The 57671-nt window shown below is 43.9% G+C and carries 54 protein-coding genes (2 of these 54 cut by a window edge); 16 read left to right on the top strand and 38 right to left on the bottom strand.

What is annotated here, in order from left to right:
* Window positions 1–782 carry the 5' portion of a mechanosensitive ion channel family protein gene (locus IJ23_RS12740; protein WP_005463614.1) on the bottom strand. 85 nt of this gene lie to the left of the window's left edge, so only the first 782 of its 867 coding nucleotides appear in the window; its start codon is at window positions 780–782; its stop codon lies off the left edge, out of view.
* A 338-nt stretch (window positions 783–1120) separates the two neighbouring features.
* On the opposite strand from IJ23_RS12740, the gene IJ23_RS12735 reads away from it, so the two are divergent.
* On the top strand, window positions 1121–1669 hold the full coding sequence (locus tag IJ23_RS12735; protein ID WP_033906440.1) for a sugar O-acetyltransferase: 549 nt from the start codon (window positions 1121–1123) through the stop codon (window positions 1667–1669).
* 9 nt (window positions 1670–1678) lie between these two features.
* On the opposite strand, the gene IJ23_RS12730 is transcribed toward IJ23_RS12735, so the two are convergent.
* The gene (locus IJ23_RS12730; protein WP_033906563.1) at window positions 1679–3094 is read right to left on the bottom strand and encodes an aminotransferase-like domain-containing protein; all 1416 of its coding nucleotides are present in this window, start codon (window positions 3092–3094) and stop codon (window positions 1679–1681) included.
* Window positions 3095–3248: 154 nt separating this feature from the next.
* Between IJ23_RS12730 and IJ23_RS12725 the strand changes: the two genes are divergently transcribed.
* From IJ23_RS12725 to IJ23_RS24180, 3 genes are read left to right on the top strand one after another with little or no spacing between them, the layout of a single operon-like run.
* A complete protein-coding gene (locus IJ23_RS12725) occupies window positions 3249–4613 on the top strand; it encodes a cytochrome ubiquinol oxidase subunit I (protein ID WP_005477080.1) in 1365 nt (454 codons plus the stop codon).
* A gap of 28 nt (window positions 4614–4641) precedes the next feature.
* Complete coding sequence (gene cydB, locus IJ23_RS12720; RefSeq protein ID WP_033906439.1) at window positions 4642–5649, top strand: cytochrome d ubiquinol oxidase subunit II; 1008 nt, start codon at window positions 4642–4644, stop codon at window positions 5647–5649.
* Between the two features lie 20 nt (window positions 5650–5669).
* Complete coding sequence (locus tag IJ23_RS24180) at window positions 5670–5798, top strand: DUF2474 domain-containing protein (protein WP_017447407.1); 129 nt, start codon at window positions 5670–5672, stop codon at window positions 5796–5798.
* A 133-nt stretch (window positions 5799–5931) separates the two neighbouring features.
* Here the strand turns inward: IJ23_RS24180 and IJ23_RS12715 are convergent, their stop codons facing one another.
* The 3 genes from IJ23_RS12715 to IJ23_RS12705 all read right to left on the bottom strand — a co-directional run bounded on the left by IJ23_RS12715 (window position 5932) and on the right by IJ23_RS12705 (window position 8167).
* Window positions 5932–6438 carry a hypothetical protein gene (locus tag IJ23_RS12715; protein WP_235213037.1) on the bottom strand — a complete coding sequence of 169 codons (507 nt, stop codon included), beginning with the start codon at window positions 6436–6438 and terminating at the stop codon, window positions 5932–5934.
* Entirely contained in the window at window positions 6431–7156 is a 726-nt protein-coding gene (gene hxpB / locus IJ23_RS12710; protein ID WP_033906436.1) for a hexitol phosphatase HxpB, read from the bottom strand. The genes IJ23_RS12715 and hxpB overlap by 8 nt, the downstream gene beginning before the upstream one ends.
* A gap of 129 nt (window positions 7157–7285) precedes the next feature.
* Window positions 7286–8167 carry a LysR family transcriptional regulator gene (locus tag IJ23_RS12705; RefSeq protein WP_033906435.1) on the bottom strand — a complete coding sequence of 294 codons (882 nt, stop codon included), beginning with the start codon at window positions 8165–8167 and terminating at the stop codon, window positions 7286–7288.
* A gap of 97 nt (window positions 8168–8264) precedes the next feature.
* Here IJ23_RS12705 and budA point away from each other — a divergent pair, with 97 nt between their 5' ends.
* Genes budA through IJ23_RS12690 form a run of 3 tightly spaced genes read left to right on the top strand, consistent with a single transcriptional unit; the run spans window position 8265 to window position 11538 of the window.
* On the top strand, window positions 8265–9050 hold the full coding sequence (budA, locus tag IJ23_RS12700; RefSeq protein ID WP_005382707.1) for an acetolactate decarboxylase: 786 nt from the start codon (window positions 8265–8267) through the stop codon (window positions 9048–9050).
* 29 nt (window positions 9051–9079) lie between these two features.
* Window positions 9080–10783, top strand: coding sequence for an acetolactate synthase AlsS (gene alsS, locus IJ23_RS12695; RefSeq protein WP_033906434.1), 1704 nt, complete (start codon window positions 9080–9082; stop codon window positions 10781–10783).
* A complete protein-coding gene (locus IJ23_RS12690; RefSeq protein WP_033906433.1) occupies window positions 10780–11538 on the top strand; it encodes an SDR family NAD(P)-dependent oxidoreductase in 759 nt (252 codons plus the stop codon). Before alsS ends, IJ23_RS12690 begins: the two co-directional genes overlap by 4 nt.
* Window positions 11539–11826: 288 nt before the next feature.
* Here IJ23_RS12690 and IJ23_RS12685 read toward each other — a convergent pair whose 3' ends face one another.
* The 9 genes from IJ23_RS12685 to IJ23_RS12645 form a co-directional block, all read right to left on the bottom strand.
* The gene (locus IJ23_RS12685) at window positions 11827–12423 is read right to left on the bottom strand and encodes a methyltransferase domain-containing protein (protein ID WP_033906432.1); all 597 of its coding nucleotides are present in this window, start codon (window positions 12421–12423) and stop codon (window positions 11827–11829) included.
* Window positions 12424–12559: 136 nt separating this feature from the next.
* Window positions 12560–13762 carry a phenylacetate--CoA ligase family protein gene (locus IJ23_RS12680; protein WP_033906431.1) on the bottom strand — a complete coding sequence of 401 codons (1203 nt, stop codon included), beginning with the start codon at window positions 13760–13762 and terminating at the stop codon, window positions 12560–12562.
* Between the two features lie 9 nt (window positions 13763–13771).
* Window positions 13772–14593: an ABC transporter ATP-binding protein gene (locus IJ23_RS12675; RefSeq protein ID WP_005373283.1), complete on the bottom strand. Its 822-nt coding sequence runs from the start codon at window positions 14591–14593 to the stop codon at window positions 13772–13774.
* An 80-nt stretch (window positions 14594–14673) separates the two neighbouring features.
* Window positions 14674–15918: an ABC transporter substrate-binding protein gene (locus tag IJ23_RS12670; protein WP_033906430.1), complete on the bottom strand. Its 1245-nt coding sequence runs from the start codon at window positions 15916–15918 to the stop codon at window positions 14674–14676.
* A 45-nt stretch (window positions 15919–15963) separates the two neighbouring features.
* Window positions 15964–17031, bottom strand: coding sequence for a branched-chain amino acid ABC transporter permease (locus IJ23_RS12665; RefSeq protein WP_005382737.1), 1068 nt, complete (start codon window positions 17029–17031; stop codon window positions 15964–15966).
* 11 nt (window positions 17032–17042) lie between these two features.
* Window positions 17043–17936, bottom strand: coding sequence for a branched-chain amino acid ABC transporter permease (locus tag IJ23_RS12660; protein WP_005373295.1), 894 nt, complete (start codon window positions 17934–17936; stop codon window positions 17043–17045).
* On the bottom strand, window positions 17936–19888 hold the full coding sequence (locus IJ23_RS12655; RefSeq protein WP_005373296.1) for a long-chain fatty acid--CoA ligase: 1953 nt from the start codon (window positions 19886–19888) through the stop codon (window positions 17936–17938). Before IJ23_RS12655 ends, IJ23_RS12660 begins: the two co-directional genes overlap by 1 nt.
* Window positions 19888–20688 carry an ABC transporter ATP-binding protein gene (locus IJ23_RS12650; protein WP_005373297.1) on the bottom strand — a complete coding sequence of 267 codons (801 nt, stop codon included), beginning with the start codon at window positions 20686–20688 and terminating at the stop codon, window positions 19888–19890. Before IJ23_RS12650 ends, IJ23_RS12655 begins: the two co-directional genes overlap by 1 nt.
* A gap of 241 nt (window positions 20689–20929) precedes the next feature.
* Window positions 20930–22567 carry an electron transfer flavoprotein-ubiquinone oxidoreductase gene (locus IJ23_RS12645; RefSeq protein WP_033906429.1) on the bottom strand — a complete coding sequence of 546 codons (1638 nt, stop codon included), beginning with the start codon at window positions 22565–22567 and terminating at the stop codon, window positions 20930–20932.
* 155 nt (window positions 22568–22722) lie between these two features.
* Between IJ23_RS12645 and IJ23_RS12640 the strand changes: the two genes are divergently transcribed.
* The 3 genes from IJ23_RS12640 to IJ23_RS12630 all read left to right on the top strand — a co-directional run bounded on the left by IJ23_RS12640 (window position 22723) and on the right by IJ23_RS12630 (window position 26517).
* Window positions 22723–23475, top strand: a complete 753-nt coding sequence (locus tag IJ23_RS12640) for an electron transfer flavoprotein subunit beta/FixA family protein (protein WP_033906427.1) — start codon at window positions 22723–22725, stop codon at window positions 23473–23475.
* On the top strand, window positions 23472–24398 hold the full coding sequence (locus IJ23_RS12635) for an electron transfer flavoprotein subunit alpha/FixB family protein (protein WP_033906426.1): 927 nt from the start codon (window positions 23472–23474) through the stop codon (window positions 24396–24398). Before IJ23_RS12640 ends, IJ23_RS12635 begins: the two co-directional genes overlap by 4 nt.
* Before the next feature lie 88 nt (window positions 24399–24486).
* Entirely contained in the window at window positions 24487–26517 is a 2031-nt protein-coding gene (locus tag IJ23_RS12630; RefSeq protein WP_033906425.1) for an acetoacetate--CoA ligase, read from the top strand.
* A gap of 180 nt (window positions 26518–26697) precedes the next feature.
* Here the strand turns inward: IJ23_RS12630 and IJ23_RS12625 are convergent, their stop codons facing one another.
* Complete coding sequence (locus IJ23_RS12625) at window positions 26698–28248, bottom strand: alpha-glucoside-specific PTS transporter subunit IIBC (protein WP_017633701.1); 1551 nt, start codon at window positions 28246–28248, stop codon at window positions 26698–26700.
* Between the two features lie 55 nt (window positions 28249–28303).
* Window positions 28304–29632, bottom strand: coding sequence for a 6-phospho-alpha-glucosidase (locus tag IJ23_RS12620; protein ID WP_033906424.1), 1329 nt, complete (start codon window positions 29630–29632; stop codon window positions 28304–28306).
* A gap of 180 nt (window positions 29633–29812) precedes the next feature.
* On the opposite strand from IJ23_RS12620, the gene IJ23_RS12615 reads away from it, so the two are divergent.
* A complete protein-coding gene (locus tag IJ23_RS12615) occupies window positions 29813–30520 on the top strand; it encodes a GntR family transcriptional regulator (RefSeq protein WP_033906423.1) in 708 nt (235 codons plus the stop codon).
* Window positions 30521–30539: 19 nt separating this feature from the next.
* Here the strand turns inward: IJ23_RS12615 and mnhG are convergent, their stop codons facing one another.
* The 9 genes from mnhG to IJ23_RS12575 form a co-directional block, all read right to left on the bottom strand.
* The gene (mnhG, locus tag IJ23_RS12610) at window positions 30540–30833 is read right to left on the bottom strand and encodes a monovalent cation/H(+) antiporter subunit G (protein ID WP_005373314.1); all 294 of its coding nucleotides are present in this window, start codon (window positions 30831–30833) and stop codon (window positions 30540–30542) included.
* Window positions 30833–31111 (bottom strand): cation:proton antiporter, encoded by a 279-nt coding sequence (locus IJ23_RS12605; protein ID WP_005373317.1) that lies wholly within the window; start codon window positions 31109–31111, stop codon window positions 30833–30835. The genes mnhG and IJ23_RS12605 overlap by 1 nt, the downstream gene beginning before the upstream one ends.
* Window positions 31104–31580, bottom strand: coding sequence for a Na+/H+ antiporter subunit E (locus IJ23_RS12600; RefSeq protein ID WP_005373320.1), 477 nt, complete (start codon window positions 31578–31580; stop codon window positions 31104–31106). Before IJ23_RS12600 ends, IJ23_RS12605 begins: the two co-directional genes overlap by 8 nt.
* Complete coding sequence (locus tag IJ23_RS12595) at window positions 31577–33073, bottom strand: proton-conducting transporter transmembrane domain-containing protein (protein ID WP_033906422.1); 1497 nt, start codon at window positions 33071–33073, stop codon at window positions 31577–31579. Before IJ23_RS12595 ends, IJ23_RS12600 begins: the two co-directional genes overlap by 4 nt.
* Complete coding sequence (locus tag IJ23_RS12590) at window positions 33070–33423, bottom strand: Na+/H+ antiporter subunit C (protein WP_017633704.1); 354 nt, start codon at window positions 33421–33423, stop codon at window positions 33070–33072. The genes IJ23_RS12595 and IJ23_RS12590 overlap by 4 nt, the downstream gene beginning before the upstream one ends.
* Window positions 33423–36092, bottom strand: a complete 2670-nt coding sequence (mbhE, locus tag IJ23_RS12585) for a hydrogen gas-evolving membrane-bound hydrogenase subunit E (RefSeq protein ID WP_152560926.1) — start codon at window positions 36090–36092, stop codon at window positions 33423–33425. The genes IJ23_RS12590 and mbhE overlap by 1 nt, the downstream gene beginning before the upstream one ends.
* Before the next feature lie 164 nt (window positions 36093–36256).
* Window positions 36257–36448, bottom strand: a complete 192-nt coding sequence (locus IJ23_RS24175) for a hypothetical protein (protein WP_081886420.1) — start codon at window positions 36446–36448, stop codon at window positions 36257–36259.
* Window positions 36449–36557: 109 nt separating this feature from the next.
* Window positions 36558–37493: a universal stress protein gene (locus tag IJ23_RS12580; RefSeq protein WP_005373330.1), complete on the bottom strand. Its 936-nt coding sequence runs from the start codon at window positions 37491–37493 to the stop codon at window positions 36558–36560.
* Between the two features lie 392 nt (window positions 37494–37885).
* Entirely contained in the window at window positions 37886–38605 is a 720-nt protein-coding gene (locus tag IJ23_RS12575) for an SDR family oxidoreductase (protein WP_005373333.1), read from the bottom strand.
* Between the two features lie 135 nt (window positions 38606–38740).
* Between IJ23_RS12575 and IJ23_RS12570 the strand changes: the two genes are divergently transcribed.
* Window positions 38741–39649, top strand: a complete 909-nt coding sequence (locus IJ23_RS12570; protein WP_005373334.1) for a LysR family transcriptional regulator — start codon at window positions 38741–38743, stop codon at window positions 39647–39649.
* 90 nt (window positions 39650–39739) lie between these two features.
* On the opposite strand, the gene IJ23_RS12565 is transcribed toward IJ23_RS12570, so the two are convergent.
* The gene (locus tag IJ23_RS12565; protein WP_050550089.1) at window positions 39740–40456 is read right to left on the bottom strand and encodes an AraC family transcriptional regulator; all 717 of its coding nucleotides are present in this window, start codon (window positions 40454–40456) and stop codon (window positions 39740–39742) included.
* A 155-nt stretch (window positions 40457–40611) separates the two neighbouring features.
* Here IJ23_RS12565 and IJ23_RS12560 point away from each other — a divergent pair, with 155 nt between their 5' ends.
* Window positions 40612–41748: a multidrug effflux MFS transporter gene (locus tag IJ23_RS12560; protein ID WP_033906421.1), complete on the top strand. Its 1137-nt coding sequence runs from the start codon at window positions 40612–40614 to the stop codon at window positions 41746–41748.
* A 114-nt stretch (window positions 41749–41862) separates the two neighbouring features.
* Here IJ23_RS12560 and IJ23_RS12555 read toward each other — a convergent pair whose 3' ends face one another.
* From IJ23_RS12555 to IJ23_RS12510, 10 genes are all read right to left on the bottom strand, one after another.
* The gene (locus IJ23_RS12555) at window positions 41863–42273 is read right to left on the bottom strand and encodes a hypothetical protein (RefSeq protein WP_033906420.1); all 411 of its coding nucleotides are present in this window, start codon (window positions 42271–42273) and stop codon (window positions 41863–41865) included.
* 101 nt (window positions 42274–42374) lie between these two features.
* On the bottom strand, window positions 42375–42863 hold the full coding sequence (locus IJ23_RS12550) for a hypothetical protein (protein ID WP_033906419.1): 489 nt from the start codon (window positions 42861–42863) through the stop codon (window positions 42375–42377).
* Between the two features lie 21 nt (window positions 42864–42884).
* A complete protein-coding gene (locus IJ23_RS12545) occupies window positions 42885–43451 on the bottom strand; it encodes an imm11 family protein (protein WP_033906418.1) in 567 nt (188 codons plus the stop codon).
* 7 nt (window positions 43452–43458) lie between these two features.
* The gene (locus IJ23_RS12540; protein ID WP_226083226.1) at window positions 43459–44205 is read right to left on the bottom strand and encodes an AHH domain-containing protein; all 747 of its coding nucleotides are present in this window, start codon (window positions 44203–44205) and stop codon (window positions 43459–43461) included.
* Between the two features lie 2 nt (window positions 44206–44207).
* On the bottom strand, window positions 44208–45725 hold the full coding sequence (locus tag IJ23_RS12535; protein WP_033906415.1) for a PAAR-like domain-containing protein: 1518 nt from the start codon (window positions 45723–45725) through the stop codon (window positions 44208–44210).
* Window positions 45726–45872: 147 nt separating this feature from the next.
* A complete protein-coding gene (icmH, locus tag IJ23_RS12530) occupies window positions 45873–46664 on the bottom strand; it encodes a type IVB secretion system protein IcmH/DotU (protein WP_005373354.1) in 792 nt (263 codons plus the stop codon).
* On the bottom strand, window positions 46661–47986 hold the full coding sequence (gene tssK / locus IJ23_RS12525) for a type VI secretion system baseplate subunit TssK (RefSeq protein WP_033906414.1): 1326 nt from the start codon (window positions 47984–47986) through the stop codon (window positions 46661–46663). The genes icmH and tssK overlap by 4 nt, the downstream gene beginning before the upstream one ends.
* 11 nt (window positions 47987–47997) lie before the next feature.
* Window positions 47998–48498: a type VI secretion system lipoprotein TssJ gene (gene tssJ, locus IJ23_RS12520; RefSeq protein ID WP_005386118.1), complete on the bottom strand. Its 501-nt coding sequence runs from the start codon at window positions 48496–48498 to the stop codon at window positions 47998–48000.
* Window positions 48491–49984, bottom strand: a complete 1494-nt coding sequence (locus IJ23_RS12515) for a type VI secretion system-associated FHA domain protein (protein ID WP_033906413.1) — start codon at window positions 49982–49984, stop codon at window positions 48491–48493. Before IJ23_RS12515 ends, tssJ begins: the two co-directional genes overlap by 8 nt.
* Window positions 49985–49993: 9 nt before the next feature.
* On the bottom strand, window positions 49994–50593 hold the full coding sequence (locus tag IJ23_RS12510; protein WP_005386114.1) for a hypothetical protein: 600 nt from the start codon (window positions 50591–50593) through the stop codon (window positions 49994–49996).
* Between the two features lie 503 nt (window positions 50594–51096).
* Between IJ23_RS12510 and IJ23_RS12505 the strand changes: the two genes are divergently transcribed.
* The 3 genes from IJ23_RS12505 to IJ23_RS12495 are packed head-to-tail and all read left to right on the top strand — an operon-like array spanning window position 51097 to window position 56311.
* On the top strand, window positions 51097–52410 hold the full coding sequence (locus tag IJ23_RS12505; RefSeq protein WP_033906412.1) for a type VI secretion system ImpA family N-terminal domain-containing protein: 1314 nt from the start codon (window positions 51097–51099) through the stop codon (window positions 52408–52410).
* Between the two features lie 27 nt (window positions 52411–52437).
* Window positions 52438–55827 carry a type VI secretion system membrane subunit TssM gene (gene tssM / locus IJ23_RS12500; protein WP_033906411.1) on the top strand — a complete coding sequence of 1130 codons (3390 nt, stop codon included), beginning with the start codon at window positions 52438–52440 and terminating at the stop codon, window positions 55825–55827.
* Between the two features lie 31 nt (window positions 55828–55858).
* On the top strand, window positions 55859–56311 hold the full coding sequence (locus IJ23_RS12495; RefSeq protein ID WP_005373369.1) for an Lrp/AsnC family transcriptional regulator: 453 nt from the start codon (window positions 55859–55861) through the stop codon (window positions 56309–56311).
* Window positions 56312–56365: 54 nt separating this feature from the next.
* Here the strand turns inward: IJ23_RS12495 and tssG are convergent, their stop codons facing one another.
* Both tssG and tssF read right to left on the bottom strand, forming a co-directional pair.
* A complete protein-coding gene (tssG, locus tag IJ23_RS12490) occupies window positions 56366–57364 on the bottom strand; it encodes a type VI secretion system baseplate subunit TssG (protein WP_005373373.1) in 999 nt (332 codons plus the stop codon).
* Window positions 57361–57671, bottom strand: the end of a protein-coding gene (gene tssF / locus IJ23_RS12485) for a type VI secretion system baseplate subunit TssF (protein ID WP_033906410.1). The gene runs 1438 nt beyond the window's last position; the window shows 311 of its 1749 coding nt (coding positions 1439–1749); its start codon lies off the right edge, out of view — the gene reads right to left on this strand; it ends in the stop codon at window positions 57361–57363. The genes tssG and tssF overlap by 4 nt, the downstream gene beginning before the upstream one ends.

The following is a 57671-nucleotide window of genomic DNA, read 5'->3' as shown; positions in this document are numbered from 1 at the left end:
TCGAAAGCTTCATAGATTTCAAAACGTATGGCACTTGCGACCGATCGAATCCCGCCTTCAACCGTTGAGTTAATCCAAAAATAAGATTCGAAGATCAAAGCATTATCGCCAAAGTCTTGAAAAAACACGTCTGGAGCTGGCGAACTCAGAACTTGCGCTTGCTGCGAAGTCACCTCCGCCATTAAGGCAGCAACCTGTTTGACATCGCTCCCATACGCGACGCCGACGACGACCGAGCCACGGACTAATCTGTCGCATAACGTCCAGTTGATCACCACGTTCTCAATCAATTGACTGTTGGGAATGAGCATGTGAACGCCATCGGTTCGCCTGATTCGCGTTGAACGCGTATTTATTTGCTCGACAATGCCTTTGGCTCCCTCGACCTCTAAAAAGTCCCCAATTCGGATTGGCTTTTCACCAATCAAAATCCAGCCACTTATGAAGTTGTTAATGATGTTTTGTGCACCAAAACCGAAGCCGATAGCGATGGCACCAGACAGAAAGGCGAACGCGGTGATTGGCACATTGATCATCGAAAGTGTGGTCATAAAAATAATGGCGAGAGCGATGACAAATAATATCCGTTTAACCAAATGAATGACGTTTGGATCTTTCCCCGATGAGGACATTCTTGACGTAACGGTTTTGATTAAAATTTTGGACAACCATAAAGCGACAATCACCCATGTCGGCACCATCAATATCGCCCACAACGTGATAGGTTGTTCGTTAAAGGTAAACAGCGTTGTTTCTAAAAATGAAATGACCCGTTCGAACATAAAGTGCTCACTCTTGATTCATCGTTGCCAGCAAGCCAGAGCGCATAAGTCTTAAATTTTTAGGTCAATCGATAGCGCAAGCGACTCAATTAAGTTCTACTTACTAACTATATTGTAATCTACGTAAAACGCTTCGAGTGGTTTCCCGCTTTGGCTTCAACACGATTAAGCCATTTAAGGAGTACGTCTTTGTGTACTCAACGAGCCAATCAACCGACTGAATACGCAAGGCAAATCAGTGATAACTTTCTGATTTTTAAGCATCAAATTTTCACTTCGAATCACCTTCATTTATTATTATGCACCTTATTGCAAACAACATTGATGGAATGATTGTTATGTCAGAACTGACTCGGATGCGCTCTGGAGAAACCTATAATTGTCTGGATGAAGAACTAAAGCTGATGCGCGCCAAAACCGCGCAGCTTGTCTTCCAATTTAACCACGAGCCAAACCCAAGTATCCGTAGACAACTATTGGCGGAAATGGGCGTCCAATTAGAAAACAGCGCCTGTATAGAGCCACCGCTTCAACTTACCTACGGTTGTCACTTGTCCATCGGGGAAAACTCCTACATCAACTGGGATGCCATTATTCTGGACAATGGGCAGGTTAAGATTGGCGCGGACGTCATGATTGGGCCTAGAGTGCAAATTTACACAGCCGCTCATTCACTCGATACACAAAGACGCTTAGCCGGAGATGAGATCGCCAAACCGGTAAAAATCGGCAATAACGTTTGGATTGGTGGGGGCGCTATCATACTGCCAGGCGTGACCATTGGCGATGAGGCCGTCGTCGGCGCTGGCTCTGTCATAACCAAAGACGTTGCGCCGGGCGATCGAGTTGCTGGAAATCCCGCGCGCTCTATTAAACCAAAAAACTGAAGAAAGTCGCTATTTCGCCAAATGACAGCGAATAATGTTGGCAAGCAGATTGAGAGCATGGACGTATTTGTCATTGAGCTCAAAAGAAGCGTTAAGACGAATACAGTGATCGTATTGTTCTGTCAGGCTGAACATCTTTCCCGGTGCGATGCTGATATTATCTTTTAGCGCTTCTCGATATATCTGCAAGGCGTCGATATGCTTGGGAAGCTCTAACCAAATAAAGTACCCGCCGCTTTGGCTTAACACTTTGACTGCTTCAGGTAACAGCTCACTAAGCAGATCCGTCATCTTACTTTTACGTTCAAACAGCTTTTTCCGTAACTGCTTCAAATGCGATTCATAATTGCGGCTTGTTAAATAATGCACCAATGTCATTTGCACTGGTGCACTCGTCGCTAATGTACTCATTAGCTGTAACTTTTGTACCTCTAGCGCCCGCTTTCCCGCCGCAACCCAACCAATACGTAGCCCTGCGATTAATGATTTTGAAAACGAGGAGCACAACATGGCATTGCCCGTGTCATCAAACATTCTTAGTGGGTAGACCGAGTCATTCCCTGCATGCAGTTCGCTGTACACATCATCTTCAATCACTGGTACGTTATATCGCTGTGTCAGCTCAATCAGCTTTTGTTTTTTCTCGTTGGTGAGCGTAAAACCCAGAGGATTTTGGAAGTTCGACATCAGCCAACATGCTTTCACATCGTGTGTTTGCAGCGCTCGTTCCAATGAGTCTAGGTCAATGCCCGTGACTGGGTCTGTTCTTACTGAGAGCGCTTTCAAACCTAACCGCTCTAAGGATTGCAATGCACCGTAGAATGCAGGCGACTCCACAACCACCCAATCTCCCGGTCTTGTGCAGGCTTGCAAACTGAGCGTTAACGCCTCCAGCGCGCCTGCCGTAATAACAATTTCATCGGGTGAAATTTCAATGCCTTTCGCAGCATAACGCTTCGCGATGATGGTGCGTAATTGTTCGTTTCCCGGCGGTAAGTTATCAAAGGCGGTAGAAATCGGCATATTGCGAGCGGCTGCGCTCATCGCCCGATTCACGTGATAGCGTGGGTACAAACTTGGATCTGGATAGGCAAAGCCAAAATTGATCATGGATGGATTTTTACTCGCTTGCAGCACATCAAAGATAAATTCATTGATGTCTACCTGTTCTGTCCACGAAACCGCGGCTGGCGCTTGGGGTTCATTTGAACTCTTAATATTGGGAGCGACTCGATAGCCAGAGCGCGGCTGTGAGGTGACCCAGCCTTGAGATTCCAGAATTTGATAGGCATGCAACACCGTCATCAAGCTTAAACCCGAGTGTTCAGATTGGCGACGCAGAGAAGTCAGCTTGTCACCCGGATGCCATATCCCCGATTTTATCTGCCTTTTAAGCTGTTCCACTAACTCTTGATACTTCGCCAAACGCAAATCCCCCTCCATAAAGCTGAATTCAAAATAATAACACTTCAATATTTAATCTGTTATAGGTTTATAGTCACTGTCTGTACCTACTTCCCTCATTCCGCTCCTTTTAAAATAGCTCTCTCATAAAACTTAAAAGATCAAAGGAAGTTTAATGTTTGGCCTCGACGCATTTATGCTTGCACGGATACAGTTCGCCTTCACGGTATCCTTTCATATTATTTTCCCCGCTATCACCATAGGTTTGGCCACCTATCTCGCCGTGCTGGAAGGCTTATGGCTAAAAACACGTAATCCCGATTACCAAAAGCTCTATCACTTCTGGTCGAAAATTTTTGCGGTTAACTTTGGGATGGGCGTTGTATCTGGCCTTGTCATGGCCTATCAATTCGGCACCAACTGGAGTGGTTTCTCCGACTTCGCTGGTTCTATCACTGGCCCATTACTGACTTATGAAGTGTTAACGGCTTTCTTTCTCGAAGCCGGATTTCTTGGCGTGATGCTGTTTGGTTGGCGTCGCGTCGGCGAAAAGCTGCACTTTTTTGCAACCTCGATGGTGGCGTTAGGCACGATCATTTCGACCTTCTGGATTCTCGCCTCCAACAGTTGGATGCAAACGCCACAAGGCTATGAAATTGTCGACGGACGTGTGGTGCCAACCGACTGGTTTGCTATCGTTTTCAATCCTTCATTTCCTTATCGTTTGGCTCACATGAGCGTCGCAGCTTTTGTCAGTTCAGCACTCTTTGTAGGCGCGTCAGCCGCTTGGCATTTATTGAGAGGCAATCAATCGACTGCGGTAAAAACCATGTTTTCGATGTCGCTCGGGATCTTAGTGTTCCTTGCGCCACTCCAAGCCGTGATTGGCGATGTGCATGGGCTAAACACTCTGGAACACCAGCCCGCCAAAATCGCTGCCATCGAAGGACATTGGGATAACAGTGATGGCAAACCAACCCCATTGATTTTGTTCGGCATGCCAAACATGGAACAAGAACGCACAGACTATGCCTTAGAAATTCCTGTTCTAGGAAGTTTGATCCTACGCCACAGTTTAACTGAGCCAATCCCGGCGCTGAAAGACTTCCCGAAAGAGGAACGACCGAACTCACCTATCGTCTTTTGGTCATTTCGAATCATGGTCGGGCTAGGACTTCTGATGATTTTTCAAAGCTTCTACAGCATGTGGTTACGAAAAAAGAACACGCTTTATACCTCGCGTTGGTTCCTCAAATTTTCATTATTTATGGGGCCATCTGGCCTTATCGCAATACTCGCTGGCTGGTTTACGACAGAGGTTGGTCGGCAACCTTGGGTCGTGTATGGCGTACAAAAAACGCGTGATGCGGTTTCTGCACACGGAGACCTACAAATGAGCATCAGCCTGCTGTGTTTCCTTGTTGTATACAGCTTGGTATTTGGTTTTGGTTATTACTACATGATCCACCAAATCAAGAAAGGCCCCGATGCAATCGAACACGATGAGCACGACATGACGACCGTTTCAGGTCGCATCTAGAATTTGTCACAAAGTTAAGGTAGAGAATATGCATTTTGATTTATCCGTTATTTGGTTCGCGATCATCGTTTTTGCCACTTTGATGTACATCATCATGGACGGCTTCGATTTGGGTATTGGAATACTGATGCCCTTCATCAAGGATGAAAAACAAAAAGACGTCATGGTCAACAGTGTCGCGCCAGTTTGGGACGGTAACGAAACTTGGATTGTGCTTGGAGGCGCATCTCTATTTGGCGCTTTTCCGATGGCTTACGCGGTGATTATTGAAGCGCTAACCATCCCTTTAACGTTGATGTTGATTGCTTTGATCTTTCGTGGAGTCGCATTTGAGTTTCGCTTTAAAGCATTGGAAAGCCACTTAAAGTTCTGGGATCGCTCTTTTATGGTCGGATCGATTTTAACCACGTTTTTCCAAGGCATCGTTGTTGGCGCGGTAATTCAAGGCTTTGCGGTGGAAAACCGCGTCTTCGTAGGTAGCCAACTAGACTGGCTTACCCCTTTTCCCATCTTTTGCGGTTTGGGTTTAGTCGCAACGTACGCGCTGCTCGGTAGCACATGGCTCATCATGAAGACGGAAGGTGCACTGCAAAACACGATGTACCGCTTCACTAATAAAACACTACTGGCGATGATCTCCGCATTAGTCATTGTGAGCGCTTGGACTCCACTTGCTTACCCTACCATTGCGGAAAGATGGTTTTCTCTGCCGAATTTGTTCTACTTACTGCCCGTACCAGTCATTACTGGACTGGTATGTTTGAAGATTGCTGACTCCGTTAAAAAGCGTAAAGAGCGCAGCCCTTTCGTGATGGCGCTAGTGATCGTGATTCTCGGGTTCGCAGGGCTTGGCATCAGTATCTGGCCAAATATCATTCCTCCTAGCATATCAATATGGGAAGCAGCGGCTCCTGCAAGCAGTCAGCGCTTTATGCTCGTTGGAGCGGTGATCATCATCCCGATCATTCTGGCTTACACCTTTTGGAGTTATTATGTCTTCTCTGGAAAAGTGAAAGAAGACGAAGCGTACCATTAACGAGTTGATAAGGAGTGAGTATGAAAGTCAAAAATTGGTGCCGCCAATGGGCGTGGATGGTTGGAATTTGGGTCGTTAGCGTCGCTGCATTAGGGTTAGTGTCTATGTTATTTCGCGTCATGATGACCGCTGCAGGGTTAAAATCTTAGCGCGGCATTTTTAAGTCAATAAAAAATGGATGCCTCTAGATCTTGTGTAAGAGCTAGAGGCGTTGAACCTAATACTCAATCTTAATGAAAAAGCCAAGCGTTAAGAATCTACTCAAAACATTCTTTCATAAGTCTACATTGCCTGAAGTCGTTCATGCATGCTTACGAGATCAAAAGGTTCAAGCTTTTTCGCAATGCTCAGTAATGCTTCCTTTTTATCTTGCGGTAAACTTTGAAACTTCGACTCTAAACGTAAATCCACTTTGCTAAAAAGTAGCTTTCTAATTTGACTAGCTTTTGCCTTTGATAATTGCAATCCATCATTATCGGAGGTTTCAATTATCATGATAATTCTTGCTAAATCACTGAATTCATTATCAGAGCATAAATAAAGTGATTGTTTGTATAAATAGCCAACCGAAATTTCAAAATCAATATTAAGCGCTTGAATCTTATCGACAATGTTTTCACTCACATCATTTTGAGAAGAAGAGTTGATACAATCATCAAATCGCCTTTCAAATGTAACAAATCGATTATTGAGCTCGTCCAACATAGTCGTATCTTTTGCGAATGATTCTATAGGTAAAACCAATAAGAACATTGGCAGTAGGTATTTTTTCAGCGACCGACTATTCACAATCAAGTCCTTCTTCTAAAAAACTTTCATGCGGTGTTGGTGCAATTGTTGCTTTCAAATTCAAGTCCATTAAACTCGCCAAATGGCTTTCATTAAACTCTGATAGCTTTTGCAGCTTTAGGCTGGCTTCATTAAACTCTTGGTAGAACTTATCAGGTTGAGGTATCACGACTGTTTTTATGTTTGCTCGTGTTGCCGCAAGCATACCCGAATAAGAGTCTTCAAAGGCAATACAGTTACTTGAATCTACACCTAGTTTATTGATTGTTAAAAGGTAGACATTTGGCTCTGGCTTACCCTGCTCTACATCGTCTGACGATGATATCGCGTCAAAGTAACTGGCAATACCGAGTTTGTTCAAAATGATGGGAATGAGTTGATAAGGTGAATTAGTAGACAACCCTATCTTAAACCCTTTTTCCTTAAGCAATTTGAGTGTTTCTGTAACACCCTCTAATTCGCATCCTTTTTCAATTATTAATGCCTCCACTTTATCCACAACAGCATTCTCTACTTCCTCTAGGCTCTTTTCTTGCCAAGGATTACGTTCATACCAAAACCTTGTTACTTCACCTGTCGTCATCGTTGCAGTCTGCTTTGACAGCACTTCGGTCACTTGGACACCAACTGATGAAAACACCTGCTTTTCCGCTTCCTTCCACAAAGGTTCTGAATCAATCAGCAACCCGTCCATATCAAAGACCGCAGCGTATATCATTGGTACATCCTCAGTAAGTTCTATTCGTTGAGTAAGATTTGTCTATTCAACCAAAGCATAGCTTTGCATATAACGAGTGAGAGTATCACATTTGCCTGTGGCTATCAGAGCCAATTCGATGACTCATCTTTAAGCCTCAACATGACCGATGTGCATGGCTACTTTTAGCGCTTGTTTATTGAGATTAGATGCTTCCCAAGCAACAACAACACGACTAATGAGAGGGATATCATCAATCTCAGCGACTGTCGCGGAATCATCGAGATGTTCAGCCAGTGAGCGCGGAACGAGAGCAATACCTAACCCGGCCTGCGCCATGGCAATCGTCGTACGAAGTTGCGGTGCTGCGAACTGTGGTTCGAGCCTTACTCCTGCGTCGGCAAAAAGTGTGCTCATGCCATCAAACAATGCGGGTCCAGTCTCTCGTGGAAACAGTAAAATTTTATGGCCTCTCAACTGTTTCATCTGGATACAGGGATATTTTGCCAGTTCGTGGCCCGCCGGAATCACTGCGACAAACGGGTCGTTAAACAACACCTTGTGCTCAAAAGGCTCACTGGCGTAACAGGGTAGCCGCATGATTGCGAGATCAAGTTGTTTGCTTTTTAACTGAGTGGCAAGCTCTGGCATTGATAGTTCCGCCGTCTGTAAATGAACCCCATTCTCTTGAATACGCCCAATCCTCTCCAATACCTTAATGCAGGTTGATGTTGACGTCGCGAACCCAATTTTAACCTGCGTATTTTCACCACGAGCAATCTGACGAGCTTTTGCTTTAGCGCGTTCCACATCAGCAAGAATATTTACCGCATCCGTATAAAAGACTTGCCCTGCACGGGTCAGCTCTACTCCTCTAGACAAGCGCTTAAATAAGTCCACGCCAAGCTCGTGCTCTAGCTTTTTGATTTGTTGACTCAAAGGAGGTTGCGCAATCCCTAACTGTTCAGCTGCTCGGGTAAAGTGACGAGTCTCGGCGACCGAGACAAAATACTTCAGGTAGCGAAATTCCATATATTTTCCATATCAAAATAAATCTTTTTTATATTGGATTTAGCACCGTGTAGAAGTCAATCTAAATATACTCTTCATTGCATAACTGGTCTTACTCATGCGTGGATTTTATAACCCTCTATGTGCTTGTTCGCTTGAAGTAGCGAAAGAATTTTCTGAATACCATCACGTTACCGGAGATGGTGAGATTTATCAGACTTCGTTAATGAGTGCTTTGATCGCTGGAGTTTACGAAGGTTCAACAACCATAGAAGAACTGCTGAAACATGGGGATTTTGGTTTAGGTACGTTCAATGAATTGGATGGTGAGTTGATTGCTTTTGATAAGGAAGTTTTTCAACTCAAGTCGGATGGCTCCGCAAACCCGGCAGACCTGGCGCAAAAAACGCCCTTTGCTGTCATGACTTTTTTTAAACCTGATATCGAGCTGCCACTGACATCGCGCATGTCACGTCATGAAGTCCATAACCTCATAGACGACATGGTTCCAAGCGATAACCTATTTTGCGCAGTGCGCATTGATGGCGTTTTCGATTCAGTTCGTACTCGTACCGTACCTAAACAAACACGCCCTTATCGGCCAATGCTTGAAGTGGTCAAAGAACAACCAACATTCCGCTTCACGCATAAGCAAGGCGTGGTCGCCGGCTTTCGCAGTCCTAAATACACGACTGGCATTAATGTGCCCGGCTATCACGAACACTTTATTACCGATGACCGCCAAGGAGGTGGTCATATCCAGGATTACAGCATTTCGTCAGGGTTCCTCCAGATTGGCAAAGTCTCGCGGCTAGTGATTGATACCCCGGTATCGACAGACTTCCTCAACGCCAATTTGGCTCCGGAAGATATAAATACCGCCATAGAAAAGGCGGAAAAGTAACAAAGTCAGGCAAATAATAAGGACAACAAATGCAATCCAAACCTTCAAATAAAAATGGAGCTCAGTTGATCGCTCAACAGCTAGAGTCTCTCGGCATTAAGTACATTTTCGGTATTCCCGGTGCAAAAATCGATCGACTGTTCGATGCGATTGAAGACACTAACATCCAAATGATTCCGGTACGCCACGAAGCTAACGGCGCATTTATGGCGGGCGTTATGGGAAGACTAACCGGCAAAGCAGGCGTCACCATGGTTACGTCAGGCCCTGGCTGTGGAAATCTAGTTACGGGGGTGGCAACAGCAAACTCCGAAGGCGATCCGCTGATTGCTATCGGTGGTGCGGTGAAACGAACTGACCAGCAAAAACAAACACACCAGAGCATGGATACCGTCAGTATTTTTCGCTCTATAACTAAGTTCAGTGCTGAAGTGCAGCATGTGGACGCCGCAAGCGAGATCATGGCGAACGCATTTCGTATCGCAGAGTCAGGTCGTCCTGGGGCTTGCTTTTTGAGTCTCCCCCAAGATGTTTTATCCGAGCAAACCCAAACGGACATTATTGTCCCCTCGCCTTACACACAGCCTGGTTGCGCTGACATCGCAGCAATCGAAGATGCGGTCAGTCGAATCAGTAAAGCAAAGCGCTGTGTGGTTTTACTTGGCCTTCACGCGAGCCGCAGTCAAAACGCTGCTGCTATCGCCCGATTTCTTCAAAATACGCAGCTACCCGTTGTCGGCACTTACCAGGCCGCCGGCACGGTAGATATCAATTACTATCATCACTTTGCTGGGCGTGTCGGTTTATTTAACAACCAACCCGGCGATGTTTTACTGCGTGATGCCGATTTAATTCTCACCATCGGCTTTAGCCCAATAGAGTATGACCCTGAGCTTTGGAACAGCCACCGCAACCCAGTGATTCACCTCGATATTGAACCGGCAGAATACCAACTTAATTATCAACCTTGTGTTGAAATCGTCGGAAACATTGCGCAGTCATTAGACAAGATGGGCAGCTATATCTCTGAATATGCTCGCCTTTCCCCAACGGCACTTTCAGTACTGGAAGAGGTAGCACTGCAACGGCAAGTGATCAAGACCTATCCCAATGTCTATCACAAGCAAGGGTTTCATCCACTGGCGCTAATTAAAGCCATGCAATCTATCATCACACCAGATACCACGCTATGCCTTGATATGGGGAGCTTCCACATCTGGATCGCTCGTTACTTAAGCTGTTTTCGAGCTCGCCAAATGCTGGTGTCTAACGGCCAACAAACGATGGGCGTTGCACTGCCATGGGCCATTGGTGCCAGCCTACTAAAACCTGGTAGCAAAGTGGTATCGATATCAGGAGACGGCGGTTTTATGCAATCGAGCATGGAGTTAGAAACCGCGGTTAGACTGAACTGCAATATCGTCCATATTGTGTGGGTTGATAACGCCTACAACATGGTAGAAATGCAAGAGATCAACAAATATCAGCGCTGCTCTGGTGTGAAATTTGGACCAATTGATTTCAAGGCGTACGCCGAATCATTTGGCGCGAAAGGCTTCGCAGTGACTAGTCAACACGAATTGCTACCGACATTGAATAAAGCCATGGATGTTGAAGGAACAGCAGTGGTGGCTATCCCCGTAGATTACAGCGACAACGACAAACTGATGTTGCCGCGCACAGAGAAAAATCAAGATCCCGTTTTTGTAAGTTTCGAAGGAGAAATCGCATGAGAGGATTAAAAAATAAAGTCGCACTCGTGACTGGCTCTGCCAATGGCATTGGTTTGGCCATCGCAAAACGTTTGTATGAAGAAGGCGCAAACGTCGCTCTTGCCGATTGGAATGAAGAGCAATTGGCAAACGCCGTTGAGGGCTTTGATAAACAGCGTGTGTCGGCACATTCCATTGATGTTTCTGATCCAGACAAAGTCGCAGCACTGATTTCTGATGTTGTTACCCGTTTCGGTAAACTGGATATTTTAGTAAACAATGCAGGCGTACATGTCCCTGGTACCGTGATTGAAGGTAGTGTGGAAGACTGGAAGAAGATCTCTGGTGTAAACATTGACGGCGTCGTTTATTGCGCGAAGTTTGCGTTACCTGAACTCTTAAAAACGAAAGGTTGTATGGTAAATACCGCGTCCGTTTCCGGTTTGGGTGGTGACTGGGGTGCCGCATTCTATTGCGCGAGTAAAGGCGCAGTGGTGAACCTTACCCGAGCGATGGCATTGGACCATGGTGCGGATGGGGTAAGAATTAACGCCGTATGCCCAAGCTTAGTAAAAACCAACATGACGAACGGCTGGCCGCAGGACATCCGCGATAAATTCAATGAGCGCATTGCGCTTGGCCGAGCAGCCGAACCTGAAGAAATTGCGTCTGTCGTGACTTTCTTGGCAAGTGATGACGCATCTTTCATTAATGGCGCAAACCTACCTGTAGACGGCGGTGCCACCGCATCAGATGGTCAACCTAAAATAGTATAAGCATGAAATAGACAGATCAGTAAGAGACGTTCTACTACCTTTCGGATCGATGCTGATCTGTCGCTTTACGCTCTGAGCACATAACCCGTGCCAGCAATAAACTCAACCACTCAACCGCTGTTAGAGATATCTCAACAACTTAAAACCAGCAACGAGAAATTAATTTTTCACACAAACCGACAAACTATGTGAGCATTCCATCAGGCATAGAGTGAAGACTTATATATCAGCGATTCACAAAGAACCAGAAAGTTTCCGCGAATACTTCTTCAAAAAGATTAAAAGCGACTAACACTTCTGCCACACCATCCATTGCTCTCTGCCTTTAAAAACCTCAACACTGTTTGCCACCACTGAGGACTTCACAAGTTCAAACGTGGGCTCTAGAAAAGCTGCCAACTCCCCACTTCGCAAACAAAATGGAGGGAAGCGTGATAGGTAATTATCATCAATGACGAAAAAACCAATTAGAAAACCTCCGCTTGGCAATAATTTATCCACCATCGAAAAGTATTCTGACCACATATCTCTCGGTAGTGCTGCGAGAAAGGCCCGCTCGTAAATGACATCAAACGAGTGAGAAAAATCGGCATTAAATACATCACCCAATACGACTTTATCTTTGTAGTTACCTAACGTTGATTGCGCCATTTTTACCGCTTCTTGGCTGTAATCCATCGCGATCACGTCATGCCCATATTGAATAAAAGTGCTCAGTTCATAAGCGGCACCACACCCAGGAATAAACACTGACTGGCCTACATGAAGTGAATTGTCGAGATAATCCTTGAGTTCTTGAGGTGTCGATTGGGCATCCCAAGGCATAGTGCCTCGGATAAACAAATCATCCCAGAATTGTGTGTTAATCATTGGTGCCTGTTTCATTTACCCGCTCCCTGATTGCGGTAGTAAAAAATAAAGGGATACGCAGCGCAATGTGATATCCCTTTTCTAGCCTTTTGTCTGACGTTGTTAGTTTTTTATGACAACCACTTTCTACTGCACTTATGCCACCAATGAGTTAACTGCGAAGATCATTGATTAACGGCTGCTCCGCTTGGTTCGGTACAAACTGGACATTGCCTTTCAGTTTAGTGACAGACTGGAGTGTTGCTTGAATGTCCTCTGCTGATACATGCACATCATGACAACAGAAAGTAATGGCATCGTTGAAGCCATCGCGCTCAATTTTCAAGGAGCCTTTAATATCGTGGCGACGACAGACTTCTTGGATCTGATGCGGATAAACAAACAGCCCTTTTACTTTCACCGCGGAGTCTGCTCGTCCCATCCAGCCCTTAATTCGTGCATTCGTGCGTGAAGAATCAGAACTTGTCTCTAGATATGCCGATAAATCTCCCGTTGCGTAGCGAATCAGCGGGAACTTCTCATCAAGCGAGGTTACAACGACTTCACCGACTTCTCCCGGTTGTACAGGAACACCATCAGGATCAACGATTTCAACAATAATATCTTCGGCAATCACTAATCCTTGTTCACCAGACACTTGATAAGCAATCAAACCAAGCTCTGCACTTGCGTAGGCTTGAAAGACTGCAATGCCTTTTTCCTCAAACATCTGTTCCATGTCTGCTGTAACCGCTTCACCAGAGACCAGAGCTTTCTCAAAGCTAGGCAGCTCATTGTATTTCTCTTGGTACTTTTGTAGCAACGTCAGCAAATACGAAGGTGTGCCAGTGTAACCATTAGGTTGAAGCTGTTTAATTGCCTCTATTTGCGCTTCGGTATTGCCTACTCCAGCCGGAAATACCGCACAGCCACAAGCCCTTGCGCCACCATCCATAATAAATCCGCCAGGAGAGAAATGGTAAGAGAGCGTGTTATGCACTAAATCACCCGCACAGAACCCAGCAGCGTGAAACGCGCGCCCCATACGCCAGAAATCGGCCTCATCCGTTTGAGCCTCATACAACGGCCCAGGAGATTGGAATACGCGCGCCATTTGACCAATGGCAACGCTATTTAAGCCACCAAACGGCGGTTTAAGTTGCTGCTGATTAGGTACATTGAACTTACGTGTAATCGGGAACTGAGCAAGCCCTTCACGATTGTTTGCCAATGTAGGATCTAACTCAGAAAAATGCGCTGCGTAATGTTCGCTATTGGCTTTCGAATTCTCAATCAGTGCTGGCAAACGTTGAAACAGCGACTCTTCTCGCGCCTGTAGAGACAACGATTCTTTCGCATCAAATAGTTCGTTCATCCTTGCTCCTTACAACCAACGCTTACGACGTTTGTAAGATTTCAGATTCTTAAAGCTCTTGCGATCTTCATCGCCGCCGCCAAGGTAGAATTCTTTTACGTCTTCATTGTTTAGCAATTCGTGCTTGCTGCCATCTAGTACGATTTTGCCTGATTCCATGATGTAACCGTAATCGGCCGCTTGAAGAGCGAAGTTGGCATTCTGTTCAACCAAAAGCATGGTAATGCCTTGCTCTTTGTTGATCTTGTTAATAATGCTGAATACTTCTTTAACTAGCAGCGGAGAAAGCCCCATAGACGGTTCGTCCAACAAAATCATCTTCGGTCGAGCCATTAACGCTCGGCCAATCGCTAACATTTGTTGCTCACCGCCAGACAAATAGCCCGCCAGGCCAGTGCGCTCTTTGAGTCGCGGGAAATAGTCAAACACCATTTCGATGTCTTGTTCAACTTCGTTGTCAGTGCGTGTATAAGCGCCTAAGCGAAGATTTTCTATTACCGTCATATCTTCAACAATTCGGCGCCCTTCCATAACTTGGAAGATGCCCGAACGGACGATCTCTTCCGGGCTTTTGTTGTCTATACGCTCGCCCATGAAGTTGATTTCGCCGCGCGTCACTTCACCATCTTCGGTTTTCAATAAACCAGAAATGGCTTTCAACGTTGTGGATTTACCCGCACCGTTGGCGCCCAGTAAGGTCACAATCTGCCCTTTTGGAACTTCTAAACTCACACCGCGAAGTACTAGTATTACTTCGTCGTAGACGACTTCAATGTTGTTCACTGAAAGCAGTATTTCTGCCGGTTCGATATTCGTTGCTAATTCAGCCATCAAGCTACTCCTTGCTAGGGTGAGAGTGTTCTCTCACCCATCCTTATTTTCAGTAAGCTTTGTTATTAATAAGTCGTAGATTAGTAACCTAGCCAATCGTCACGACGTGACAATGTCACCTGAGATACTTTCTTAATATCAACTGCGCCGCCATCGTTGTTGCCCATAAAGACGTTCACGGTTGTTGTGCCTCGGTGATCTTCCGGTTTCCAGTTCGCAGGGACACAAACACCTTCTAAGCCTTGTGGTACCCAGTTGTCATGGACATACATGCCCTTCTTGATGTTTTCACCTGTGATACCACCGTTGTCTTTCGCCCACTCCATTGCTTCTTTCATATAGAACGCAGAACAAATACCGCGAATGTAATGGTGAGTTCTGAATTCGCCCGGCTCTGATTCAGACTGCTTAGAAATCTCACGAACCAGCTTCATGCCCTCATTATCATCTCCCCAAAACGCCGTCATACCCGGGAAAACGTAATCTTTAAGGCCATCGCCTGCTGCTTCAAGCACTGGCTTGTCGCCGCCCCAAATGTTTGCCATGTACTGGAACTCTGTCCCAACCGTGTTACAAGACTTCACTAGTGAGATAACCGAGCTACCGATATTAGCAATGTAACCATAGTTGGTGCCTGACTCTTTCAGCGACAAACATTGCGCTTTGAAGTCCCCTGGTTTTAGTGACACAACGACTGGGTTTTGCACATCAAAACCAAGCTCTTTAGCGTACTCTGCACACGCTTCTTTTGGCGCATTCGGGAATGGATGGTTATCGCCAATGTGCGTAAATTTCGGCGCACCTTGATTGCCCTTAGATTCCCAATCTTCTTTCGCCCACTTAACTAGCGCACGGCACGCATCTGAGTACGACGCACCATAAAAGAAATTATAAGGCGCTGGTTTCGCGGTTTTTGGGTTTTTGCCAGTTGGGTCAGTTAAGTGACCAGAGTAAGAAGCAGAGAACACCGGCACTTTGTCTTTGGTGACAAACGAAATAAGTGCTTCGGTATCCGCCGTACCCCAACCTTGCAGCGCAACCATGTCTTTACGCGCCACCCAACGTTTATAGTTAGAAATCGCCACTGGTACTTTGTACGCCATGTCTACTGTTTCAAATTCGAGCTCGGTACCGTTAATGCCACCGTTTTGGTTAATCCAACGCAATGCGTCTCGCACGCCAGAACCATAAGGCTTGCTCACATAGGCAGTTGGTCCAGAAAAGTCGACTAATTGCCCGACAAACACAGAATCTTTTGCCCAAGTTGTGGTAGTAAACAGTGCAGATGACAGCACCAACGTTGTCGCTAAATGTCCTTTGTTCATAACTCGTTGTCCTTGTTATTGAGGTATATTCCACTTAATTCCACGTTAATATGAGAACGGATAGTGTTTCCAATATGCTCGAATCTGTTGCCAGCGATGCGATAATCCTTGAGGTTCGAAAATGAGGAACAGCATGATGACTAAACCAATCGCCATTTCTTTGAAGTAAGCCAGACCATCAGTGAAAGCGGTGGTATCACCAAACGCTGAAAGCCCCGTTACGCCAAACTCTAAAACTTCAGGCAGCAGTACGATAAATATCGTCCCCATCAGCGTACCTTTGACTGAGCCTAAGCCACCAATGATGATCATTGCCAAGAACTGGATAGACATCATGATGGTGAAGCCTTCTGCTGATACAAACCCTAGATAATGTCCGTAGAGTGCGCCCCCGATGCCAGCATAGAATGCACACACTCCAAATGAGAGCAGACGATACTTAGTTAGGTTGATGCCCATGATCTCTGCTGACAGATAGTGATCTCGTACTGAGACAAACGCGCGACCGTCACGAGAACGGATTAAGTTTGATGCCCACATATACATGAAGATCAGCGCAAACAGAGCGATATAGAAAAAGCTTTCGTCAGTCGTAAACTCAAAGCCAAACAAATTAATTGGGTTCGCGCTAGCACCGTATGAGCCGCCACTGAACCAATCTGCGCGAGCAAAGAAGTCCTCTAGAATAAACTGCGCCGCCAACGTTGCGATAGCTAGGTATAAACCTTTAATTCGAGCCGCTGGCAGACCAAACAGCATCCCCACAATCATGGTTAAGTAACCCGCGAGCGGAATCGCAAACACGACTGGAATGTTAAACTGGTTATTTAACCAAGCCGATGCAAAGGCGCCAAAGCCAAAGAACGCACCGTGACCTAGCGAGATTTGTCCGGTAAAACCAACCAGAATGTTTAAGCCCAATGCCGCGATACCGAGGTATGCAATCTGAATAAACAGGTTTAGGAAGTAAATATCCAAGACCAGCGGTGCTGCCAGCATGGCGATGACACCAGCAATCGCAAGGCTTCTGATGGTTTTGGTTTCAAAAATTGGCGTATCGCTTTTGTATGTGGTTCGAAAATCCCCACATGGGCGCATGCTAAGTTGAGCCATGTTATTTCTCCTTAAATACGCTCAATATCTTTGGTACCAAACAGGCCATATGGCTTGAAGGCAAGAATGATTAACAGCACATAGAATGGTGCGATGTTGTACAGGTTACCCACTTGCAGGTATTGGCTATCAAAAAACTCAGCCAAGTTTTCTAGCACCCCGATGGTGATACCACCGACAATTGCGCCGACTACCGAATCTAAGCCACCTAAAATAACGGCTGGGAAAACTTTGATACCAATAATGGATAGCGCGTCAGATACGCCGTTAACGATACCGATAACAATCCCTGCTGTTGCAGATACCATTGCCGAAATGGCCCAACTGATGGCGAACACTTTCTTGATGGAAATGCCAAGACTCTGGGCTACTTGCTGGTTAAATGCCGTTGCGCGCATTGCCAGACCCATTTTGCTGAATTTGAAGAACCAGTAAAACGCGCCCATGATGAGCATTGAGAAGATCAAACTCAGAATGTAAGCAAACTCAACATTCAAACCTCCGATATTCACCACGTTGGTTTCAAACACTTGCGGGTACGACACAGCAGAGACGCCAAATATCCACTTCATCAGCGCTTGGAAAAACATCGATAGACCGATGGTCACCATGATCACAGAAATAATCGGTTCACCAATCAACGGTCTGAGCACAATGGTTTGCACGGCGATACCAAAAATCATCATGAACGCGAGCGTGAGTAAAAAGCCAATAAAGAACGGTAACTGTAGGTGCACCAATGCCGCCCAACATACCCACGCGCCAATCAACAAGAACTCACCCTGAGCAAAATTGACCACCTGGGTCGATTTGTAAATCAATACAAAGCACATGGCGACAACGCCATACAACATGCCAACGATCACGCCATTAATGACGAGTTGCAGTAATAAATCCGTATTCACTATGCGATCCTCCGTTGTTCGCTATCCACTAGTGTTGGCTCATGCTCAATAAGCGTTTCAATAACTAGCGACGTTTGAATGCGTGTTTTAGTGCCATCTTGATAAGTGATCACTGTATCGACATCGACTTTTGGATCGTCGCTGTAGATGGTTTCGATGATGTCTCCGTATTTCTCTGCAACCACACCACGACGCACTTTACGCGTACGAGTTAACTCGCCATCGTCCGCATCCAGCTCTTTGTAAAGTAGAATGAATTTGCTGATCTTCTGTGCATCCGGTAGGGATTCGTTCACTTTTTGAACTTCTTCACGAATCGCTTGGTACACTTCTGGTTGAGCAGATAAGTTGGTGTAGTTGGTAAATGCCAAGCCGCGTTGCTCTGCCCACTTCGCGACGATCGCATAGCGAATACAGATGATGGCAGACAGCCAAGGTCGACCTTTACCTACCACCACGGCTTCTGCAATAAACGGCGAGAACTTGAGTTTGTTTTCAATGAACTGCGGAGAGTAGCGGTCGCCGTGGCTGGTTTCCGACATATCTTTCAGACGATCAATCACCACCAAGTGACCGGAATCTTTAAAATAGCCCGCATCGCCTGTGTGCATCCAACCATCTTGAACATCTTCATCATATGCTGCTTGGTTGTTTAAGTAGCCAGTAAACATGCCTGTACTTTTCGCGATGATTTCACCAACGCCATTGCTGTCTGGGTTGATGACTTTCACTTCTGCATTATCAAACGCAACGCCAACCGAATCATAGTCCACGTCATCGGCTTGGTGGACGGTGTACGCACCACACATTTCGGTTTGACCGTAAAGCTGCTTGAGTGGTACACCGATCGCTTGCAAGTAACGGAAAGTGTCAGGCCCCATCGCCGCGCCGCCCGTTGCAGCAGATGTTAGGTTCGAAAAGCCTAAACGGTCTCGCAAAGCACGCAAAAGAATCCATTCGGCGAGTTTAGAACGTTTGCCCTGCTCTAACGCTTTGTTGGCTAAGCTCATGCCCAGTTTGTACATCTTTTGCTTAAACGGTGTCGAATCCATCATTCGTGCAGACACGTCTGCCACAATGTTTTCCCACACTCGCGGCGCTAACAGCACAAAGTTTGGACCGATTTCACGCAAGTCGGACATCATGGTTTCTTGTTCTTCCACAAAGTTAACGATTTGACGAGAAATCAACGCCTGACCAACCACGTAAACCTGCTCCATAATCCAAGGCAAAGGCAGAACAGAAACGTAGTTGTCGCCTGGGGAACGAGGGTCTGCACGCAAGTAAGCCGCACAGTGATCCAAGAACGTGCCACTGTGTAGCTGAGCCAATTTTGGTTTAGAAGTCGTACCCGACGTTGTACAAAGAATTGAAAGATCGCTGCCTTTGGTTTCAACAACCATATTGAGATATTTGTCTGGGTCCGCTTTATCAATCAGCTGACCTTTTTTGTAGACCTGTTCAACATCAATCAATCTTGGATCATCGTATTTACGCATTCCACGAGGATCGCAGTAAATAATGTATTCAACGCTAGGAATTTCATCACCAAGCTCAAGCAGCTTGTCGCATTGCTCTTCATCTTCGGCAATCACGACTTTTGCTTTGGCATAGTTGATAAGGTACGCCACCTCTTCGTGCATAGAATCTTGATAGATGCCCAGCGAGAAACCTTTGATCGCATGTGCCGCTAACTCGCCCCATACCCATTCCGGGCGGTTATCACCTAGCAAACCAACGACATCTTGCTCACCAATACCCAAATCTCGTAGTGCCAGTGCCATCCACTTGACGCGGTTTTCATAATCTTTCCAAGTGAACTCTCGCCATATACCAAACTCCTTTTCACGCATTGCGACTTGTTCGGGCCAGTTCTTGGCATTGTGTTGCAACACTTTTGGAAAGGTATCTAAGCGGGTTATATCTGCCCAATCATTATGTTGCTGTGCCATTATGCACTCTCCTCTAATGTCGGTAACTCTTCGCCTAAGTACGCTTGTTTCACATGTGGGTTGGCCATCACTTCTTCAGGCTCACCCGTAGCAATGTGTTTACCGAAATCCAAAACCAAAACGCGATTAGAGATGTCCATGACCACGCCCATGTCGTGCTCAATCATGATGATCGTGATATCTAATTCTTCATTCAGATCCATGATGTAACGTGCCATGTCTTCCTTTTCTTCCAAGTTCATACCTGCCATTGGTTCATCAAGCAGCAGTAACTTAGGTTTTAAGGCAATGGCACGAGCAAGCTCTACACGCTTACGTAAGCCGTAAGATAGCGTGCCTGCAGTCGCTTTTCGGATGTGCTGGATTTCTAGAAAATCGATCACGTCTTCCACATATTTGCGGTGCGCCATCTCTTCTTTCTGCGCATTGGAGAACCAATAGAGTGGCCCCGTGACGAAGTTATTTTTCAGTAGGTGGTGTCGGCCAACCATGATGTTGTCCAGTACCGACATATGAGAAAAGAGCGCTAAGTTTTGGAAGGTTCTTCCCAGCCCTAACTCAGCTCGTTGGCTTGGTGTACGTTTAGTTACGTCATCTCCAGCGAAGATTACAGAGCCTTTGTTTGGTGTGTATCGACCAGAGATGCAATTGAGCATTGAGGTTTTACCTGCACCGTTTGGACCAATGATTGAAAAAATTTCCTTTTCATTCACATGGAAGCTCACGTCAGTTAAAGCTTTCACCCCACCAAAAGCCAATGAAATATCGTTTACCTGCAACAGAGGCGATTCCGATACCATAGTTGATCTCCCTTTCGTTATTTAAGTGCGTTCCATTGAGCACTATTTGATCAAACCTAACTTTGATACTGGTAACCGCTTTTACACCTATGCATCAACTTTGTATTCAGTTTACGTAAACGTCAATTTAAAATCAGAATAGTGCCTGAAAGATTAAGTTGCAATCGAGTTCATCGAGAAAGATTTGAACTAACGCAAACTTTAAGTAAATAAATTGTTAATAAAAATTATTCTCAAACGCTTACATATTTGGATAGTTAGGACCACCACCACCTTCTGGCGGAGTCCAGGTAATATTTTGACTTGGATCTTTGATGTCGCACGTCTTACAGTGGATACAGTTGGCCGCATTTATTTGCAGCTCTGGCTGCTGCTCCCCCTGTACGATTTCATACACGCCAGCCGGACAATAGCGCTGTGCTGGCTCTGCATATAATTCAAGGTTCTGCTCAATAGGGATCCGCTGGTTCTCCAGTCGTAAGTGGCATGGTTGATCTTCCTCATGGAAGATATTGGATAGATAAACGGAAGAGAGGCGATCGAAACTTAACACGCCATCAGGCTTCGGATAGACAATTTCATTGCTGTTTTCCGCCAATAACAGAGACTGATGATCAGGCTTATCACAGCGGATATGCCACTTAGCTTTACCTTTTAACACGTTATGTTCCAGCAGCGCTAAACCACCGCCCAGCCACGATCCAAAGCGGTGGATTCCACTTGAGAAGTTACGTGCTTGATAAAGCTCTTCATACAGCCAAGACTGTTTGAAATGCTTTTGATAATCAGCAGTAACTGACTGACTCTCAAGGGCTTCACATACTGCTTCAGCGGCAAGCATTCCAGATTTTATTGCGGTGTGTGTGCCTTTGATTTTAGCGCCGTTAAGTGTTCCTGCATCACAGCCAATTAACAAGCCACCAGCAAACTGCTGCGTGGGAAGCGAATGAAAGCCGCCCTTGGTAATCGCTCTCGCGCCATAGCTAATACGCTTCCCATTTTTGAGGTATTGCTCAATCAACGGGTGGTGTTTAAAACGTTGAAACTCATCAAATGGACTCAAGTGCGGATTCTTATAATTCAAGTCAACAATCAACCCGACGGCAACTTGGTTTCCCTCTAAATGGTAGAGATAACTGCCACCTGTAGCTTCATTTGATAACGGCCAACCTAATCCGTGCACTACTAAACCTTGCTGATGCTGCTCTGATGGGATTTCCCACAGCTCTTTAAAACCGATAGCGTAGTGTTGAGGCGTTTTCTCTTCAGCAAGATTAAATCGGTTAATCAACTGCTTACCAATATGCCCCCGTGCGCCTTCAGCAAATAAAGTAAACTTCGCTCGCAGTTCAATACCAGGTTCGAAATTTTCTTTTTGTTCACCATTTTTATCTAATCCCATATCGCCCGTGATCACGCCACAAACACGACTATCTTCATCGATGATCGCTTGACTGGCGGTAAAACCTGGGTAGACCTCCACCCCCAAGTTCTCAGCCTGCAACGCCATCCATCGGCATAGACTGCCCAAACTTATGATGTAATTACCTTTGTTATGTAACGTATTAGGCACCGCCCAAGAAGGCAGTTCATGACCATTGATGTCATTGCCTAGATAGTAGGTTTTATCTTGGTTTACTTTGGTATTGAGCGGAGCGCCTTTCTCTTCCCAGTCGGGAAAAAGCTCATCCAAACTCCGCGTTTCAAACACCGCACCCGATAAAATATGCGCTCCAACTTCAGAACCTTTTTCTACCACGCAAACAGAGAGGTCTTGTTTTTTTTCTGCTGCTAATTGTTTGATTCGGCATGCCGCAGACAAACCTGCGGGACCAGCGCCTACAATCAGAACATCAAATTCCATGCAGTCTCTTTCCATGATTGCATTCCTTTTTCTTTGCATGTTGCCAACTTGTTAATCAACAATATATTTAAAGTTGACGCAAACGTAAAGGTAAATTAACATCATTTTAAAGACGTCATCACATCGTCTTCACTGTAAACACATAGTCTTCACTGTAAAAGGAATCTAACGTGAAAATACTAGTGCCAATCAAAAGGGTCATTGATCCCTACGTTAAAGTTCGCGTGAAAGCGGACCATAGCGATGTTGAAACCAATAACGTCAAGATGACGATTAATCCATTTTGCGAAATAGCCGTTGAAGAAGCCGTACGACTAAAGGAGCAAGGTATTGCAGATGAAGTCATCGTTGTCAGTGCCGGCGGTAGCCAATGTCAGGAGCAACTACGTACCGCGCTTGCATTAGGTGCTGATCGCGCTATTCATGTCGATACTGAAGACAAAATAGAGCCATTAGTTGTCGCTAAGCTGCTTAAAGCTCTGGTTGAGCAAGAACAAGCACAGATTGTGATTACGGGTAAACAATCCATTGATACTGACAACAACCAAGTGGCTCAGATGCTGGCCGCCCTACTTGACTGGCCTCAAGCAACTTTCGCTTCCGACGTGAAGATTGAAGATCAAAAAGTTCAGGTCGTGAGAGAAGTGGACGGCGGCTTGATGACGGTCGCGATGAACTTACCTGCGGTGATCAGTACTGACTTACGACTGAATGAACCTCGTTTTGCCTCTTTGCCTAATATCATGAAAGCTAAGCGCAAGCCGTTAGATACAATCACACCTGACAGTCTGGGTGTTGAAGTGGTATTTAGCCAAACCATTCAAGAAGTCACACCTCCAGCGCAAAGAAAAGGTGGCATCAAGGTTGAATCTGTCTCAGAGCTTCTCGATAAGCTGCGTAACGAAGCGAAGGTGATTTCATGAAGAACTTAATCATAGCAGAACATGACAATAACCAATTGCATGCGGACACACTCAAAGTGGTTAATGCAGCAAAACAAGTCAGCCAAGACAATGTTTTGATCGTTGTGGGCCACCAGTGTGAAGAAGTCGCTCAACAAGCTTGTCGCGTTGATGGTATATCAAACGTAATTTGTATCGATGATGAACAACTTAAGCATCAATTTGCCGAGAGCATCGCACCTATTGTAGTGAGTGTTGCTGAAGGTTTTGACGCAATCTGGGCTAGCTCATCATCAAAAGGGAAAGATCTAGCACCGCGAGTAGCAGCGAAGTTCGGCGTTGGGCAAATTTCCGATATTGTCCAAGTTATCGATGAAAACACTTTTATCCGCCCTATTTACGCAGGAAACGCATTTGCCAAAGTGACCACCAGCGACAAGGTTCGCGTCATCACCGTGCGCGCGTCTGCGTTTGAGCCGGTTACTTGTCACAACCAAGCTGATATTAAGCATCAGCAGGTCACTATCTCAGCTCCAATGATTGAATTGGTTTCTGCCGATAAAACCGTGTCAGAACGTCCTGAATTAAGCGCGGCAGAGGTGGTTGTGTCAGGTGGACGCGGGGTCGGTAGCAAAGAGAACTTCGCGTTGATCGAACAAGTGGCCGATAAACTAGGTGCTGCCATTGGCGCTTCTCGCGCGGCGGTTGATGCCGGGTTTGTTGCCAACGACTTACAAGTGGGTCAAACCGGTAAAATCGTTGCACCTAAGCTTTATATAGCGGTTGGGATTTCCGGTGCCATCCAGCATCTTGCAGGAATGAAGGAATCCAAAGTGATTGTCGCGATCAACAAAGATCCAGAATCTCCTATCTTTGAAGTTGCCGACTATGGATTGGTTGGTGATTTATTTGAGGTACTACCTCAGCTTGCCGAACAACTTTAAACGATCAGATAAGGGGCGAACACTGCTATGTTCGCCCCTTTATTTTGTTTTTTGGTCATATTCAAAAGAATTGAAATTAGAGGGACCTATGCCAAATTCTGCACCTATTTGGTCACCATCTGCTGAGCGCGTCAGCAATAGCAACTTATTACGGTTCATCGAAAAGGTTAATAAAGACAAAGCCGAAGGTACCGTAATCAACAATTACACGTCTCTACACCAGTGGTCCATTGAGCACAATGATGAATTTTGGCGACATACTTGGCAGTTTTGCAACGTAATCGGAGATATGGGTTCGCAAATCAAGAGCCTTGGCAGTCCCAAATGGACACAAACAGGTTCTAATCATCACCATGTAAATAGAGACACAGTATGGTTTGCTGACGCCACGCTGAACTACGTAGAGAACCTCCTATCTCAGGCTGAACAATCACCAGAGCGCGAGTTTATTGTTTTTAGCAATGAAAGCGGTGAACACCGACAACTCACCGGTAAACAGTTGCTTGAACAAGTTTCCGCCATTCAACAATGGCTACTCAATTGTGGTGTCGGTAAAGGCGATGTCGTTGCGGGTTATTTGCCCTACCTTCCTGAAACCGTTATTGCCATGCTGGCCACCACCAGTCTTGGTGCCATTTGGACTTCAACCTCTCCTGATTTTGGTATCGATAGCGTCGTAGAGCGTTTTGGTCAGGTCAAGCCGAAAGTTCTTTTTTGCTGTGATGGCTACCAGTTCGGAGGCAAAGCTTTCGATATGACGGACAAGAACACCACTCTTAGTAGTAAGTTAAGCAGTGCCTCCGAAGAGACTACTATTAGCGTATGCCAAATCGAATATTTACAAAACGCTGAGAGTGCTAGCACTTCTGAGTTTGTTTCTTGGTCCGATATTACTCACCACTTTTCTCCACAATCAATTCAATATCAACCAACGCTGTTTAATGACCCGTTATTCATTTTGTATTCTTCTGGTACAACAGGTCAACCTAAGTGTATTGTCCATTCCGCAGGCGGTACCTTGCTCAATCACCTCAAAGAACATCAACTGCATTGCGACATCAAATCGCAAGACAAGGTTTTCTACTACACAACATGTGGTTGGATGATGTGGAACTGGCATGTTTCCGCTCTTGCGAGTGGAGCAACCTTAGTGATTTACGACGGTAGTCCGGTTTATCCTGATCACTCCGTCTTATGGCGATTAGCAGAAGAACATAACGTGTCGCTGTTTGGTACTTCAGCGAAATACTTAGAGGCACTGGAGCATGCGAACTGCTCTCCAAAACTAGAACATAACTTGAAGTCACTCAAAACTCTGTGCTCAACTGGTTCGGTGCTTTACCCAGAACAATTTAATTATGTCTATCAGCACATCAAACAGGACTTGCATCTCGCTTCTATTGCTGGCGGCACAGATATTTGCGGATGCTTTGTACTTGGAAACCCAATCTCACCAGTTTACAAAGGTGAATGCCAAGGCGCAGGGCTGGGAATCGACGCACGTGTTCTAGAGGATGATGGACATACTATTACGCAAAAACGTGGCGAACTGACTTGTAATAACTCACTACCTAACTTCCCTATTGGTTTCTGGAACGACAACGGCGAACGTTATCACAACGCTTATTGGAGCAAGTTTACCGATATCTGGCACCATGGCGACGATGTGATGCAAACCGAACATGGCGGCTTTATTTTTTATGGCCGTAGTGACGCAACCTTAAATCCAGGCGGCGTACGAATCGGTACCGCTGAAATCTATCAACAAGTGAACGCGTTACCCGAGGTTGAAGACTCCATCGCTGTCGGCAAGTTAAACCAGCAGTCTGAAGAAATCTGGTTACTAGTAAAACTCGCTCACAACGTCGAGTTAACCCAACAACTCACCGATTCAATTAGCCAAACATTGAAAACAAAATGTTCACCGCGCCATGTCCCACGACAAATTTTTGCTATCAGTGATATTCCTAAAACGCGCTCAGGCAAATTGGTTGAGTTAGCAGTGAAACAATTGGTAAACGGACAAGCTGTAAAAAACATTGGTGCTATTGCTAACCCAGAAGTGCTGGAAGAAATTAAAACGCTTTTCAACATAGAAAGTGGCGCCACTGTCACTTAGAGGCTCAACAAGTCTTCCCACAATACAGACGGGTATAACCTAACTATAATATTTTAGCTCGCTCGATAACTCCTCCCCACTTTCGTGGAAACTGCGCGAAATATGCTTCATGTACACAAAAAAGGTGAGATAATTCTATCTCACCTTTGAGCCATATGAGCTGGAGCATTAGTTTGGGGGTTAAGCTTTTATCAGTTGGCTCATATCTTCGCGAACTTGTGGCACCGTTAAACCAACGATGATTTGAAGGCTCTCTTGATTTCTAACAATATTCACCGCTCCGTGCTGTGTGAAAAATGCGTTCTCCTTTACCAGAGAGACATCTTTAACTTTAACACGCAGACGCGTCGCGCAATTAGTTAACAATTCAATGTTTTCTTTTCCACCCAAACCTTCAATAAAGGCACTAGCTTGTGACGGACTTGCGCTACTGTTATGGACCGCTTTCGCTTCTTTGTAGTCAGCTTTTGAATATAACTTACTATCTGCACCTTCACGTCCCGGAGTAAGTATGTTGTATTTTAAAATAAGCGCGCGAAACGTAACAAAGTAAACACCAGTAAACATGAGACCAATAATAATCTGAATCACGTATGTTCCCGCATGGTTACCAGCCAAAGGCAACCAGTTTTGGAAAATGAAGTCTATCAAGCCAGTCTGAAAGTTACCGGAAACACCAAACATAAAGGCGATCGTTGCCATTGTCGCAGATAACAACGCATGCAAAGCAAACAGCGCAGGTGCGATAAATAAGAATGTAAACTCTATTGGTTCGGTGATCCCTGTAAGAATTGCTGTGATTGCGGCTCCGAGCACTAACCCCATCACCATCTTTTTGTTTTCTTTTTTCGCAACTGAATAGAGTGCTAGTGCGATACCCGTACAACCAAACACTTTACCCATTCCCGTCAACATCAAACCACCCTGAGGAAATTGTGTCGTTAAACTTTCCGAGCTCTGGGCGAATGTCTGTATATTTTGAATCCAATAGGCAACCGTTCCGCCATCGACTGCAACTGGCCCATAAAAAACGGGACCATATACGAAATGATGCAACCCCGTTGGTATCATGATTCGCTCTAAAAACGTAAATAGCCATACCCCTAACGATCCAGCAGAAACCAAGAATGATTGCAGATTATTAATACCATGCTGAATACTTGGCCAAGTCAAACAAGTTAGAATTGCCATCACGACCATAATTGGGAAACTAATGATCACAACCAATGGCGTTCCGCCAAATACAGCTGCCCAATCCGGTAGCTTTTTATCAAAGAATCGGTTGTGAACCCAAACAGAGAGACTTGCAATTAAAATGGCACCTAGCAAGTTGGTATCAAGCGTTAGAATGCCACCAACTTCAGTCAAACCTCGCTCACCTTCCGTATAGTTAACGCCCAGTTCTGGTCCCCAAAATTGAAGGATTCCACCAATAACGTAGTTAAACGTAATGTAGGAAACGAGTGTTGCAAGTACAGCGCGACCAGATGCTTTTTTAGCTAAAGCGATAGGTAACCCAACGGCAAAAATAAGTGCCATATTTTTAAATACAGCGAGAGATGCCTGTAAAATGATCGTCGAGACTTTAACCCAAGCACTCCCCTCTAGTGCCCAAGGAAACACTTCTTGATTTAACAGCACAACAGAGAAACCCAATAACATGCCCGCTGCTGGAAATAATAGAACGGGAACAAACATCGCGGCTCCGAACCTTTGAATAATGTCTTTCATATAAACCTCTTGTTTCATTCACGGAGCCTACAAGTAGGCCCCGAACGTCCAGTTGTTATTGAAAAAATTGAGGAAGGTAGGCTTTATTTTCTTCTAGTAATTGTTTTGTTATTTCTTTAGCTTTTGGCACATTAACCACGGTACGGTTAAGTGTGAGTGCATTAATCAGCTTTTGCTGACTTCCTTCGTACCAAGCATCCACGACTAATTTCTCGTAACCAAGTTGGCTCTCAATCATGGCTTTTTGGAAGGTTGGGATTTTTCCTACAGTAAAAGCTTTCGGTCCATCACTAGTTAGCGCAGCTGGAACTTCTACCATGGCGTCATTTTGTAAATTTGTAATAGCACCATTATTCGGTACGATGACGAGATACACATCGCTCAAGTTGTAGGCGAGCGAAGCCGCGACTCTCACCATGTATCGACCATGGATATCGGCATGCAGTGTTTCGTGCTTCGTGGTGCCCGCTTCAATTATTCTTGCGTTCAAATCGAACACTCGTTTCTCACGGCCGTTAATTACCTGCCTTGCGCGAGTATTATTGATATCCTCTTTCGCCACCATTTTTTCAGGGTACAAATAGTATTGAAGATACGTATTCGGCAAAAACTCTGGATTATCAGCAAGCATTGTTCTCATGTTTTTGAATGTGGCTTGCCACGATGGGTCATCCGCTATTTCCGCATCAACCGCACTGATCCCTTCTTTTAGGATGATATTTTTAATTTTATCCGTTAAGTCTTCACCCTGTTTGTTACGAATTTTGGTAAACCAGCCATAGTGATTAAGCCCAAAATATTCAGGAACAAAGTCCCAAATTTCACACCCTAACAATTGCGCATAGCTGACCATAATCGCTGCTGGCATATCACAAATATTTAGAATTCGCTTATCATGCGGAAATTCACGATTTAAAGCTTCAGCGACAATTGCCGCTGGGTTGGTGTAATTAAGAATCCACGCATCTGGACACGTTTGTCGGATCTCGTTCACTAGCTGGATCATATCGCCGATAGAGCGAAGTCCATATGCCATTCCTCCCGCGCCACATGTCTCTTGCCCAACACAAGAGTTGGATAGCGGGATTTGTTCATCGCGCTCGCGCATGGCCAACCCACCAGTGCGGATCTGGATAAAGAAAAAGTCCGAATCTGCGAATGCGACAGATTTATCCGTTGTATAAACAAACTCTTCAACTTCTGGATAGTGTTCTCGCAATAGAATTTCAGTAGCTAATGCATTCGATTCTTGGCGTTTCTCATCTATGTCGTAAAACACGACTTTTGCGAGTGGAAAGTTATCTTTTTCGGCAATAAGGCTGTTCATCATACCAAGTGTGTATGTACTGCCAGCACCAACAATCGTTAATTTTTGACGTTTCATTTCGCTACCTCAAATGTTTATCCTGAAAATGTATAAAATAAGTATTAATACTTTTATGATACATTTAAAGTATAAGCACAAAGATACGAGATAAAAATCACACAAAGATCCTAAGGAAAAGTATTAACTACATCTCAGATCACATTCTTGCTATCATGATCCAAGACTTAGCGAGGTATTATGAAACCCAAATACATAGACATTGCGGAACGATTAGAAAAAAAGATCAAAGATGGGGAACTACAACCTAAATCGATGCTTCCAAAAGAGAGTGATTTGCAAGAAGAGTTTTCCGTAAGCCGCGTAACCATCAGAAAAAGCTTACAAATTCTGGTCGACAATAATTTAATTAGTCGGACAAGAGGTAGTGGAACTTATGTAAACGATCTAAAAGCCCAACATGATGCCTTACATTTGCTGGGTTTTATCGAGGAAGTCAGTAAACAGGGGAAAACGCCTAGCTCTCAAGTCATAAAGTTCGAACTTAAAAAGCCGAATGAGCAGGTTGCTAAGCAGTTAAATCTCTCGCCCAATGATGATACATATGAAATACATAGGCTCAGATATATTAATGATGAGCCTGAAATTTACGAAGTCACTCATATGCCAGCAGTGTTATTTCCAGACTTGAGCATAGCCATAATGAATGGTTCTAAATATGAGTACATTGAAAATAGCAAAGGATTGAAAATTGCGAAAAGCAGTCAGTCTGTCAAACCGTACTTGTTAGATGCAGGGACGGCCTCATACCTGAATGAATCAGAAGCTTCCCCTATTCTAAAAGTTGAGTCCACTGGTTACCTAGAAGATGGTCGTGCATTTGAATATACCGTCAATTACTTCCGACTTCATCAATACAGCTTCGAGTTTATTTCAACTAGGACGTAGTACTATTCGACGCTAATGGTTAATCATTGCGCCAAATCTTATATCCGACCTCTCGCATTGCTCTGCCGAGCAGGTGGGAGGCGACTGGAGCAGTGAGAACGATAAACAACATCGTACCGATAACCCGAGAGATCACGGTAACTTCAGGAAGTGAGAAAGCGACCGCTAATAACAAGCAGCTCACTCCGACAGTTCCAGCTTTGGTCGCTGCATGCATTCGGGTATACAAATCAGGAAGCCTCAGGACACCTAGACTTGCAACCAAGGTCAATAATGTTCCTAAGCATAAAAATAGTCCAATCAACACGTCCATTATTCTTTCTCCTTTCTTTTAACGATCAAACGTGCAAATGCGATCGTGCCCAGAAATGCAACCAAACCTAATGTAATGGCGATATCTAACAGAGCGTCCTCACCGCTGTCTAAGGTGTAAACCGTAATAAATCCGATAGTGATAAATGAAATCAGATCTAACGCCACAACTCGATCAGCTAGCGTTGGTCCTAGAATTAAACGAGCAAAAGCCATAACAAAGCTGAGTAGTAGCCCAGAATAGGCAAAAGTGACCGTTATTTGCAGCCAACTATCCACGCGTCACCTCCAAAATTCGATGCTCTAACCCATCTTTAATTCCGCGAATAACCTCTTCATGTTCAGGTGCAAACATGGCATGAACGATAAGATACTTTTTATCAGCCGTAACATCCAAACTAAGCGTACCCGGTGTTAAAGAAACCATGTTCGCCAGTAATGTGATTTCTAGGTCAGAATCGACCTCCAGAGGGACATAAACGATATCAGGCTGACTCAAATGAGTAGGTGTCACGACGTCCCACACCACTTTCGCAACCGATATAACCATTTCATAAGCGAAGTACACCAATAACTTCAATGCAGATGCAAAACGTTGAAAATAGCTCGTTTTCAATCCAAATGGTTGACTCAACCTTAAAGCAAAAAAACCGACCGTAAATCCGACAACAAAATTCAGACTCGAATAGCTGCCATTAAGCATCATCCACGCTAACGCTAAGAAAAAATTGAGGAATAGATAGATCATGTATTTCCTCCTAACACCACTCTGATGTATTCAGTCGGATTTAACAGTTGTTCTGCAGCTTGAACGGAAAATTGATAAAAAGGCTCCGCCACTAAGCCAATGATTAGCGTCAACGTCGTCAATACAATAATTGGAACGCAGTACAACCAATGTACTTTGGCCTGCAGAGTCTGTTCTGGCTTCTCTCTAAATGGCTTTTTCCAAAATGCCTCACTCCAAATTTTCGTCATCGAGTAGACGGTAAGCAACCCCACCAATAACGCGGTACCTGCTAACCAGTAATATTCAGCCTGTATGCTCGACTTGATGACCAATAGCTTTCCCCAGAAACCCGATAGCGGTGGAAAACCGGCCAGAGAAAACGCAGGGACAAGAAACAAGAACGCCAACCAAGGCATAGCTTTGTATACCCCACCCAAATGTTCAAGTTGACTAGAGCCATATTTGCGCTCGATGAATCCACCTATTAAGAACAAATTCGCTTTTACAATGATGTGATGAACAATGTAGAAAATGGCACCGGCTAAAGCTAAGGGAGTGTAAATAGCCAACCCCATGATCATATAGCCTATTTGGCTAATAATATGAAAAGAAAGAATTTTCTTAATGTCGAATTGGCTAGCCGCTCCTAAAACGCCCGTTAACATGGTTAGCCCTGCGACCCAAATTAACGTCGGTTGCCAGCCACTCTCGGCGAGCGGAAATACTAAGGTGAAGACTCTTATCAACGCGTATACACCGACTTTAGTAAGCAACGCGGCAAACAGTGCCACCACACCGCTTGGCAACGTGTGATAAGAAGCGGGCAACCAAGCAAATAAAGGAAAGAGTGCCGCTTTAATAGAGAAGGCAAACAAAAACAGCGCGGACAGCATCATGTTGATGCTCAATTCATTTCCCCCAACTTTGGTGTAGAGATCGGCCAAGTTCAAGGTGCCCGTTGCGCCATACAATAAACCGATAGCAAGTAAGAATACCAGCGTCGAAATCAGGTTCAACATCACGTACTTTACTGCACCATCAACTTGAGTTTTCGTTGCATCTAACACCATTAAACCAAATGATGAAATGAGCATGACCTCAAACCAAACATACAGATTAAAAATATCTCCAGTCAGGAAAGCGCCATAAACGCCAGCAAGCAACACGTGCATTAGCGCATGGTAATTGCTATAGGAGGGCTTTCGGTGAAGGTCCGCCATCGCGTAGAAAACACATATCGCACCAATCACCGCCGTTATCATCACCATAGCAACGCTGAGGTAATCTGCGACAAACACGATACCAAATGGCGCACTCCACTGACCAAAAGCAACGGCTTGAATACCATTATTTATGATGTTTTCTGTGAGAAAGCCCGCAACGAAAAGGTTCGAAATCGCACTTACACCGCTCAACCACTCAACACTTTTTGTTGAGCGACGGACGAAGAAGATAGTCAACGCCGTACTCAGCGAGAGAACAACCGGTAACGTAAGCAAAATCGAACTCATTGACCCTCCTCAGAACGTTGCATTTCATCGACGTTTGCAGTTCCAGTGTCTTTATAAGCTCGATAGAACAGCATTAAAGCAAAAATAAGTAGTCCAAAACCGATGACTATCGCAGTTAAGATAAGCGCTTGAGGTAAAGGATTTGCCGCGCTATCTGGTGGTAAAAGAGCATTATCGCCAATCAATGGCGGCTCTCCAGGCGTCAGCCTTCCAGCGGTAAAAATAGCAAGGTTAACCGCACTACTGAGTAACATGATGCCGAACAAAAGGCGCAAGATATGCTTTTCAAGCATTAAATAAACACCTGCTGCGACAAATACTCCAACGACAACACTCCAGACTATTTCCATCACTCTAGCTCCTCATTAATACGAAGCAGCATACCCATCACGCCACCTATAACGGCAAGGTAAACACCAACATCAAAAACCAATGGCGTCCCTAGTGGTATCACGTCTTTCCACCACAGTCCGGTCAAAAACGGTTTATCAAACGCAAAGCTCAAAGCACCAGAAACTAAGCTCAATGCGATGCCAGATAACGCAATGAGAAACGGTTTGAAATACAACCTAGAACGAACGTATTTCGGTGATTCCGCGAACATGAGAAGTGATAAACCAATAACGGCAATCAACGCACCAATAAAGCCACCACCCGGTTCGTTATGACCACGTAACAACAGATACACTGAAAATACGAGCATGAGTGCCGAAACGATGTGTGCCGTGGTTGCAAAAATTAATGATTGGATACGATTTTGCTTTTTCGCTCTTGTCTTAAGCAAACTCACTGCCGCAATCCCTGCAATAACAACGACAACAACTTCTCCCAATGTATCAAATGCGCGAAAGTCGACCAGAATAACGTTAACAATGTTTCGCCCATGTCCACCCGGGACACTGTTTTCTGCAAAGAAATCTGACACCGAAGAGTCCATCGGCTGAGACGTGATTCCTAACAAAAGTAAAGTAACCGAAACACCTATCACACCTGCTATGCAAATATTCGCTACTTTACGTTTTATTGAATGCTTGGGCACGGTGGTTAGACGTGGCATATGACGCATTAACAATGCAAGAAAGACCACCATTAATGTTTCCACTAACAGTAAAGTCTTCGCAACGTCCGGGGCGCTATAAATCATAAAAACAAGCGTAGTCATAAAGCCAATCATACCAAGCGCAGAAATCGCAAGAAGTCTTGCGTGGGACAACGTACATACGAGCGCAGCACCAATCAACAATAAGGCAATACCAATCTCATAGAAAGTGACACTTGAAAGTTCGCCAACCAAAGGCAGAGGAATAAGCGCTACCTGACTCAGTAACGCAACGGCAAGTACCGTGAAAAATAATAGGACATAGCGACTCAATTTCTTTTGCTGTAACCGCGCCGTTTGCCACTTCGCCACTGTCATCATGCAATCTAATAGTCGTTCAAAAATATTCTCCGCTTTGGGGACGAATAAATGTAACCGCTGAAAAAATGCAGACACAGTAGGATAAACACGGTACACCACATACCCCAACGCTAGCGTAATAACGCTTAACACTAACGGTACATTCACGCCATGCCATAGTGATGTCTCTTTAAGAGTTGCTGTGGGCAGAATGTCAGCAGAGCCCGGAAAAATAATATTGCGATCTAACCAATTCAAACCGAATAACGGAACTAGGAGGCTGCCAAGTGCCAAGAGCAAAGGCGAGATCCACATGGCTTTTTTTGTCTCAACTGGCTTAGTTTCAATCGGCACGAGATCACGGCGAGCAAAGAATGGTCTCGCAATAAGCATAATGGTTAGCGCGACCATCAGTATATTCACGATTAAAAGTACAAAGGCGATCCAGTTATTGAGCTCTACTGCGGACTTGTACATGTATTCTTTGCTCAAAAAGCCTAACAACGGCGGGAACCCCGCTTTAGACAATGCAGCCAAACTCCCGGCAACCATGCTGATGACGAGAACTGACTTCAGGCCGTACAATTGATCAATATCTCGTGTTCCTGTCGCTTTGTCGATATTACCCACCACCATAAACAGCGCAGCTTTATAGAAAGAGTGAGCGAGAATAAACATCAATACTGCACTAACGGCCAAATCTGTGCCCATACCTAGTAATAATGTTAATTTACCCAAAGCAACATTCGTGCTGTAGGCTAGCATCAGCTTCAAGTCAGTTTGTTTTAATGCGACAAATGTGCACCAAATGGCCGTGATACTCCCAGTGATGACTAAAGCATAAAACCAGATCTCGCTGTGGGCATAAACTGGCGATAAACGTGCTAATAGGTAAATGCCTGCCTTTACCATTGTTGCCGAGTGTAAATACGCACTGACCGGAGTGGGAGCTGCCATCGCGTTAGGTAGCCAAAAATGAAACGGGAATTGCGCAGATTTAGTAAATGCACCGAGTAGTATGAGCACTAGAGATGGGATAAACCATTCATGCTGCGCAATAGTGTCTGCCTGCTCGATGATGGTATTTAGCTCATAACTCCCTGCCATTGCTCCCAGCAAGATAAGACCAGCTAGCAACGCTAGTCCACCAGCACCGGTAACAATCAGCGACTGCAAGGCGTTTTTCCGAGACGTTTTATTTTCGTGATTAAACCCGATCAGTAAGTAAGAAGTGATGGTGGTGAGTTCCCAGAAAACAAATAACAACAGAATGTTATCGCTCATCACAATCCCTAGCATGGCAAGCATGAATAGGGTTAGATACAAATGAAAGGAAAACCGGCTATCACTTTCTCGTAAATAAGCCAAAGCGTAGATTTGAATCAGTGCGCCAATCCCACTGATCAGTCCCGCAAAAAGAAATGAAAGACCATCTAATCTAAAGCTAAGGTTGATATCGAGGCTTGGTATCCATTCCGCATTCCAGCTCACGCCAGCAGGAGTATAGATGTAGAAGAGAAAAGAGAAGATTAAAACTGGCAGCGCAGGGAAAATCAGTAAGACCAACTGATTATCTAGGTTTTTCGGCAGGTTTTCTTTACCCGTTATGTTATTCAACATCGCAGCCCATTCGTTGTTATAAGAAGGTACGCCCTATTCGGCGCAAATGACAAACTCCACTGTATTGTTTTAGCCCAAGCGCTTCAAAAACGATCATGAAACTAAGGGAAAAGTAGCAAACAGTAATCACTGAGTGCTACTTAGAGGAACGCCGATACAAACCGCTATTTGCTGTCTGCTACGGCATAAGAACGTAGGTCACTACTTACATGTTCTTGGCTGAATGTATATGGATTATCGTCATCAGCTAACTCGAATGCATCGTAGGTGCAGTCACCGATATTATTTCTCGGACAAACATAAACATTCGAACGTTCTATCATTTCTGTGTGGCATTTCGGGCATAGGTTTTTCATGTCACTCTCCTCTGATAACTTATTGATACATTGATAATTCCATGTTCTAGAGATCCATCTCCCTCCTTTACCTAAAACATCACTTAAACCCAACTTTGTTACACCCCAATTACTGAATCGGTGAGACAAAACCATCGGGCTTAAGAGCGACCAAACTACAGTTAATCGATTGCAAAATATTTTCAGCCGTATTACCAATGACATAACCAGATATACCAGTCCTCGCTAAGGTACCCATGACCAACACGTCTACCTCAATACTTTCTACGTAATCTGGAATCTTTTCGTCGGGTTTTCCATGCAGGTGGTGAATCACAATTTCACCTGTAATCCCAGACTCCTCCAACAGCTGTTGCAGAGCTTGTTTATGATCGGCTTTTGCCTTATCGAGTTCATGTTTCAACTCAGCATCATCGACTTGAATCCAAGCGTTACCATTAAGGTAGTTTTCTAAGTAATACTCCCAGCAAGAAATCACGTGTAAACGACTATCGCAGGTGTCGGCTATCGAACGCGATAATTCGAGTAAACGCACGGCTAATGAGTGCTGTTCATCGCTTGCCGTTAATGGGTCGATAGCCACAGCAACACGGCGTTTATCTCTTGGCTTATCAATTGGTCGGTGCAACCAAAGCGGACAAGGGCATTTTCGTAACAGAGTCATATCAATAGCTTTGAAACCCTCAGCACCTTCACCGAGCGGTTCAGCTTCTTTGATGATGAGATCTTTGTTATCAGCTAATGCTTCTTGAATAATACAGACAGCGGGCTTTTCACTGCTTTTCACAGTAAGAGGAAATGCGAGATCCTCTTCAGAGAGTCCCAGCTTCTGTCTGTATTCGTGAATACTTTGTTTGAGGGAGTCTTGCAGCGATTGCTCATAACTTTGCTGATACTGGATCATGTCTGTTGGGAAATCAGGACACGCTATTAGCCCTGAGACAGGCACTTTGTTGCTAGATGCAATCCTCATCGCCTGCTCGAGGGCGTCACTATGGCCTGGCAATCCTTGTGTTGCAAAAAGTATGTTTGCGAATCGTTTCATACACACCTCCTTGTTTGGTTAAATATTAACCACCCACAAAGTATAATACCTAACGGATAATTGTAACGGCTTGTGACGTTGATGAAATCAATTCTCATTAAGAGACGGATATTGCTTCATTTTGTTTTACGTCACACTCTCCTTTCTTCACAACTATCGCCTTCGACCTAAATAAATTCCGCTACCTAAAGTTGAGACCAAATAAAAACCCAAATTACTCAAAGTTTTTCTCACCTTGAGTAACTTGGGTATAAGCAATAACACACTTAGTGTCCGGATTTAAATGGATGACCTAAATTTTCACGCAACTTAGTTTAAAGATGCCATCTCAATCACGAATCGATATGCAAAGTTTTACGGCTTTAGTGACCTAAAATCGCCGTAACTCAATGTTAAGGTTGTTGTTTTGTCGGTGCCAAAGCAATTTCACGAACACATACACCTTGCGGTTGCTGATAAGCAAACAGCACTGCGCGTGCGATGTCGTCTGCTGCCAACACGCCGCCCATATCCACCTTCCAAGCGTCATAGCCATCTTTAATATCTTGAGACGTTGTATGTGAAAGTAATTCCGTTTCCACTGCACCAGGTGCAATCGTCGTAACGCGAACATTCGATGACGCAACTTCTTCACGTACGTTTTCAGAAATAGCATGAACCGCAAATTTGGTACCGCAATAAGCAGCATGATCAGGGAATGTTTTCTTGCCCGCGATAGAGCTGATGTTAATGATCGTACCACTGTTACGTGCTTTCATAGGTGCTAGGACGGACTGCATGCCATTGAGCAAACCAATTACGTTCACATCAAACATGCGCTTCCACTCCGATGCTTCCTGAGTATCTATCTGACCGAGAAGCATAACGCCTGCGTTATTTACAAGTGCATCTACCGGACCATACAACGCTTCAGCTTTCTCAATTGCAGCCTCAAAAGAAGCTTTGTCGGTCACATCTACCTTTTCACAAAGCGTATTTGGTAAGTTTAATGCTTCCAAACGTTCTACACGTCTTGCTAACAAAAGAAGAGCATGGCCCTGTTCACTGAAGTGACGTGCAATCGCTTCACCAATGCCTGAACTAGCGCCTGTAATAACAATTAACTTTTTCATTTTGAATCCTTAATCGAACGGTTTACATCAGTGGCGGTAAGTTTAAGAAAACTTTGTTTGTTGATATATACCGACCTAGTTGAAACACTGTTGTTATACTGCAACAATACTTTTTTGAATTATGAAGAAGTCATCATGCAAACACACATCAACCTTGCGGATATTCGCTCTTTCGTCCTAATCGCTCAACTAGGAAACTTCACGAAAGCAGCAGAGCAACTTGGCGTTTCTCGCTCACACGTTTCACGTCAAATAACAAATCTGGAGCAACAGATTGGTGTCACTTTGCTACAAAGGACCACTCGAACACTGAACCTCACCGAAGCAGGCAAGGTTCTGTATAAACAGTGTGAAACTGCCCTTCACAATATTGATCAAGCTGTTATGGCAGTGGTTGATGATGTAGAAGACTTAAGAGGTGACATTCGTATCAACTGTGTGGGGGGCTATTTAGGAGAAGACGTTGTCGCAGATATCGTTGCTCAATTTCTAATCCAACACCCACAAGTGAGCATTAACTTAGATTTTAGTAGCCATCGTGTCGATTTAATCGCGGATGAATTCGATATCGCTTTTCGAATGGGAAAGTTAGACGACTCCAACTTTATCGCTCGCAAACTGATCGATGTGGAAATGGGGACATACGCAAGCCCAAACTATTTAGAAACATATGGCTATCCTTCTCATCCAAAGGACTTAGAAAAACACGTTTGTTTGACAGGTAGTGTGACACGGTGGGCATTTGAGAACACGAATACAAAGCAGTCAACGGAACACCAGATACGTGGACAGTTACGATGTAAGAGTGGCAGAGTAATGATAAAAGCAGCCTTGGCGGGAAATGGCATCATCCGTGTGCCAGCACTTTATTGTCAACAAGAACTCCAGACAGGCAAGCTAAAAGAAGTGTTTACCAATTGGAGCATTCCGAGTGTGGAATTTTCACTCCTTTATCATCACGACCGACATCAACCAAAACGCATCCGAGCCTTTGTTGATTTTACTACGCAATACTTTCGCAAACTGCAGAGTAAAGACAAGTAACCTGCACGTTGGTACCTGTCTATGTATGCTTTATAGGCTGAGCCTGTGAACCTGGGGTTTGTTCTAGAAAGAGTGTGAGCATTTTGACGCTTAAGGCTTGGTTTTCATAAACGTCAGAGGTGTTTGTCCAGTTTGCTTTTTGAAAAATGCAATAAAAGCACTGTCTGACGAAAACTCCAGCCAATCGGCAACTGCGCTGACTGGCATGCCCGTTGATAACAATTCAACTGCTTTTAAAAGCCTCCACTGTTGCCGCCAATCTTGATAGTTCATTCCCGTTTCCGACTTAAATAATCGTGTTACCGTCTTGGTGCTTGCCCCAACTTTGCTTGCAAGAGTAGTAAGCGAAGGAGCTAGAAATGAAGGTTCAACCAACTCTCGACGAAACGTTGTTAAGAGCCGATGCGATGGCAAAGGCAACTGAAACGAATAACGTTTCGCAGCATAAAACTCCTCCCAAAAAAGCGCCGTCGTATTTACCATCTCGCTGCTAGGCTTATCCCACTCCCAAAATGACATTTTATCAATAAGAGCTTGGAGTAAATTATTCACTTCTATCATCGTGATCTTACTCGGACAGGCAAACTCCTCACAATCAAAATACAAAGATCGATACGCCACCACATTCGTCATTAGTGCGCGATGCGGCGTATTAGGTGGGATCCAAACCGCCTTTGTCGGTGGCAAAATACAAATCGAGTCTTCCAGAGCAAAACTCATACAACCTTGAGGTGCGTACAATAACTGCCCTTTCTTGTGCATATGCATACCTGAGTCGTGCTTGCTAATATCCGCAGCAATTCCCACTACACAATTAGAAATTTTGTCTGCATCAAATTGTGTTTTTCGTTAATAAGCGCCATTTTGTCCGAATGTTGATGTATTTGGTTTTTATGTTGTTATTAGATCAATCATAGCCTCATTTATACTGCCCGCCAACTTCATTAACGATGGGTAACAATATGAATACTAAGCCCTCTTTATGGCTCATGCTGGTTATGTTGATGTTTCCGCAAATTGTAGAAACTATTTATAGCCCAGCGCTGAGCTCAATCGCTCTTTCATTTGATGTAAACCACGCACAAGCAGCCCAAACATTGTCGATTTACTTCCTAGCTTTTGCCATTGGCGTTGTAGTTTGGGGAGTTCTCGCAGATAAACTGGGAAGAAGGCCCACCATGCTTATTGGGCTCTTTATCTATGGCTGCGCATCTTTACTCGCAACTCAAACCGAAAGCTTTGCTGTTGTCATGACCGCGCGAGCCCTAAGCGCATTTGGTATCGCGGTAGGATCCGTTGTCACACAGACCATGCTTCGTGACGCGTTTGACGGTCAAGAACTGAGTAAAGTCTTTAGCTTAATGGGGATGGGTATATCAATCAGCCCGGTAGTTGGCATGCTATTAGGCGGGCAGCTTACAGCGCTTGGTGGATACCGTTATGTGTTTTTTGCCTTGTTTTTAATCGCGTTAGTATTGCTCGCTTACAACGTTATTAAGCTTCCTGAAACACAGAAGGAACAGACACCAGTACGGTTGCATCAACTTAGCTGGAAAATGGTAAGAGACGCGCGAATTTGGCGCTCAGGATTACTGGTTGCTTTGTATAACATTGCTCTATTTTCTTATTACCAGCTTGGCGCATTTACTTTCTCGGTACTTGGGTATAACTCCGAACAATTTGGATACAGTGGCATGGTACTGGGGTTAGGCACTCTGCTTGGGAGTTGTTTAAACAAATCCCTAGTGTCTAAAAATGTTCGAAAAAGCCAACTACTTTGGCTCTCAGCAGTATTGCTTAGTTTGGGATCAGTCGGTGTGTTGATTCTGAGCCAATCAATCTGGTTTGTTGCTCCAATGGTGTTAGTCGTCATGTCTTATGGGATTGCGATACCCAATATACTCAGTGACGCACTCGTTGATTATAAACAACAGGTAGGTAGCGCAGGCGCTTTATTTGGGCTCATGTACTACATCATGATCGGGACGGGATTAGCGATGGCTGGAACAGTACAAAACTTAGGTGTCGTTCTATTATCATGTAGCTGTTTAGCGATTTTATTAGCGTTTTCTAAAAGGCAAGTTCATACCAACTTGTGACCAGATACTACGCATTGCTTGCCTAATCTTCCGAAGATTGGTCTACATCTTTTCTAACGGTTAACTAAAACGTAAATAAAAAGCGCCTGTCGGCGCTTTAATTATCCATAGATCTTATTGCCATGTTGGCTCGCCAAACTCTTCACAACGTTGCTTGTCGTAATTTTCAATGCGCCCGCGTTTACCTACAAACTGAACCTGAACAACCATTCCAGCTTCAACATATTCACTGAAATAATCGCAAGAAACACGAAAACTAGTATCGCGTATCACAATTGGTACCCATTCATAGCCGCCGCTGCGTGGTAAGTAAGACTTGAAGGTAATGACCCCGTCATCTGAAACGTTGATTTCTTCATCATATTCATTCAACTTATAAAAACGTTGTCCATCAAACTCTGCCTTTGCTTTTTCAATTATTTCCTTCGTTGCTGTCGATTGCATCGGCGTATTTGACACCAGTTGACACCCAACAATAGATGTCAATACGGACAAAGCCAAAGCGAGTTTAGTTATTTTATTCATTTACCTAACCACTGTTGAATTATTCAACACTTACCACTTTAAAAGGAGGGAGACCATACTTTATTTTAAAGAAAATAAAAAGCGCCTTTCGGCGCTATTAATTATACATCCCTTACCCAAACGTCTTTGACGTCTTTCTTAAGAAGGTCAATCACACTCTGGTGAATAAAAACTAATCCAAAGTCTTCTTCTAGTTTAAATATTAATCGTTCTTCTAAGGGAATATTTTCTAATTTAGAGAAATCAAACTCCGTTGACTCGATGTCTAACCAGTTTAACTTGCCGTATTGTTTTTCTTTGTCCGTCAATTTATAAGTTTGATGGATGTAAGGCATTCGATAATCTTCGTAAACTTTAATTTGATCATCTGTTGGTTGGCTTGGAGAACAATCGACACGAGCGTCTAACCACTCTACTCCGTGTACGACCAGTTTCTCCACTTTTGACGCAATATCGCTGATGATAAATAACTTTGGAGAAAAGGTCATTTCAAGCAGTAAATCAGGCTCAATTGGCACTATTGGCTTAGGGCTTTGCTGGAATGGGAAGTCAGTCAAAGATTGTTTAGATAAAACTATGTAGTTAGTCATTATTATATTTACCTACTTACACTAGACTCGGGGCGTCTCTTCGGATGTATCAAATGAAAAGGCAACGATACTAGTGTTTATTTTACCCTCCTCATCTAAACGGACAAGCGCTTCAAACAACTCGATTGAGAAGAACGTTTTTGTCATTCCGACAGGTTTAAAAACATGCCTCTTGCTATCCGGAAGTTCCTTGATCTTTTCATCAGATAAGTAAAAACGAGTAGTTACGTCAGTCACTTTTATGCTTTTATCATAATCAACGACATCTACTAAGTTATCTACTGCTATTATGTAGCGCTCAGTTAACACTCCGTCTCCGGAACAGGTTAATTTTGCGGGATAAACTTCAACACCGTATGGGTCGAAACTCATAATTAGTTCAGCAATAGGCTTAGTGACATTAAAAGCACCGCCTCTGATTAAATCTAACGCTTCCATTTCATAGATATCATCATCTTTCCACACAATCTCACTTATACAAGAAGTGGGAGTGAAATCATTATCATCATAGAAAGACGACCGACTATCAACGGCTATAAATAATGATTCACCCTCGTTAAAGTCTTCATTTATGTATGCTATTTCCATCTCAAACCTATAATTTACTAGCAACCTTTAGATAATTGAACTTAAGGGCTTTCTTATAAAAAAGTCCACTCCATATTTCTTCTATCTCCGGCCAAGTTGTATTTTTGTGTGTTCTTTGCTGACAATCTGAGCTTCTACAACCATTTCCTTTTGGAGAAAAGTCACCTCCTGTATTGTGAAGCAATATCGTAAATTCACTTATCATGTCACAAATTCTTTCCGAAAGATCATTCAGTTCTTTTCGATATACAGGAGGTGGCATTTCACAGTGTAGCTTTTCCAACGTCTCTAGCAATTCTTGCTTTACAAACTTATGATAGGCTTTAGAAGGATATGCTTTAATCTTATTTTTGTCTTTGTTCAGCATACTAGCCCTCTTCATTGGATTCCCTCCATTTAACATCGAGGTAGGCTCTGCATTAGAGTACACTTGTTCATCACTCTTAAGATTAAGTTTACTTACTGTATTTCTACCCGTATGACCGCTAGAATGCCAAGGCAATCGATACTTGCACGCAACCTTTTTAGCCGTACCTTTGTCACTGCTGGGAAGTATTACTATATTGTCTAAACTGTTCCAACTGTATTCTTTGTTTCGCATCTGTTCTGTTCGCTGAGTTGATAGCTTTTCGAACAAATTAAAGCTAATCAGATGATGTCCAGTAAGAGGACAATCACATTTTTCAGCTAATATATGATTGGCCTTTAGTAATGCTTCACCAGAAACATGTCGAGAAAAACCGTTATTGCTCATACTCATTTTTTCCTTCCTGGAAGGACACATTTTTTCTTATGTCGTTTATCGGCGATTGCCCGCTTACACACTCTACAACGAACTGTTTTAGTCCCTTTATCCTCATTTGCCTTCGCAGAACTCTTTCCTGACTGTGCAGACTCGCCAGTATTATGTTTTACTTTTGCTGGGTAAGTTTTCTCACTCTTACCTAAAATTCGAGCAAAAAGGTCATCAAACTCGCCCATCGCTTCTTTAAGCTTATCCGGTACCATCTTATCGATGATTTTTACCTCATCCGCTAACTTCAAGAAATACGTACCGAGCTCATCTGCACCCATTCTGTTTGCGTGTGAAGCCAACTCAGTTGCCACTTCAATGCAAGGTTTTAGAACATCGCTAACAATCTGGCTGGTCTGTTTTGCATAATCCATCCAATCTAACGTGCGTAGGAATTTTTCTGGATCGCCTTTACCCATGCCTCTTAAAACAGCAAGCAAAGTATCTTTTGATGTTCCTTTACCGCCTTTTAACGCAACTTTACAAGTGCCTTTGACTGCACTACCAAATGTCGGGACACAACCGATAAGCGTTAATGAAAGAGCTAGCCAGTTTTCCGACTTTTCACGTTCTTCCTCATTCAACAACGTCATAATGTTCGCTGATAAATCGCGGACATCTGCTGCTTGATCGACAACAGGGATCATGGTCAGGGCCGTATTGGCAATAATCTGTTCTACGGAGGCATCATCGTTAAAGTCACCAAGAATGACGCCCCAAACCCAGCTTGCAGCACCAGACATTCTCTTCCACGCATTCTCCCAGAAACCGACTTCTCCACGCTTAGCTTCTTCAATAATTAGCTGCGCGTTTGCACTTGGATCAAAGTTCGGGTTGGTCTTGGTTGGGACATTTGGCATAAAATCACGGCTGTCCTCGCCGTACTCTATAGCAAACTCCCCCGGAGCAACGCCACCAACAGATGCTTTACCGTTGTCGTCGAGAGTTCCTTCAAACACCGCGCCAGATTGATCTGTGAGAGTGTATGTTGCGCCTTGAACGGGTTCACCGTCTGAGTATGAGAGATACAAATCAACCGTATACGTCCCTTCCTGCTCTTCAGTCACAGAAACCGATGGGTTTTGTGCGCCACCCAAACACATAGTGTTAGCTTTGTTCATGGTCATTTGATCGGACAGGCGACATACGCCCTTGCCTTCAAACTTGACTGTTGGTGAGGCTGAAATGAATTTTGCTTCGGCTTCTATCGTGCCTGAGGAAACGCCTTTTCTGTCACCGCCCGCATCGCCGGTACTTTTTGAGAACGTACTGCCCTTGATAGCGACACTGTTACCGCCATCCATAGAGACTGTCGTAGTCCCACCAGCAAGGTCTGCTGATTTAGCATTGTTGCCATAAGGGATAGGGACGACTGGCTTGCCGACCTTAGTTAAACAAACATCTGGGAGCGTTGCATTCGCTTCACCACCTGAGCCTTTATGAACTATCGAAAGTCCATTCGCACCAACTGTTACGCCCATAATCAATCCATTTGAATTTTATTGATTGAATGATAAAAGAGATCGCACATTGCAATCTCTCTAAATAACTAGTGAATTTCACTAAAAGACCAGTGATATTCACAATAAACCCTAAAACTGGCAGAAGATCTCATTTTAGATCTCTGGTTATCTATACATTTCAAGCAGTTGCTGAAATTTTAAGTCTATGACGATGTAGGTTGCCGCATACATAAGCGCAAACGTCATCGCACTAAGACTTAAGATCAGCTTGGGTGAAATTACCCTTTTTAACGGCTTCTTTAGATATTTAGCTTTAAGGTTGATTAAAGAAACTTTTTCTTGTTCTGCTAGGCGGTCATCTCGCACTAATCGATAAATGGTGCTGCCAATTTCCGCTAGCTTTTCGTTGCCACGCTCTTCACGGCCGTACTTGCCTTGGAAACCAAGTTGAAGCAATAAATAGAGAAACTCTATAACGTGACGGTATTTGCGAGGGTCGGCTTTTAAGCGGTCGAGAATAACGAAAAACTTGTCACCACCAGATGTCTCGTTGTGGAATTCAGACAGTAAGCTGTTCTGGCTCCAGTGACTATTTGCTCCCCATTCTTGCCGACAAACAGATTCATCAATCGCCGCACACAAGCAGTAACGAATAACAAGAACCGAAGCACGATCGAGCTCCATTTCATTAAGTTTTCGTTCACCTTTTCGAATCTCACGTGCCACTTGTTCACGAAATGGCATCGGGTCATCAAGCCAAGGGATCGAAGACATACAAGACAGACTGGCGATCAACCATGAGAACTGGTCCACTAGCGGGTTAATACCCATGTTATCGATAGATAGATCTTGTACTGCTATGTTTCTCGACAAGTCAGGCGCTGGCATTACCTCCATTGGTTTGCCAGGCTCTGGTTGGAATAAGACTACGGTGACGTCGGTTTCTGCGTAACTCATAGACGAACGGCCCAAAGTTGCAATGATAAGTTAGCGAAATCGCCCGCAACGTGAATCGCAATCGCAGCAGTGTTCTTCAATGCCATCCACTCTTCGCCCGTTTTATCGAGCTCGAAATAGGTGTAGCCAGCGTGATACGGCAGCGCGCGTGGCACAACTGGCATTGGTTTGATCTCAATCCCAGGCAGTTGAAGGTTAATCAAGTCACGTATGTTATCGATAGAACCGATCTTCGTTTGGCTGACAAACTGGGTATGCAGAACATCCAAGGTCACGTCGGCTTTAACTGCGAGGATAAAGGTTGTCGTATCAATGATCTTATTGTCAGGGATTGCTGCCGTTCTGATGCCATAGTTCTGATCTTTTAAGGTCAGTGGAATTGCTCTTTGCTCAGACATCACGCTCAATGTCATTTTCGCACTGTCTAGGACGCGAGAAAGACAGCTAGTAAGATCACCATGATTGTACTTCGTAAACTCAATAGGTCGGCGTGTCGTTGAGCACAGCGTCGAAAGCTCACCCTCTGCCTGAAGAAGAATTCGATACAAAGACTCAGGATGCACAGCTTCTGTGCTGGCGAAATGCCAAAATAAGGGTTCGTATCGGTTGAGCGCTTGCAATAGCATAAAGTCAGAAACCGATGATACGCCTTGTTGATCCACCACCCCTAATCGCTGGACTATCGATTCCGCGCGATGCTTCAACATAGAAGCAAACTCGGTCGCAAATTTACTCAGTACTGTCGACGCATGAATATCGATACAGGTAGGAATGAAACTATCATCTAAGATCACGCTGCCATCAGGCTTCACTTCTGAGATCTTTAAGATCGGAATAGACGTGTAAGCACTCTTATCTTCATGATCGTACATTAAGCAAAAGTTAAGCTTACCGACGACGATATTTGCCATGTCTTCCGAATCATAACAAGCGTCAACCGCTTCTTGAGATTCCATCGTATAGCGCGCACCGTCTTTTTTGGTACCAAATAACTCAGAACGTTCCGATGGTAACGGACAGCACAAATAAACGACTTTATCGGCAATCGAAGGATCTACATCTTTCACTTCAGGCAGCTCAGCAAGCAACGGAAGCTCAAATGGTGTCCGGTCTTGTAAAATACCTTCAGCACGAGTAATACCGATTTTACCCAGTGCTAGTAACTGAGAGTTGATTTCTAAACGTTTAACTCCCCAATGCAAAGGCGATGCATTGGCACTCAGTAGGCTCGATAGTTTACTTTGCGAACGATCGAGTTGTTGAAAATGCTGCGGCTTCATGAACATTCCATCTTGCCAAACAACTGGATTGTATAAAGACATGTTTCTATCCCTTAAAAGTAAACCTGTTCAATGCCGCGAGTGTTATCAGAAATTAACTCACTGCCCTCTAACTTGAGCTTGATGTAGTACTCGCTCTTCTCTTCAATAACTTCCACTTTTCGCCATGACGAACCATCAATATCACGAAAAGCCACTGAAAAACCGACGGCACGAGTGTCAGGGTCTAGAGTTAGCATTTCATGAACTTTTCCACCTGGCTGTATTTGATATTCGTAACGTTTGATGTACTCATCACCCAACGACGCTTTATCGCTCTCAAACAAGGCAAAGAAATCTAAGCTTCGGAACAATACTGGCGAACTTAATTCGTGAAGACGAAGAATAACTGGAGATGACTGGCCCCCATTTCTCACATTGAGTACAGGTGATGCCTCAATAACCAATTCAATCGACGAAGTTTCTGGTGTGATACCCGTGGACTCTTTAAATTGATCCCACATGGAACAACCGGACAACATGGCAAATCCGAGTAATACAGCGATACTACGCATGGTTTCCCTTAATCACTTTGTTATAGTTTTTCTTAATCAGCCCTTTTAAGGATGTTTCATTAAGCAGGCGACGATTATTAGTGTAGAAATCTAGGTATTCGGCCCACAGCTTTGACTTAGTTGAGAACAAAGACTGGCTAGCGACCCTGTTAGCAAATGCTACGGGATCGTTCGTTTCAGACTGTTCTAAAACGAGCTCATTCAGTGCTTTGTTAAGCATCACTTGGTGGTCGTTCAGCTCATCGAGCATTTGTTCAACCAGTTCATTTGGAGCCAGTAATTGCTGACTATTCAAAGTGAGCATTAGCTCTGCAATGTTCGAGTTAGCCTCACTCGCACTCTGCTCATCTTTTAACGATTCCACTTCGTGCAACTCTTTCTGTAGGTTATCAATACATAAACGCAAGCAAGTGCCCATTTGCTTGAATAACTGCGCCTCGTTTGTCATCAACTCTGGATTTCGAATACCCAAACCATCAAAAAACGCTTGCGCTATATCTTGAGAGCAAACGGCCGCATCAGTATCGACTTGTGCTTTCGTCGTGGTGTTTATCGCATGATGCTCCGTAAGTATTTGAAGTTGCTGATTAGTGTTAGGAGAAGGCGTAAAAGATTGGGTCATCTCTTCCCATTTTGACCCTGTATTAGCCTGCTCTACGACCATCTCAGTTACATTAGGCGTACGATGTTGTCTTTGAATCGCGCTATCTGGGGCTACTGTGCCAGGTTGCATCACCTCAGCTGAGGCAATATCGGCTCTATGTGGCTTACCGCTTTCTGGCGCTAATGCGTCATTGACTGATGCGTTACTCTTGGTTTCCGCAGCCATCCAGTCTTCAGGGATTAGGCTTGGTTGATCAAATTCGGAATATATACTGAAACTGTCATCGACCACCTGACGCGTGCTTTCCACGGTTCTAGGTTGTTCAGATTCTGTACGCTCATTATCACGAATTAAGTAATCGTCATCTCGCTGCATCGAAAAGTTAAGGTGAGCAACAGGATCATGACAATCAATGTCATCCTGTTTAGTCTCCATAAACAAATCTTCTAAGGCACCGACTTTTTCTTCCTCTTCGACAACCGCATCTCCTAGACTAACCAGAGGATCGCTAGATACTCGCTCAGGAGCAATATCAGCGGCGATGTCTAGTGTTGAGGTAACGTGCTCAAGAGAAACACCAATCTCATATTGCCCTAAAGAAATGATGTCGCCATCAACTATCGCAACGGGTTGATTTTTTAGTATTTTATTCCCATTTACCATTGTGCCATTAGTTGATACGTCACTTATATAGTAGGTATCTCCATACACGCTGAGCAAACAATGAGTGCCCGATATAAAGCGGTTGTGATCGGCTAAAGACACGCTACAGCTTGGGGAACGACCTATCGAACCACCACTTTCAGGCATTTCAATATGCTTTGCACCGGTGTATTCCTCTGGACACTTTGAGATAAATAAAACTAGCTGATTTGAGTACATTTACGAACCTCAAAAGAGCAAAGAAACTGATAGTTCAAGCCCACCAATTCCATCATTTACAACCGGAAGGATATAAGAGGCCTGCGGGATAATTTGTATATGGGCGTCAGGATTACTGCCTAACTTTATAGCAGTACCAAGGGTCACAACCGCACCTAACTCAAACTGGTCGATGTCTTCAACACTCTCATAACGATAGCCCTCTTGGTCTACTTGCCAGCGATTAGAATATTGCGAGTAACCGACAGACAAGCCCGCACCAACATATGGCGTGAAAACCCTCCAAGAAGTCAACGCATATTGAGGAACAACACGAAGTTCATAGTTCGTCGCTTCTTGATATAAGCCGTTTGCTGGCGCTTCAATATCTTCTGCTAGATAGTTTAGCCCTAACCACCAACGCCAACGGTTATTGTTTTCATCAATAGGACGAGTATGAACCAAGCCGAACCTAAGCGTATCCTGCTCACCACTTTTACCTTCATCGTATTTAATGCTATCGATAGTCAAGATACTGGTAGAGAGTCCATATCGCTCCCCTTTTGCCATTGCAACAGAAGAAAATAGACACATGGCTGAAATCAGCCCAATTTGACTTGGTTTTAGCATTTCGTCCCTCTAGGAAAACCGATATTCTACTTAGAGGCGAAAGATATCAATTATATTCTCTTTTTCAATAAGCCTAAAAAAACACCTATAATTTAATACATTTCAACTATCAGGTTGGTTGTTTTACCTACAAACAAAAACTAAAGAACCGACTACAGATTAAGTGACGAGACAGTAAATCTTTCTATTTAAATAGAAGTCACAGAATTTGATTGCTAATTGAACAAACCGTAATCTCCGATAACAATTTAGTTACTTTTTAATCAACGTTCTCATCTTCATATATAAGTTTCTTCTTATAAATATACTTAACTATTGATATTAATATTATGAACAAAGATCACACTAAAAGTAATTTAATTTCTTTTAATGAATTTTTATTATCTAATCCGCTTATTTTGTCTATAGAATTGCGGCAGATGTGCACTGCTTATAATTTAATATAACAGTAGTGAAATCCTATATAACTTAATACTTCTATATGATCAGTTGGAACTTTCTTTATGTTTTTTACCGACTTCGCTCGAAGACCAATCGATGAAAATAACCCAAGCGGCTCTAATCCTAATGGTTCTGAGGATTTTGACGAAATTAAACGTCAAATAAACAACCTGAATAAAGTCACAGGGAGAGTCTCGTGGAAAACGGTTCAAACACTCTCAAAAAAGATCTTGAGTACCCAAGCGAAAGACCTACGTTGTTGCTGTTACTTTACCGTTGCGTCAACCTATAACGACGGCTTAAGAGGCCTTGTTGAAGGGTTAAACTCAATACTTGATGTGTGTGTCGTATATTGGTTCAACGCGTATCCAGAGCATTCAAAGTCAAAGGCACGAATGAGCGCTATTGAATGGATGGTAGAGCATACTGAAAAACGAATTAATAAGCATCGGGCGTTACCAGAAGAGCTTCCATTGATAGAGGCAGCACATCAATTATGCTTGAGGATTGAGGAAGAGCTTCGTCTTCATTACGGTATTGAAGCGCCGTCATTAGGTCGCATTCGCCGTATTTTGAATCAATGGATTGAGCAGATAAAAGAACAACAGATTGCGGCTGAGTTACGCGAGAAAAAACAAGCCAACACTAGCGCTCCTGCAGCAACGCAGAAGGCACCTGAAATTAAAGTGAATGTGTCTCCCTCTCCGGCACCGGTGTCATTACCCAACCTAAATAGCCAAGAGAAAGCATCACCGGCAAAGTCTGGTCGATTTATGATCTACTTCGTTATTGGTTTGATTGTTACTGCGATATGTTCACATTTCATGTACGAGCAACAACGTTATCGAACATTGGAACAAAAAATTAATCAAGCTTCACTTAATGAACTTGTAAGTTTGGTCGCCTCGTTAGATTACGAAAATAAAAAATATGCTCAGTCATTGAAAACGCAGGCCATTAATCGTGTCGATATTATGATGAATAACTGGTTTTTAGACTCGGCAAAAGTAAGTAACGTCAGCGAGCTCGATAGCTTGACCAATGAATTAATCGCAATCTATCCGGATTCGTCTTCTGCACAGCAACTACGTCAGAACTTTTTGACACAGAGCGCCCATTTAGAAGACCAGTTTATGGATGTTTATAAGCGATTCTCAGACGCAAGAACGGTGTTTGCCAACGTAGCTAGACAGAATGTAGATAAGAACTCTGAAAAGGCGTACGAATACAGTAACTCGTTATTCCCGCTTTTAGGTCGTATTGAATACGCTGAAAAGTATTCACAGCAAAAGGAAATTGACCGCGCAACCCTTTTACTGAACATCTACCTATATAAATTGAGTCAGCTACAAGCTGAAAAAACTGACAATAAATAACAATACAATTAAAGAAGTTTTAGGCTTATGTTCAAACAAAAACTGTTTAGAAATCCAGTGGTGATTTCTACCATATTGATGTTTTTAGTGGCTGCAATTATCACCACTATTTATCTGCTTTTTCTTGACGAAATCGATCAAATTTATCTTTGGCTGACCCTTGGTGCTATCGCCATTGTTTACGTCATTTTTCAATTCACATTATGGTTGAAGAAAAAGAACAACGCTAAAGCTCAACATTTGGAAACCGAGGAAGAAGCACTTTCTATGGTTATCCAGCCTCTTCTTGCTAACTCAGGCAAGAAACCAATTTACCTGATGCTTGGTAATAAAGGGTCAGGGCGACGTCAATTTTTATTTAATTCTAGTGCAATTAAACCGATGGATCGCACTAGAACCGCTAAGAATGACTTTTTTGAATGGTACGAATCTGACAGCGCTGTATACATCAAACCAGACCAACGCTTAGTGTTCCAGGAAGTATCAAGCAGTGATGCTTCTTTATGGAATACGTTCATTGAAGAAGTTATTCATCATCGACCTAGAAAGCCATTTTCTGGGTGTCTATTCTTCATCGATTTCGAGTTCATGATCGTCTCTGAGCCAGAACAAAAAGAGTACACCATTTCGTCGTTATTGGCGCGCTTGAGTACCATCAACTCTAAAACGTCTTCAGCATTGCCAATCTATTTGATTATGTCAAAGCTAGACAAGTTAGATGGCTTTAAAGAATACATGCACTTTAGCTCTCTCAAGACACGTGTTGAGTTCCTCTCTATCCCACTAAAAGAAGCCAAGGGTGTATTTGCAGAGTACTACCGCGATAGCTATCGAAATCTAGTGAGAGTGCTTGAAAGTAATGCGCTAGATGCATCCGCTAATTCAACGGACATTGATGAGAAACAAGCAATACTCGCTTTCCCTAAGCAGTTTGAGCTATGTCAGTCTGAAGTCAGCTATGTGCTTGAGCGTCTATGTGATGTTAACAACGGTGTCTATTCACTAGACATCCGTGAGATTTTCTTTAGTTCGAGTCTGCAAGGCGGTCGCAAGTACAATTTGCTTGCAAAAAGTTGTAGTAATTACTTCAACTTACCTATTATCGCGTCAGAGCATACACAGTTAACAGAAACGCCTTATTTCTCTCGCTTTCTGATTGATTCACAAATATTGCCGGAAAGCGACTTTGCGGGCGAAAACAAGACGTATCTTCGTCTAATTCAGAGACAAAGCCGTTTGGCAATACTCGGCTCTATTATCCTGCTTACTGGGGGCAGTTACTTCTTTTTCACGACATTAGACAGTAACTTACACGTGATGAATCAACTCTTGAGTATCGATGACAAATCGCAAGTGGAGCAAGATGCAAGATTCAATGAGCTTTTAGCGAAGGCGACGAAAGCAATAGAGCCTTCTTATGGGGCGTGGCTTAAAGGTTCTAAGGCTTTGGATGAAGAGATATTACCACTCAACATTAGCCGTTTGGATCAAAGCACTCGCATCGCTTACGAAGCATTACTTAAGGACGTTGCTCAACAGTTGATACCTCTCATTGAGAAAGGTTACCGTCTACAACTGACACAAAATCAAAACACTTTTACACGCGCTTTACCTCTATTGAAGGGGTATCTAATGCTAAACGATCCAACAAAGCGTGATATCCGTTTTTTGCGTCATCAAACTCTCCAAATGATGAACGATTTGAGCAACCAAAGTGACGTCGTCAATCAGGCGATGCGCTATTTGGACGCTTACTTTCGCACACAGTTTGATCCAATTGATATCAATATGGATCTTGTTCGCGCAACACGTCGCTCACTGCTAGCAAATTCGAATGTTGATCTCGTTTATGCAGGCATTTTAAACGAAGCAAATTCGATTGATTTAGGAACCCTAGATCTGCAACGAGCTGTGGGTTTTGAGTTTAGCAATGTATTCAACACACCAATCGATAGTGAACGCTTGATCGTAGATAAGATCTATACCTCCACTGGTTTTAGTACTTTTTATCGACCACGCGTGGACCTAATGTCACAACAAGTCATCAGTGACAACTGGGTTTTAGGTCTGTCACAACACGTTATTCCTACTAGTGAAGAACAAGAAGCCTTCAAAGAGGAAGTACGTAAAAAATATACTGACGACTACATCAGTAATTGGCGCAATGCGCTGAGTGAACTAAAAGTCCAAAACTATGACAATGTCGGCGATCTAACGAACGCGATAGACTTAATCTCGGGCCCTTCTTCACCAATGACAACCGTACTGAAGCAGGTCTATGCCAACACACAATTTTCACCCGTTGGTGAAAAAAATGCTCTGATTTCAAAACTAGACCCGAAACTCGTGGCAGCGGCAGACTCCGCATCAGACGCAGTAGAGGAAGTAGTTAAGCCTGATTACTTGTTGATGAAACGTGTTGAACAAGCTTTTCACTTATTAAACCAACTTCAGGTCAGTGAAACACCAAACTCCCCTACTCCTTGGGATGAGACCGTAACAGCGTTAAGCCGTGTTCGCACTTATATGAAAGACATCGCTGATGCACCTGACCCGCAAATGGCGGCGCTAGCGGCAGCTCAGCATCGAATGAACAGCAGTGAAGCTGACCCATTAATCAAACTTAAACAGATTGCCCAAAAATCACCGGAACCCGTTCGTAGCTGGTTGTTAGATGTGGTTCAACAAAGCTGGTCAGTCATGATTAAAGAGTCCGCTAAAGGCATTCAAACCCAATGGTACAGCGAGATTTACACCAAGTTTAAAGAGATAGGGCTAGGACGATACCCATTTGATCTAACAGCGACTGAGGAAATCTCAATTGAAGATTTTGAATTACTGTTTGCTTCAGGTGGCTTGTTAGACACATTTATTCAGAAAAATTTTGCACCGTTCTACGATACCAATTTGTGGACGCCAAAACAGGTGGATGGCGAGACGATGCCAATCTCTCCGGCTCTGTTAGTGCAACTGCGTAACTATAACGTTATTCGAGACACATTAATTAATAAAAGCACTAACCGCGTTCATATTCCGTTTAGTGCAAGAGTACTCGATCTTGATTCTAGTGCGATTAGAGCGAGCTTAAAAATTGCAGATACCAATATAAGTTACTACCACGGTCCAAGCCGCATTCGTGAAATGGCATGGCCACCGCAAAATGGTGACTTCAATATTAGTATCACACTCCAGGATGTAACCGATGAAGGCAGACAGCACGTTTTAAATAAGAGTGGTCAATGGGCGATATACAGATTGCTAGGTGACTCGACCTTGACAAACACTCATAACGGCAGCTTTGTCAGTGACATAAAAGTGTCAGGGAGGGACTTGAGCTTACGCATCACTCCGTTGACACAGAAAAACCCATTCACTCTTGCTGAGCTGTATAACTTTACGCTCCCAGAGTCGATTTAATAACAATATAAAAACAAAATAGGCAGAACACATGATTTCAAACATGACTTTACAAGGTTTAGATAAATTAGATCGAAAAATACTTTCAAGTCTATTGTCGAATGGGCGAGAGTCGATTGCGAATCTATCCCGAAACATTGGTTTGTCTCGAACAGCAGTAGCAGAAAGAATTAATCGTTTAGAAAAGACCGGTATTATCAAAGGCTATACCGCACAGATTCGCGTAGAAAATGAAGGGCGAAAAGCCGCTAGTTATCTACTGATCTCTTGTGAAAAGGGTAAGAAGAATGATGTAACGAATGCACTTAAAGAAATCCCTGAGGTTCGCTTAACGAGCGTTGTTGGTGGCAACTTTGATATTATTGCCCTAATTGAAGCGCCCGACCTGCAGTCTATTCATCATCTTTGTAATGAAATTGAATCATTTAACGGCATTCAAAGGCTTGATACTACCGTTGTACTGCATCAGCCGATCAGTCGTTAAGCTTTTCTGACCTCTTCGAGGAAAACATAAAGGGCCGCTCGTTGAGCGGCTTTCTTATATGCTTCCGATAAGTCGAATTTTGGCGTCTTTATCACCTGGGTTGCCAAGCCAGAACGTTTGACCTAGTTGGTTCCCTTCTCCATTACCCAGTTTGTTTTCTGGAATACTGTCTAGGTTAACTGTCAACTTTAGGTCCCACGACATTGGGTCACGCAGAATAAAGCGCATCAAGCCCACCAGCGTCTTATGTAACTCACCATCGTAGGAAAACTGCTTAAACGTTTCAAAATCAATGTTGTCGATACACAAGTTAAACTTGCCGTTCAAATCCGCAATGCTTTGTCCCAAGTGTAAGCTTTGCCCCAATACACAATTGGAACGATTGAGTTTGTTACGCTGGCTTTCAGCGATTTCTACGCGTCTATAAACCCATTCTTCGATTCGCACATTCGGCAGTGAAAAGTAGTGCGAAACAATACCGGAAATAAGCTTAGGTGAACGTGTACGCGTAGATAACTGGTTCACGTAAGACAGAACTTTCGCTCGATCTAACTCCGCGACTTCACAATCTTGCATAACACTAGAGAGACCAGCCAAATGCAGTATGCGCCCAGAAAACGCATCGCTTGCCCCGCTTTTGTACTGCACGTGATATCGGTATTTCTTCCAAACACGATACAGTAAGCTTGTATAGCGGTTGTGGAAAAAGTCGAAGAAATCCTTCACTGGGTTATCATCGGGATCACGACCGACGAGTTTCTCAGTGTAAGACGCTGGCAGGGGCGAGCTTGAACCATGCAAGCCAAGAAAGTTCGTCTCAATACGTGAATATTGCTGTCCGTTTCTTTCCATATGAGTAATAAAGTCCATATCACTCTTTGGAAAGCACAGGTTTGGTGACACGCTGAACTCAATTCGCTCTTGGTGAAAGTATTTGTTCTCGCCCACGGCAACAAAATTTGAGTTTGGCTCCAGCTGGTAGTGTTTCTCTAACAGCAACACCGCTTGGTAGAAACTAAACTCATTCGACTTATCAGAAAGTGTGTTAATCATAGTATCGTCTGCTGCCCGATTAGGCTTGCCCAGTTGTAAACCTCGCCCGTCGCTTCATCGAACACCTCTAGTTCGGTAAAGGAGTTCACACTCGAATATAAACGGATAAATTCATTCAATACCGTGGCCATAAGGAACATATCGCCTTCATTTACGAAGAACTTAGAGTCCGTCACGAGCTTGAATTGGTTACCACGCACAGATACACCACGAAATACGCGATCGATTGGTTTCATCTCTGAAGAAATAATGCCATCAAGTCGATGAATCGACGCGCGGTGGGCTTGTCTATCGACTCGAGAGTGGA

Origin of the sequence: Vibrio sp. OY15, assembly GCF_000742455.1 — a bacterium.
GTDB classification, from domain to species: Bacteria; Pseudomonadota; Gammaproteobacteria; order Enterobacterales; family Vibrionaceae; genus Vibrio; species Vibrio alginolyticus.
This window is presented reverse-complemented; position numbering and strand designations above follow the sequence as displayed.

What these genes read in the sequence shown, in the direction of transcription:
- IJ23_RS12665 (WP_005382737.1), bottom strand. Translation starts at nt 17,031, where the DNA reads ATGGCTCAACTTAGCATGCGCCCATGTGGGGATTTTCGAACCACATAC.
- IJ23_RS12570 (WP_005373334.1), top strand. Translation starts at nt 38,741, where the DNA reads ATGCAAACACACATCAACCTTGCGGATATTCGCTCTTTCGTCCTAATC.
- IJ23_RS12595 (WP_033906422.1), bottom strand. Translation starts at nt 33,073, where the DNA reads ATGAGTTCGATTTTGCTTACGTTACCGGTTGTTCTCTCGCTGAGTACG.
- tssJ (WP_005386118.1), bottom strand. Translation starts at nt 48,498, where the DNA reads ATGCGTAGTATCGCTGTATTACTCGGATTTGCCATGTTGTCCGGTTGT.
- IJ23_RS12515 (WP_033906413.1), bottom strand. Translation starts at nt 49,984, where the DNA reads ATGTACTCAAATCAGCTAGTTTTATTTATCTCAAAGTGTCCAGAGGAA.
- IJ23_RS12680 (WP_033906431.1), bottom strand. Translation starts at nt 13,762, where the DNA reads ATGAACGAACTATTTGATGCGAAAGAATCGTTGTCTCTACAGGCGCGA.
- IJ23_RS12550 (WP_033906419.1), bottom strand. Translation starts at nt 42,863, where the DNA reads ATGACTAACTACATAGTTTTATCTAAACAATCTTTGACTGACTTCCCA.
- IJ23_RS24180 (WP_017447407.1), top strand. Translation starts at nt 5,670, where the DNA reads ATGAAAGTCAAAAATTGGTGCCGCCAATGGGCGTGGATGGTTGGAATT.
- IJ23_RS12725 (WP_005477080.1), top strand. Translation starts at nt 3,249, where the DNA reads ATGTTTGGCCTCGACGCATTTATGCTTGCACGGATACAGTTCGCCTTC.
- budA (WP_005382707.1), top strand. Translation starts at nt 8,265, where the DNA reads ATGCGTGGATTTTATAACCCTCTATGTGCTTGTTCGCTTGAAGTAGCG.
- cydB (WP_033906439.1), top strand. Translation starts at nt 4,642, where the DNA reads ATGCATTTTGATTTATCCGTTATTTGGTTCGCGATCATCGTTTTTGCC.
- alsS (WP_033906434.1), top strand. Translation starts at nt 9,080, where the DNA reads ATGCAATCCAAACCTTCAAATAAAAATGGAGCTCAGTTGATCGCTCAA.
- IJ23_RS12495 (WP_005373369.1), top strand. Translation starts at nt 55,859, where the DNA reads ATGATTTCAAACATGACTTTACAAGGTTTAGATAAATTAGATCGAAAA.
- IJ23_RS12620 (WP_033906424.1), bottom strand. Translation starts at nt 29,632, where the DNA reads ATGAAACGTCAAAAATTAACGATTGTTGGTGCTGGCAGTACATACACA.
- IJ23_RS12540 (WP_226083226.1), bottom strand. Translation starts at nt 44,205, where the DNA reads ATGAGCAATAACGGTTTTTCTCGACATGTTTCTGGTGAAGCATTACTA.
- tssG (WP_005373373.1), bottom strand. Translation starts at nt 57,364, where the DNA reads ATGATTAACACACTTTCTGATAAGTCGAATGAGTTTAGTTTCTACCAA.
- IJ23_RS12685 (WP_033906432.1), bottom strand. Translation starts at nt 12,423, where the DNA reads ATGAAACAGGCACCAATGATTAACACACAATTCTGGGATGATTTGTTT.
- mbhE (WP_152560926.1), bottom strand. Translation starts at nt 36,092, where the DNA reads ATGTTGAATAACATAACGGGTAAAGAAAACCTGCCGAAAAACCTAGAT.
- IJ23_RS12635 (WP_033906426.1), top strand. Translation starts at nt 23,472, where the DNA reads ATGAAGAACTTAATCATAGCAGAACATGACAATAACCAATTGCATGCG.
- IJ23_RS12545 (WP_033906418.1), bottom strand. Translation starts at nt 43,451, where the DNA reads ATGGAAATAGCATACATAAATGAAGACTTTAACGAGGGTGAATCATTA.
- IJ23_RS12670 (WP_033906430.1), bottom strand. Translation starts at nt 15,918, where the DNA reads ATGAACAAAGGACATTTAGCGACAACGTTGGTGCTGTCATCTGCACTG.
- mnhG (WP_005373314.1), bottom strand. Translation starts at nt 30,833, where the DNA reads ATGGACGTGTTGATTGGACTATTTTTATGCTTAGGAACATTATTGACC.
- IJ23_RS12555 (WP_033906420.1), bottom strand. Translation starts at nt 42,273, where the DNA reads ATGAATAAAATAACTAAACTCGCTTTGGCTTTGTCCGTATTGACATCT.
- hxpB (WP_033906436.1), bottom strand. Translation starts at nt 7,156, where the DNA reads ATGATATACGCTGCGGTCTTTGATATGGACGGGTTGCTGATTGATTCA.
- IJ23_RS12590 (WP_017633704.1), bottom strand. Translation starts at nt 33,423, where the DNA reads ATGGAAATAGTCTGGAGTGTTGTCGTTGGAGTATTTGTCGCAGCAGGT.
- icmH (WP_005373354.1), bottom strand. Translation starts at nt 46,664, where the DNA reads ATGAGTTACGCAGAAACCGACGTCACCGTAGTCTTATTCCAACCAGAG.
- IJ23_RS12600 (WP_005373320.1), bottom strand. Translation starts at nt 31,580, where the DNA reads ATGATCTATCTATTCCTCAATTTTTTCTTAGCGTTAGCGTGGATGATG.
- IJ23_RS12580 (WP_005373330.1), bottom strand. Translation starts at nt 37,493, where the DNA reads ATGAAACGATTCGCAAACATACTTTTTGCAACACAAGGATTGCCAGGC.
- IJ23_RS12650 (WP_005373297.1), bottom strand. Translation starts at nt 20,688, where the DNA reads ATGGTATCGGAATCGCCTCTGTTGCAGGTAAACGATATTTCATTGGCT.
- IJ23_RS12655 (WP_005373296.1), bottom strand. Translation starts at nt 19,888, where the DNA reads ATGGCACAGCAACATAATGATTGGGCAGATATAACCCGCTTAGATACC.
- IJ23_RS12510 (WP_005386114.1), bottom strand. Translation starts at nt 50,593, where the DNA reads ATGCTAAAACCAAGTCAAATTGGGCTGATTTCAGCCATGTGTCTATTT.
- IJ23_RS12575 (WP_005373333.1), bottom strand. Translation starts at nt 38,605, where the DNA reads ATGAAAAAGTTAATTGTTATTACAGGCGCTAGTTCAGGCATTGGTGAA.
- IJ23_RS12645 (WP_033906429.1), bottom strand. Translation starts at nt 22,567, where the DNA reads ATGGAAAGAGACTGCATGGAATTTGATGTTCTGATTGTAGGCGCTGGT.
- IJ23_RS12535 (WP_033906415.1), bottom strand. Translation starts at nt 45,725, where the DNA reads ATGGGCGTAACAGTTGGTGCGAATGGACTTTCGATAGTTCATAAAGGC.
- IJ23_RS24175 (WP_081886420.1), bottom strand. Translation starts at nt 36,448, where the DNA reads ATGAAAAACCTATGCCCGAAATGCCACACAGAAATGATAGAACGTTCG.
- IJ23_RS12705 (WP_033906435.1), bottom strand. Translation starts at nt 8,167, where the DNA reads ATGGAATTTCGCTACCTGAAGTATTTTGTCTCGGTCGCCGAGACTCGT.
- tssM (WP_033906411.1), top strand. Translation starts at nt 52,438, where the DNA reads ATGTTCAAACAAAAACTGTTTAGAAATCCAGTGGTGATTTCTACCATA.
- tssK (WP_033906414.1), bottom strand. Translation starts at nt 47,986, where the DNA reads ATGTCTTTATACAATCCAGTTGTTTGGCAAGATGGAATGTTCATGAAG.
- IJ23_RS12615 (WP_033906423.1), top strand. Translation starts at nt 29,813, where the DNA reads ATGAAACCCAAATACATAGACATTGCGGAACGATTAGAAAAAAAGATC.
- IJ23_RS12690 (WP_033906433.1), top strand. Translation starts at nt 10,780, where the DNA reads ATGAGAGGATTAAAAAATAAAGTCGCACTCGTGACTGGCTCTGCCAAT.
- IJ23_RS12560 (WP_033906421.1), top strand. Translation starts at nt 40,612, where the DNA reads ATGAATACTAAGCCCTCTTTATGGCTCATGCTGGTTATGTTGATGTTT.
- IJ23_RS12675 (WP_005373283.1), bottom strand. Translation starts at nt 14,593, where the DNA reads ATGGCTGAATTAGCAACGAATATCGAACCGGCAGAAATACTGCTTTCA.
- IJ23_RS12625 (WP_017633701.1), bottom strand. Translation starts at nt 28,248, where the DNA reads ATGAAAGACATTATTCAAAGGTTCGGAGCCGCGATGTTTGTTCCCGTT.
- IJ23_RS12630 (WP_033906425.1), top strand. Translation starts at nt 24,487, where the DNA reads ATGCCAAATTCTGCACCTATTTGGTCACCATCTGCTGAGCGCGTCAGC.
- IJ23_RS12505 (WP_033906412.1), top strand. Translation starts at nt 51,097, where the DNA reads ATGTTTTTTACCGACTTCGCTCGAAGACCAATCGATGAAAATAACCCA.
- IJ23_RS12735 (WP_033906440.1), top strand. Translation starts at nt 1,121, where the DNA reads ATGTCAGAACTGACTCGGATGCGCTCTGGAGAAACCTATAATTGTCTG.